Consider the following 56,295-nt stretch of genomic DNA (forward strand, 5'->3'; position numbering starts at 1 on the left):
CAAGGCGCAAATGACCATGCCTTTTCCGTTCAACGCATTTTACGGGCAGGACGATATTCCGGACCTCGACGTGTCGGACTACGCGCTGGCCGTGTCCGGCCTGGTACGTGACAAGGCGCCCTGGACCCTCGACGGTTTGCGCAAGCTGCCGCAGCGCACCGACATCACGCGGCTGATCTGCGTGGAGGGCTGGAGCGCCATCGGGCAGTGGGGCGGGGTGCCCTTGAAGACGTTTCTGGAGCATATCGGCGCCGATACCACCGCCAAATTCGTCGGTTTCAAATGCGCCGATCGTTACTACTCCAGCCTGGACATGCCCACCGCGTTGCATCCCCAGACCTTATTGGCGCTGGATTTCGGTGAAGTCGCCCTGCCGCCGGAGTATGGCTACCCGTTGCGGGTGCGGGTGCCGACCAAGCTGGGGTTCAAGAACCCCAAGCATGTCGTCGAGATTTATATCGGCAACGATAATCCGGGAGGCTACTGGGAGGATCAGGGCTACAACTGGTTCAGCGGGATCTGAAGCCCGTTGCGATCAGCCGGCAGGGCGATGGCACTTCGCTTGACGCCATACCTGCCGGCAGATAGATTTTTGCGATGAAAAAATCCTCCAGTACCTTCAACGACATTCTTGATTGCACGCGTTCACTCATCATCTCGGGTGGATACAACGGTTTCAGTTATGCGGATATCTCCGAGTGCGTGGGGATTCGCAAAGCCAGCATCCATCATCATTTCCCCACCAAGGCCGACCTGGTTCGCATTCTGGTGGAGCGTTACCGCAAGGAGGCCGAGGCCGGGATCGCGGCAATGGAGCGGCATTTTCCCGATCCCGCCGACCAATTGCGCAATTACATCGGTTACTGGCTGGCCTGTGTCGGGGACGTGACGAAAGGCTACTGTGTGTGCGCCTTGCTCGCGACCCAGATCCCGGTGCTGCCTCAGGAGATCGCGCTGGAGGTGAGGGCGCATTTCCGCACGTTGTCGGCCTGGATCACGTCTGTGCTGGAGCGCGGGGCCCGGCAAGGGCAATTCACGCTCGCGAGCGATGCGCGTGCCGAAGCCGAGATATTCATGGCCACTGTCCACGGCGCCATGCTGTCTGCCCGGGCCTATGGCGACGCATCCATGTTCGGGGCGATCACCCAGCCACTGTTGCACAGGCTGCTTACCCCTCCTCAGGCGTGAAGCCTTCCACACGTTGACGCTGGCGCACACGCCGGCGTGCGGTCTCGTTTCGGGATGTCTGCAGGGGCGCGCGCTCGATGTCGATGGCGACCCAGGTGAGCGTGATGGCCGCCGGGGACAAGACCGTGACCGAGGCAGTCGATGCGCATTCGAACGGAACCCCATAGATATAGCCGCTCGCGCAGCGGCCAGAGCCCTCGATAGGCGCCGCCCGGGTAATCATCTGTTCAACGATGGCTGCCTGGGGCATCGACGGTTGCGCGGGAAGCTGGGTCCTCAACAGTGCCGCGAAGTCCGAAGAGGGAGTGAGCTTGCGCGGGATGCAATCGGCGCCCGTTGCATGAAGCCACGGCGTGCAGGCAGAAATACTGTTCATGACCACGGTCCTGTCGAAGTCTGCGGTAGCGGCACTCACTGTCTACCAACTGGTAGGTTTTTTCAAGGCGATGGGCGATGATAGGTTTTTTGCTTGAGCGAACCGAGGAGAACCCCATGCAGCCAACCGCATCATCGGACCTGGAAGCGCGCCTGCGCATCGTTGAAGACAAGCTCGCCATTTATGAACTCATCGCGTCCCATCCGCCCAGTGCCGATACGGGGCACGCGGACTACACCCGGTCGGTCTACCAGCCAGACGGCGTGTTTGACCGCGGTCCGACGCTGGACGGCGCACAGGGGGCGAAGGACATCGCCGCCTTTATCCTGAGGCCCGAGCATGAAGCCGCCATTCGCGGCGGGTTGGCGCACTTTGCCGGGCTGCCGCTGATCGACCTGCGCGGGGACAGTGCCATCGTGACCTCCTACCTGATGATCGTGCACCTCGATGACCAAGGCCCTGCGCGCGAATTGCCCAATCACGGCGTTTCCACCGGCTACCGCATTCACCGTGCCGTGGTGAACCGCTGGGAACTGGAGCGACAAGACCAACGCTGGACCATCGCCCGACGCACGCTACTGCCCGTCAATGGCGCGGATATCCAGCGCGAATTGCTGCGTAGCGGGTTGGATGGCCTGCATTTCCATGACTTGCTCAGTGCTACGGCGGCGTCGAGCGCTGATGGCAAGCAACGCTGACGAACTCTTCGGCCAGGGCGGAACGTGCCGCGCCGCGCATCCATACCATGCCGACCTGCCTTGAGGGGCAAGGTGGTGGCAGCGGCCAGCGGCGCAGGCGCGGGTCCTGCCCGCCGATCACGGGCCAATCCGGCAGCACCGATACCCCAAAGCCTTCAGCTACCAGTTGGGCAATGTGCTCGATGCCGTCGAGTTCGAACTGGACTTTCGGGCTGACGCCCTTGGCGTTCAGGTAGTCATGGGCCATTCGGCCTGCCACCACATGGCGGTCGTAGCGAATGAACGGCTGACTGGCCGCGACTGCCAACACATCGTCGACCGGCATGGTGGCCGGTGTGAGCAGGATCAAGGGCTCCTCGCGCATGGGCTGCCAGGCGCAGCTCTTGGGCAAGTCGAACGAGGGGGGTACCAGAATGGCGGCATCCAGTTCGCCACGGGTGATTCTCTCCAGCAGCAAGGCCGAGGTGCCGGGTTCGATATAGATGGCGACATCCGGATGCGCCTGGTTCCAGTCGCGCAGGCAGTGCGGCAGCAACCCCATCAGGGCTGTCGGCGTGGCGCCCAGGCGCAGGGGACCGGCGGGCAGTCGGGTGTCGGACGCGGCGGAATACAAGTCGCGCACGTCCCTGAGCAGATCCCGCGAACGTTCAAGGATGCGCGTACCCACCGTGGTCGGTTTTACGGTGCGACCCGAACGCTGTAACAGCCTCACGCCGAACTCTTGCTCCAGTGCGCGTATTTGTTGCGTCACGGTGGTAGGTGCCAGATCCAGCCGGCGAGCGGCTTCGGCAATCGACCCGGCTTCGACCACCGTGACAAAGCTTTGCAGGAAGTGAGTGTCCATAAACCACGCTTTTTACGTTTTATGACGATGTTAAACCCCGCTTTTTCAGATATCAGAAGCGGCGCACAGTGTCCACACCAACAACAAAAGCTGCTCGAAGGAGACATGCTGTGCCCATTATCAAATCCATCGAAGTCTGTGCTGCCAGCGGACCCCTGGATAAAGTCACCTCGTTCTCCAGTCGTACCGTGACCAACCGCCATTACGGCCTGGTCAAGGTGCGCAGTGCGGACGGCATTGAAGGCATTGGTTTCTGCTATGTCGGCAGTGCGGCCGGTGAGCTGTTCCGCGTGGCCGTGGAGCAATTGCTCGGCCCGATTCTGATCGGCAAGGACTCACTCGCCGTCGAGGGCTTGTGGAAAGACATGTACCAGGAAGCCTTGCTGCAAGGGCGCATGGGTACCGTCATGCGTGCCTTGAGTGCGCTGGATATCGCCTTGTGGGATATGAACGCCAAGCACGCCGGCCTGCCGCTGCACAAATTCCTCGGCGCGGTAGAAACCGACACGGTGGCTGCGTACGCCAGCGGCGGCTATTACGTCGAAGGCAAGACCGCCGGGATGCTCGGCGAGGAAATGGCCGGTTTCGTGGAGCTGGGTTTCAACGCCGTCAAAATGAAAACCGGACGTTTGTCGCCCGCCGGTGAAGAAGCCCGCGTGAAAGCCGCACGCGAGGCCATCGGCGATGACGTGGAACTGATGCTGGACTGCAACAACGGCTGGGTCGATACGGTGCAGGCCATGCAGTACCTCAGCCGATTTGAACAGTACAACCCGTACTTCATCGAAGAACCGTTCAGCCCGGACGACATCGAAAGCCACGCCCGTCTGGCCAGGCTGACGCGCATTCCCGTGGCCACCGCTGAGATCGGCTATGGCCGCTGGTACCACAAGCAACTGCTGGACATGGGCGGCGCCGCCATCCTGCAAACCGATGCGGCAGTGTGTGGCGGTATCACCGAGTTCAAGCGTATCGCTGCGCTGGCGGCAGGCTACGGCATCCAGGTGTGCCCGCACTGGTTCCATGACATCCACGCACCGCTGGTGGCGGCCACGCCTAACGCGCGTTACGTGGAGTTTTTCTGGGATGACCAGGTGCTGAACTTCCGCCGGCTGGTGGACCGTCAGCTGGAACACGAAAAGGGCCGCGTGGTGCTGCACCAGACCCCCGGGCTGGGCTTCGGTTTCGAGGAGAAGGAAGTCACGCGGTTCGGACGCTGGTCAACGGTGTCCTGACCCATCGAAGCGAACCTGCGTCGGCTGCCTGCCCGACGCAGGGCGCTGCCTTTGCAGTACCGCTACAAGAGCCGAACACAATAAACATAATCGAGTCTCGGAGTCTGTATGCAACAGCCCAATGAAGAGAGGGTGATGCGCAAGATTTTCTGGCGCCTGATCCCGCTGCTGATGGTGCTTTACATCATTTCTTATATCGACCGTATCAACGTAGGGTTTGCCGCCCTGACGATGAACGCGGACATTGGTCTTTCGGCCTATGCGTACGGGCTGGGGGCCGGTATTTTTTTCGTCGGTTATTGCCTGTTCGAAGTGCCCAGCAACCTGTTTCTGATGCGCTTCGGCGCGCGGCGCTGGATCGCGCGCATCCTGTTTACCTGGGGCGTGCTTTCCTGTGCGATGGCCCTGGTCCAGGGGCAAACCAGCTTCCTGATCATTCGCTTTCTGCTGGGGGTGGCCGGGGCCGGCTTTTTCCCGGGCGTGGTGCTCTATCTGACCCTCTGGTTCCCGGCGCGGTACCGCGCACGCATCATCGCGACGTTCAGTCTCGCCATACCGCTGGCCATTGCCGTCGGTGCGCCGCTGTCGACCACGCTTTTACAGCTGGATGGCGCGTTGGGTTTCAAAGGTTGGCAATGGCTGTTCGTACTGGAGGGATTACCCGCGGTCATCGGCGCTGTTTTCGTGCTGCGTTTGCTGACCGATCGACCGGAGCAGGCGCGTTGGTTGGCACCGCAGGAGCAAGCCTGGCTCACCCGCGAACTGGCGAAGGACGGCGAGGGCGCACGGCATGAAAGTGTGCACAGCTTGCGCCAGGCGTTTTTGAACCCGGCGCTGCTGGTGCTGGCGGGCATTTACTTTTGCGCCATCAGTGCCAACCTCGGCCTGTCTTTTTTCCTTCCGCAAATCATCAAGAACCAAGGCTTCGAAACCTGGCAGGTGGGCTTGATCACCTCGATCCCTTACATCGCCGGCTGTATCGGCATGATCGTCATCGGCCAATTGTCTGACCGCTTCGCCGAGCGCAGAGGTTTTCTCGCCCTGTCGATGTTGCTGGCCTGCGCCGGCCTGGCACTCGCCGGTTATCTGGTGGCGTCGTCCTGGTCGATCGTCGCGCTGTGTGTGGCGGCCATCGGCATTCTGGGCTGCAAAGGCCCGTTCTGGGCGATCCCTCCCATGTACCTGAGCGGCACTGCGATGGCAGGGGGCATTGCCTTCATCAATGCCATCGGCAACCTCGGCGGTTTTGCGGGCCCCTACATCGTGGGCAGTTTCAAACACGGTTCGGACAGTTTTGCCAGTGGCTTGTATGCCCTGGCCGTGCTGGCCGGGCTGGCGATGTTGATGACCTTGATCCGGGTGCGCGGCCGTCCGGCGCGCGTGGAGCCCGAACCGCGGCTCGCCGCGCCCGAGCAGGCGTGACATGCCTTCTATTCAGTGGAGTCTGACAATGCTTAAACGAATCGATCCTCTCCTCAGTCCGGAATTGCTCTTTGTGTTGCGGTCGATGGGACATGGCGACGACATCGCCATCGTCGACCGAAATTTTCCGGCGGCCTCGGTGGCTGCCCATACCGTGCATGGCAGCGCGATTCGTATCCATGCGTCCGCCCCGGAAGTGGCGGCCGCCATTGCCTCGGTGATGCCGATTGACGAAGTGCCCGAATTTCCGATCCGCCGAATGGGCGTGCGCAACGAACCGGACAACCTCCCGGCGGTGCAGCAGTTGATGCTGGAGGCGTTCAACCAGGCGAACGATCGCGCAGTCGCGTTCACGGCGGTGCCGTGGGGGCCTTTCGACGATGAGGCCAAGCGCGCCTATGCGGTGGTGTCGACCAGCGAGGGGCGTGGCTACGGCTGCCTGCTGATTCGCAAGGGTGTGATTTTTTCTTGAAGCATCGACGGTCATGAAAGCGGAGGAAGTAGAGCGTGGAAACAGTTAAAACGTTGCGCGGGGCGATCATCGGGGCGGGGTATTTTGCACAGAATCACCTGGAGGCGTGGGCGGTCGTTGACGGCGCGAAAATCATCGCCATCTGTGACCGGGACACAAAACGGGCGACACAGACCTGCCGCAAGTTCGGTATCGATGTGACCTACCAGGATGCGGCGACGATGTTCGCTGAACTGGACCTGGATTTTGTCGATATCTGCACCACCATGGAAACCCATCGCGAGCTGGTCGAGCTTGCGGCCCGCTTTGGTATCGCGGTGAAAGTGCAAAAGCCGATCGCACCCTCCTGGGACGACGCGGTGGCCCTGGTGCAGGCCTGCAAGCGGGCCGATGTGCCGCTGATGGTGCATGAAAACTTCCGGTTCCAGGCGCCCAACCGTCAAATCGCCGAATGGTTGAAAGAAGGCCGGATCGGCACGCTGACCTGGGGGCGTATCGCGTTCCGCACCGGGTACGACATCTACGCGAATCAACCCTACCTGGCCCAGGTCGATCGTCTGGCGCTGTTGGACCTTGGGGTGCATGTGTTTGACCTGGCGCGCTTCTACTTCGGCGAAGTGGAAAGCCTGTATTGCCAGACCCAGACGGTGAAGTCGTTCGTCAAGGGCGAGGATCAGGCGACGGCCCTGGTGCGTCACTCCAGCGGCGCGGTGTGCGTGGTCGAGTGCACCTACGGCAGCTGCCAGCTTCCCGACCCGATTCCGCAGACACTGCTTCACCTGGAAGGAACCGAAGGCAGCATCAAACTGTTGCAGGACTACAAGGTCGAGGCGACCTGGGGTGGCGAGTTGCACAGGTTCGACCTGGAACCGGCGATGCGGCCGTGGGCGGTCAGGCCGTGGCACTGTGAGCAGGATGCCGTGGTCAACACCGTCCAGCATTTTGTCGACGGCTTGCGGGCTGGCGGGGCGTTCGAGACCACCGGTGAAGACAACCTGAAGACCTTTGCGCTGGTGATGTCGGCCTACGATTCCGCGGCATCGGGCGCGGTGGTGAAACCCTCGCGCTATGGGGTTGAGGGGGCAAAGGAATGAGCGTCCCACTGGACTTGCGTGCGCGGCTCAAGAACCCCGCCCTGTTGGTGGAACGCTGCAAAGTGGGGAGTCGCTGGGTCGGTCCGGCGGATGAAAACGCACTGCCGGTGCACAACCCCGCGACCGGAGAATGTATCGCAACGGTGCCCTCGCTGGATGCAACGATGGCAGACGTCGCCATCGGCGCGGCATTGACGGCGTTCCAGGCGTGGCAGGCGACCACGGCCAAACACCGCGCCGACATCCTGATGAATTGGCACCGGCTGATGCTGGAAAATCTCGATGACCTGGCGTTGATCCTGACGTTCGAGCAAGGCAAACCCTTGCACGAAGCCAAGGGCGAAATCGCCTTTACGGCCTCGTTTTTCGAGTGGTTCGCCGCTGAGGGGCGTCGCGCCTACGGCACGCTCATTCCGCCGCATCAGACCGACAAGCGGCTGGTGGTGATGCGCCAACCGGTGGGTGTGGTGGGCGTTATCACGCCGTGGAATTTCCCCGCCGGCATGATTGGCCGCAAGGTGGCACCGGCACTCGCTGCCGGCTGTACGGTGGTGATCAAGCCCGCCTCGCAAACACCTCTGACCGCGCTTGCGCTGGTGTGGCTGGCGGAGCAAGCCGGCGTGCCGGACGGTGTGGTGAATATCGTGACGGGGCCGGCGGCCGAGATCGGCAACGCCCTCGTCGACAGCCCCGAGGTGGCGAAAATCACCTTTACCGGGTCCACGGCCGTTGGAAAGCGGTTGTATGAGCGCTGCGCCAAAACCATGAAACACCTGTCGCTGGAATTGGGCGGCAACGCGCCATTTATCGTGTTTGCCGATGCCGATGTGGACGCGGCGGTGGCGGGCGCGGTGCAGGCCAAGTTCCGCAACGCCGGCCAGACCTGTGTGTGTGCCAACCGCATTCTGGTCGAAGCGCCCCTCTACGATCAGTTCGTCGCGCGGTTCGCCCAGGCGGTGGCCGCCCTCAAGGTCGGCAATGGCCTGGATGACGGCGTCAGCATCGGCCCGCTGATCGACGAGCGAGCGGTGAACACGGTACGCGCCCTGGTGGACGATGCCTGTCAGCGCGGCGCAGCGGTGCTCGGTACAGACAATCCGGTTGAGTTGGACGGCCATTTTGTCGAGCCGGTGATTCTGGTCGACGTTCCCCACGACGCGCGGGTCTGCCGCGAAGAAATCTTCGGGCCGGTCGCGCCCGTGTTGCGTTTCGATGGCGAGCGGCAGGCGATTGCGTTGGCCAACGCGGGCAAGGAAGGGCTGGCGGCCTACTTCTATTCCAGGGATGTTTCCCGCGTGTGGCGTGTGGCCGAAGCGCTGGAGTGCGGGCTGGTCGGGGTCAATACGGGGCTGATGACGACTGCCGAAGCGCCGTTCGGCGGGGTCAAGGAGTCTGGCTTGGGCAGGGAAGGCGGCAAAGAGGGGCTGGACGCCTTTCTCTACAGCAAAACCGTCTGTGTGGGCGACGTGTAGGGAACGTCGCGGCAGCAGGCAAGAAACATGACGCGCGTGCGTCACCCGACTCTGTGCGATGACCTGAGTCATCGCCTCTACAACAAAAAATCCGAGGGGTGAGAGCCATGAAAAATCTATTCGCAGGCATCGTGCTGGCGGGCATGACGTGGGTGGCGGCATCAGCCGCTTGCGCCGACACCAAGGTGATGACGACCTTGCCATCGTTCAAGGAGCCGTTTTTCGTCTACATGCAAAAGGCCCTGAAAAAAGCCGGTCAGGAGCAAGGCATGGAGATTGTCGAGGCTGACGGCGAGGGCGACTCCAATACGCAGTCGTCGCATATCGACCGCGCGATCTCGATTGGCGTCAAGGGCATCATCATCAGCCCGATCGACGTGAAAGCCCTGGGGCCGGCGATCCAGCGGGCCATCGATGCCGGCATTCCGGTGGTCACCATCGACCGCAGTGTATCCGGTGTCCATGGCCTGATCGGGCATGTGGGGGCGGACAACGTCGAAGGGGGGCGTGAGCAGGGCCGCTGGATTGCCCGGCATTTCCCCGACGGCGCGCGCATCCTCAACCTGCGTGGGCGCCCGGGGGCCAGTGCTGCGATCGACCGCAACAAGGGCTTGCATGAGGTGCTCGATGCCGACAAAAAGTACCGTTTCGTGGCCGAGCAGACCGGTAACTGGTTGCGTGACGAAGCCTACAACGTCACCGACGCAATCTACGCCGGCCTGGATAAAAAGGACTATCCGGATGTGATCGTGTCCGCGTCCGACGCGATGGGCTTCGGCGTGCAGGAGGCCCTGGAAAAATACGGTGTGCGCATGATCACGCCGCACATCACCTTCGACGCTGCGCCCGCCACCCTGGATGCGGTCAAGCTGGGCACCCGGGGCGGTGGTTTTGCCGCCACCATCGACCAATGGCCGGACCAGCAGTCGGTGTTGGCGGTGAAGATGATGGCGGACTTCCTGAAGGACGGTACCCGCCCTGAAAAAGCCGTGAACCTGATCGCACCGGGTGTGATCGATGGTTCCGCGCCGGCTGTCGTCAAACAACCCTGACCTGTCTCAACGCTACGGAGGCCGATATGTTACGTCTTGAGAATATCGAGAAGCAGTTTCCAGGCGTCAAGGCGCTCGGCGGTGTCAGGCTCACGGTGGGCAACGCAGAAGTGCATGCGTTGTTGGGAGAAAACGGCGCTGGAAAATCGACCCTGCTCAAGATCCTCGCGGGCGCGCAGCGGGCCGATGCGGGCACGATCCTGCTCGATGGCGCGGAGCATGTGTTCGCTTCACCGATCGAGGCGCAGCGCGCCGGCATCGCCACCATTTACCAGGAGTTCACGCTCTTCCCGATGCTGACGGTGGCCGAGAATATTTACAGTGGCCGAGAGCCCAAGCGCAGAGGGCTGGTTGACTATGGCGCCATGCGCAAAGGTGCGTGTGAGGTGATCGAACGGTTGGGGCTGGCCATCGACCCCGACCGGTTGGTGTCGCAGTTGACCGTGGGCGAGCAGCAACTGGTGGAGATCGGTCGCGCGTTGTCCATGAGTGCTCGCCTGATCATCATGGATGAGCCTACGGCGGCGCTGAGCATCCGTGAAATCCAGCGCCTGCACACGATCATCCGCGACCTGAAGGCGGCGGGCATTTCGGTGATCATCGTGACGCACCGCTTGAATGAGGTGTTCGAGGTGTGTGATCGCTACACCATCCTGCGTGATGGCGGGTTTATCGAAGACGGCAATGTGTGCGAGACCGATGAAGACACCCTTATCAAGCGCATGGTGGGGCGTGAAAAGTCTTCGCTGTTTTCCAGAGAAAAGTCGGCCGTGACCGGTCCCGTCGTCTTCGAGGTGCGCGGCTTGTGCAGTCAAGGCGTGGCGCGTACGGCGTCAATCCGGTTGCAGAATATCAATCTGCACGTTAGAGCCGGGGAGATCGTCGGGTTTGCCGGGCTGGTCGGCGCCGGCCGCACCGACGTCGCCCGGGCGGTGTTTGGCGCCAACCCGAATGTGACCGGACAGATCTTCGTGGCAGGAGAAGAGGTGTCGATCCGCTCCCCGGGCGACGCAATGAAGCACGGCATCGCGCTGGTGCCCGAAGACCGTAAACAGCAAGGCATCTTTCCGGAGCTGTCTTGCGCGAAAAACCTGTCGGTGTGTGTGCTCAAGGACCTGTCCCGGTTGGGCATCGTCAACGAGAAACAAGAAGCGCTGTTGGCCGAGCGCTACATCAAGGCGTTGCGCGTCAAACTCGCCAGCCAGCACCAGCCCATCAAGCTGTTGTCCGGGGGCAACCAGCAAAAACTGCTGCTGTCGCGCTGGATGGCGGTGCAGCCCAGAGTGCTGATCGTGGATGAACCTACCCGTGGCATCGATATCAGCGCGAAAGCGGACGTGCACCGCCTGTTGGCCGAGATGGCGCTCAAGGGCATTGCCGTCATTGTCATTTCATCCGAGTTGCCCGAAGTGATCGGTATCAGTGACCGCATTTACACCTTTTGCGAAGGACAGGTGACCGGTGAACTCAAGGGCGCAGCGCTGAATGAGGAGGCGGTGATGCAACTCATGACACCGACGGTTCTGACCAAACAGCGGATCGCCGTCGGCGGGCATTGACCGTCGGCCTGCATGACGTGAAGAACAAAAAAATCGAGGAATGATCATGTTTAAAGTTTCCACCGCGTTTTCTGCCGACACCGGAGCGGTTCCGGACCATAGAAAACAGTTGTATGGCACGCTGATCAAGGCGGCGCCGCTGATTTTTCTGGTGCTGTTGGTCATCGGGTTCGGTTCGGCCAACCCACGCTTCTTTCTCACCCAGAACCTGCTCAATATCCTGACCGAGGTTTCCATTTACGGCTTGCTGGCCGTGGGCATGACTTTCGTCATACTGACGTCGGGCATCGACCTGTCGGTGGGGTCGCTGCTGGCGTTCTGCGGCATGTGCGCGGCGTGGGTGGCGTCCGGCGGTTCGGGTGATGGCTTCAGCACCATCGCTGCAACCGGTCACCATTGGTCATTGGCGCTCGGGGCGGCGCTCGGCATTGGTCTTCTGGCGGGAGCGGTCCAGGGGCTGGCAATCACCCAATGGCGGATCCCGGCGTTCATTGTCACCCTGGGCGGCATGTCGGCCTTCCGCGGCCTGACGCTGCTGGTGGGCGAGGGCGGCCCGATCAGCGGTTTCGACGAGGGCTACCGGGCTTTTGGCAGCGCAAGCCTGCTGGGTATTCCTGTGCCTGCGTTGTTTTTTGTCGCAGTGGCCCTGCTGGGAATGGCGACCCTGCGCTTTTCCCGTTTTGGCCGGAACATCTACGCGGTGGGGGGCAACGTTGAAGCGGCACGCCTGACCGGCATCAATGTGCAGCGTACCTTGCTCTACGTGTACATGATCATCGGCGTGCTGGCGGGCCTGGCCGGTTTCATCCTGTCCGCACGACTGAATTCGGCGGAAGCCACGGCGGGCAATTCCTATGAGCTGCGGGTCATTGCTTCGGTGGTGATCGGCGGGACCAGCCTGTTCGGCGGTGTCGGCAGGATCTGGGGCACCATCATCGGGGCCCTGACGATTGGCGTGCTGATCAATGGCCTGGTCATGCTCAACGTTCAGTCTTACTGGCAGATGATTATCGTGGGGCTGATCATCGTGCTGGCGGTGGCCTTCGATACGTTCGCCAAGAGCAAGGTTCCGGTTTGACAGGGGGATTCAGGCGCAGTCCAGCGGAGAGGATTTCAAGTTGACACAAACCTACCAGTTGGTAGGATGGCCGGCGACTTCTTTCCAGAAGCAAGCAGGCGCCTGCGCTTTGAGTCGTTGCACCCGAGCGCAGGGCCTTTGACTTTTTCGGACACCCTCCGAAACCCTGAACAGGAAGACCGAATGAACATTCGCTACCTTGTTGCGGCGCTCTTCGCCGGCTTCATCGGATTCTCACCCGCTTATGCTGCCGAGCACGCCCATGCCGCAGCGCCGACCGTGGCAACCCAGGCCGGCAGCGAGGCGATTCCCCGGCTCACCCTTCTCCCGGTGCGTGCCGATGTGCTGAAGGACGGTTACGTGTATCTGCCGTTCCATGTCGACAACATGACCCTTCTGCCGCTGTACACCGAAATACATGGCGAAGCGGCGACGTCGCTGAAGCCGAAGATCGGCCACCTGCATGTCATGGTGGACAATAACGGCTGGAACTGGATTCACGCCCTCAACGACCCGATCTATTTCGGCCCGCTGAAACCCGGCGCGCACCAGGTCAGGATTGAGCTGGTCGACGCCGCGCACACCGTCATCGAAGTGCAGACCGCCACCGTGGTCGTGCCTTTTACGCGCACGCCCTGACCGAAACCTTCCCGAGTTGCCTGGATAGCTGGCACGGCTTAGGCTTTGCCGCTATTCAGGTGAGCGGGATGCCATGGTCATCAACAAAAAGATAAACACCGCGTCGGTGCACATGCAGTCGCTGCATCCGCTGGATACGGCGCTGGAGTTGCTGCATTTCGGCTTTCGCGGCCTGACGGTCAAGGCTGACCGGTTCCTGGCAACCCACGAACTGTCCCGCGTTCACCACCGTGTGCTGTACATCATCGCGCGGGCCGACGAGATCAATGTCGGTGACCTGGCGATGACCCTGGGGGTCAGCAAGCAAGCGCTGCATCGGCCACTGAAGCATCTGTTCGACCGGCAACTGGTGCATTACACCCGTGCGCCGGAACGCCATCGCTTCAAATTGCTTGCGCTCACGGAGCAGGGCGAAGCCGTCGAACAGACCGCCACCGAGCTGGAGCGCCAGGTGCTGCGCCAGGCGTTCGACAGCGTAACGCCCGAGGGGCAAGATGCCTGGACTGCCGTCATGACCGCTCTCGCAGACAACCTCAACGAACCCCTTATGTGACCCGTTCGCGCACCATGATGCATTTGGCGAGGGGGGCCAGCAGGGCTTCGGTCGCTTCCTCCGGCGACACCACGGTGGGGCTCACCAGCAGCGGGTCGCAGTGGCCGCTGCCGATCAGGTCGAGCACTTTGGGCATGTGAGGGCGTACGTTGCAGACTCCCACCGACAGTGTCACATCGCGCAGGTACATGCCGAAGAGCGGGATTGCCGGGTCTTCGAAGATAATGCCGATGCACGAGCAATGTCCGCCCGGCGCCAGTGCCAGCAGACCCCGATGCAACGCCCGGGGATCGCGCGTGGCCGACACCACCACGTCATAGCGCTCGTCGAGCACCGGTTCCAGCTCGACCTTTGCGCCGCTGCGTGAGGCAAGGTCGCGCCGGTATTCGTTGTCATCCAGGTAGTCCACGCTCGTGGCGCCTGCGGCGACCGCCATTTGCACGGCAAGCACGCCCAGGCTTTCGGTGCCGCCTACCACCAGCACCCGGGCTTCGTCGCGGGTGCTGATGGGGCGGCTGGTGGCCACCCAGGCATCGGTGAGGTTGTCGCTGGCGCTGGCCGCCGCCAGCGGGTTGATGCCGGGCGGCAGGGGCACCAACATGGCGTCGGCGAACGGCACGTCGACCACTTCGGAAAACAACCCGCCCCAGTCACCCCCTGCGGGCACGCCATAGGCCGCATGGCGTGGCACCGAGGTGCAGGCGGTGGCGCGCCCGGCCAGGCACTGCTTGCAGTTACCGCAGGCGATTTTCCAGGGCACGCATACCAGGTCGCCACGCTGCACGCTGGTGACGGCGCTGCCCACCTGCAGCACCTCGGCCACGCATTCATGGCCCAGTGCGAAGGGCGGCTTGAACGGCGTGACACCGGCGATCAGGCGGCGGTCCAGGTCACAGGAGGCCGACGCAATGGGGCGCACCAGGGCGCTGTGTGGGCTGGACAGTGGCGGGGATGGCGCTTCCCGCCACGCCAACTGACCGGGCCCTTCGACGGACAGGACTTTCATCGCTCAACCGCCCACGCTGAAGGTGGTAGTGGCTTTGGCGAAGAGCTTGCCGCTGTCATCCACGATTTCGGCGTCACAGATCGCCAGAGACCGTGTGCGCTCCACCACCCAGCCGTTGACCCGATAAGCCTGGCCGGCGCGCAGCGGTCGCACGTATTTGACGTTGAGGTCCACGGTCGAATGCGGGGTGCTGGTTTCCAGCGTCGAAAACAGCGCCAGCGCGGCGGCGCCATCCAGGCAGGTGGCAGCGAACCCGCCGTGCACTGCACCCGCCGGATTCAAGTGGCGGTCGTCGGGGCGGGCCTGGAGTGTGATCCTTCCGGTACTCGCCTCGACGGCGGTCAGGCCCATGGTCTGGCCAATGGAGGGGGATGGAACTTCTCCGCGAATGAGTGCGCGCAACGCTTGCAGGCCGGAGGTTTCAGGTGAGGTCATGGGCGTCTTCCTGCTGTGACCGGTTCGCCGGGCGTGGGACGCCGACCACCGTTCGCCAGTATTGTGAGAATGTTTTCAGGGGAACCATCGAGTGACGCTACACAACCTAAACGTTGTGAATACTTCAAGTCAACATTGTTGATTTGATGGTTTTGTTTCGCCGACAGGAAGCAATTGCCCTGCTTAATAAGAAACATTATTATTCACGCCCCGCCTCCCCAGTGCATCCGCGATGATTCCTCAGCCGCCCCGCAGAACAGGCTTTTTCGAGCACTACGAAGAGTTGATCGGGACCTGGACGCGTCGCCTGAGGAATCGTCAGCAGGCCGAGGACCTGGCCCATGACACATTCGTGAGGGTGCTTGAGTCGAAATCCGCACAAGTGGAGCAACCGCGCGCCTATCTGCATCAAACCGCGCGCAACATTGCGGTCGACGCCTATCGTCGGGAGGATCGTCGGGAAGCCCTGACCCTGGAAGCCTTTGACCAGAGTTCGCCGAACAATGGCGACCCGGAGCACTTCATGCACGCGATCCAGCTGGCGGACTCCATCGAGCAGGCCTTGACCGAGTTGCCGATCAACTGCCGCAGGATTTTCATCTGGCAGAAAATCGAAGGCCTCACCCAGCAGGAAATCGCCGAACGCCTGGGACTGTCAAAAAACATGGTGGAAAAGTATATGATCCGCACCTTGCGGCATCTGCGCGACCGTCTGGACGCGATGGCCCCATGACCCATGCCCGCTTTGAAACAGGACCTTCCATGATGGATAGCCGTGCCCGCGACGAAGCCGCGCAATGGTTCGTACAGTTGCAAGACGCCCCATTGAGCGTCGAGGATCGCCAACGCTTCGAGGCCTGGTGCGCCGAGCGCCCTGAGCATCAATACGAACTCGACGTGCTGCAAGGTTTGTGGAGTGCCACGGATTTGCTGCCCCAAGCGCGTTTGCAGGCGCTGTGTGATGCGCCGCCCGAGCGTTCCCGGCGCCGTCCGATCATGCGTTACGCCGTGGCGGCCAGTGTGTTGGCCGTAGCCCTGGGGTTGGGATTGTTCAGTGGGCTGGATCATCCCCAACCCTACAGCGCCGAATTCAGCACGCGGTTGGGCGAACACCGCCAGGTGGCATTGCCGGATGGCTCGGTGATGGACCTCAACGGCCGCAGCGTCGTTGCCGTGCACTATGAGAAAGGCCGGCGCGGTGTGGAGCTCAAGCAGGGTGAAGCGATGTTCAGTGTCGAGCACGACAGCAGCCGGCCCTTTGTGGTGGCGGCCGGGGCCGGGCAGGTCACGGTGACCGGAACGCGCTTCGATGTGCGTCGCGATGACGACCGGACGCGCGTGATGGTCGAGGCCGGGACCGTGAAGGTCCAGGGTCATGCACCGGACAAGGTGGTGACGCTGACGGCAGGCCTGGGCACCCACGTCGACAACAAAGGATCGGTGGCAGCGGCCTATGCGGTGAATACTGAAGAGTTGACTGCCTGGCGTACGGGCAAGCTGGTCTTCAACAATGCCTCGCTGGGTGAAGTCGCACGTGAGGTTTCGCGTTACCGTGAGCAACCGCTGCGAGTCAGTACGCCCGCGGTGGGCAACCTGCGACTGACCAGTGTGTTCAAGGCCGACGACACGGACGCCTTGCTCAAAGCGCTTCCGCACATCCTGCCGGTGGCCTTGCGCAGCTTGCCGGATGGCAGCCAGGAAATTATTTCACGCTGAGATTCAGGTTTTTTTCGAGTTCTTCGTCTTCTCCTGCAACTGCAACTGGTTTGCATTAACAGCTGCATACACTTGCGATCACAGGACTAGGTTCGACGTGAAAAAATCCACCGTCAACAACAATAAAACTTCCCGCTGGGCACCCCTGGCCCTGGCGATTGCCGTCAGCGCCGCGCTGCCCTGCGCCTACGCTGCCGACGCGATTCATATCCAGGCCCAGCCCCTGGGCGCGGCGCTGAGCCAGTTGGGCCAGCAAACCTCCCTGCAAGTGTTCTTCAGCCCCGATATGGTTGCGGGCAAGCAGGCCCCGGCGGTCGACGGCAACCTGTCGCCCGAGCAGGCGCTGCGCCAGTTGCTGCAAGGCAGTGGGCTGGACTATCAGATCGATGCCGGCTCCGTCACCCTGCGCCCTTTGGGCAGCGGCACCGGTGAAGCCGGTTCGCCCATCGAGCTGGGCACTACCGACATCAAGGTTGTTGGCGACTGGCTTGGCGATGCCAACGCCGAAGTGGTGCAGAACCATCCCGGCGCGCGTACGGTGATCCGCCGTGAAGCCATGGTGGAGCAGGGCGCCATGAACGTCGGTGATGTATTGCGTCGCGTGCCTGGCGTACAGGTGCAGGAGTCCAACGGCACCGGCGGCAGCGATATTTCCCTCAACGTCGGCGTGCGCGGCCTGACCTCGCGGCTGTCGCCACGCTCCACCGTGTTGATCGACGGCGTGCCGGCTGCGTTTGCGCCCTATGGCCAACCACAACTGTCGATGGCACCGATTTCCGCCGGCAACCTGGACAGCATCGACGTGGTGCGTGGCGCCGGTTCCGTGCGTTATGGACCGCAGAACGTCGGTGGTGTGATCAACTTCGTGACCCGCGCGATTCCCGAGAAATTCTCCGGTGAAGTCGGCACCACCTTGCAGACCTCCGCCCACGGCGGCTGGAAGCACATTGAAAATGCCTTTATCGGTGGCACAGCCGACAACGGCATCGGCGCCGCGTTGCTGTACTCCGGGGTCAATGGCAACGGTTATCGCAGCAGCAACAACTCCAACGACATTGACGACGTGATCTTCAAGACCCACTGGGCGCCGACCGATCAAGACGACTTCTCGCTGAACTTCCACTACTACGACGCCAGCGCCGACATGCCGGGCGGCCTGACCCAGGCGCAGTTCGACGCCAATCCGTACCAGTCGGTGCGCGACTGGGACAACTTCAGCGGCCGCCGCAAGGACGTGTCCTTCAAGTACATCCGTCAGATCGACGACCGCACCCAGGCCGAAGTGCTGACCTACTACTCCGACAGCTTCCGTGGCAGCAACATCGCCAACCGCGACCTGCGCACCATCGGTTCCTATCCGCGCACCTACTACACGTTCGGTATCGAACCACGGGTGTCCCATGTGTTCGACCTGGGGCCGAGCACCCAGGAAGTCAGCCTGGGTTATCGCTACCTCAAGGAAGGCATGCACGAGCAGGCCACCAGCCTGGGCCTGGTCAACAACGTACCGACGCCGGTGGGCCGCAGCGATGGCCATGTGTACCAGGACCGCACCGGCGGTACCGAAGCCAACGCGTTTTATGTCGATAACAAGATCGATATCGGCAAGTGGACCATTACGCCAGGTATCCGCTTCGAGGACATTCGTACCGAGTGGCATGATCGTCCCGTTATTCCGCTGACCGGCCCGCGCACCCAGGAAAAACGCCGCGAGGTCCACAACAACGAACCGCTGCCGGCTTTGAGCGTGATGTACCACGTGTCCGATGCCTGGAAATTGTTCGCCAACTACGAGACTTCCTTTGGCAGCCTGCAATACTTCCAGCTTGGCCAGGGCGGCGTCGGCGACCAGACCGCCAACGGCCTGAACCCGGAAAAGGCCAAGACCTACGAGGTCGGTACCCGTTATAACGACAAGGTGTGGGGCGGGGAGCTGACGTTCTTCTACATCGACTTCTCGGATGAGCTGCAATACGTCAGCAACGACGTGGGCTGGACCAACCTCGGCGCCACCAAGCACACCGGTATCGAAGCGTCGGCCCACTACGACTTGTCGAATCTGGATTCGCGCCTGGAAGGCCTGACCGCCAATGCCGGCTTCACCTATACCAAGGCCACCTCCGAGGGTGACGTGCCGTTCAAGGGCCGCGACCTTCCGCTGTACTCCCGTGAAGTGGCGACCCTGGGCCTGCGCTACGACGTCAACCGCTGGACACATAACCTGGACGTCTACGCCCAGTCCGGCCAGCGTGCACCGGGCACCACCAGCACCTACATCACCCAGGGCACGGCTGATGGGCAGTTTGGTGATATCCCGGGCTATGTCTCGGTCAACGTGCGCAGCGGTTATGACTTCGGTGCGCAATTGTCGAACCTGAAACTGGGCGTGGGTGTGAAAAACGTCTTTGACCAGCAGCACTACACCCGTTCCAGTGACAACAACGCCGGACTGTACCTGGGCGAGCCGCGCACCTTCTTCGTGCAGGCCAGCGTCGGGTTCTGATTCAAGGTGGATGTGAACAATCGCAGCCCAAGGGCTGCGATTTTTTTTGCCTGTTTCCTACAGTTTATTAAGATGGCTAACTGCTTCGGCAGGAACCGATTCCGACAGTCTCACCACACATGGGGATACCTAATGGCGCCGATGACACTGGGCGTCACAGGTTTATCGTCTGACCCCATTGCATTGGAGACACCTATGTCGGTATCGACGCTAGACACATCCCGGTCCAAGTTGCCTACGCCTGAAGCCCCACAGGCCGGCCCCACGTCCAAGGCGCAGGCCAGGCCATCGGCACCGGTGACAGCAGGCATTCATTTCCCCACCGGGCAGGACAAGGCCGGGCCGGTGTTTGGTGAGGTGTCGCCTTCACCTGACCGGTACGGTCCTTTTCCTCACGCCTCACAGCGGCCTGGCACGAAACCTGGGGCGTCGCAGCCGCAGAGCTTTCTGGACATGCTCAAGCAGCTGTTGGCTCAATGGTTGGGTGGCAATCGCCCTTCCAGACCCCATGCCTGCAACAGCGCGCCACCCAGGCCGAATCCCTCTCTTGGCAGGCCTGATCCGGTTTACTCGACGAAGAACAATGATGAGCTGACCAAGCAGTTGCTGGATAACTTCAAGGCGTTTCGCGACCCGAAAAACCCGGGGTTTATCTCGCGCGACAGTCTCGAGGCCATGGCGGGTCAATCATTGGTGGGGGCCAGCCCCGACAAGCAGGAAAACATCAAGCTAGCCAGGGAAATACTGCGGCGACCGGACCTGGTAGCCGCCATGGACCGGCACTCCAGCACCGGAGCCCAAGATGGGCTGATCGACCGGCAAAATCTGGGCATGCTCATGGGCAGCGAGAACTTCTTCAAATACAAAAATGACCAGGAGTTGACCGGAGAAATGCTTGAGCACTTCGATGGCTTGAACGGTTACGGGGGCAGGGGGATCAGTAGCAACGATCTCAAAAAGCTCGCAGCCCAGCCGCTGACGGGGGACTCGGCCAAGGATCACCTGATCCAGCTGGCTCAGGAATTCCTCAAGCGCAGCGATCTGCGGGACAAGCTGGACAGGAACAATGACGGTCAGATCAGTCGTTGGGAGCTTCAGCGGCTGCCGCGCTGATGAGTCAACCGGTGCCGCAGCCTGCGCGCGGCACCGGTTGTATCAGGAACGCAGAGGTCATATCCGTCGGGATGATGAAAACCGACGGTTTTTCAGGCGTCGAGATCAGGATCCATAAATGCCCTCCACCTCGTTTCAATCGCGTCAGGTCGGTTGTTCTGATTCCTTTCATGCGAACTCAAACACTGACAGTCATGCAGTACCAGCAGACCCGCAGCTCCCGGGCTCAGCGCTCACCTACATCACTGAAGTCCGTCGCATGAAAGCCTTCGAAGGCCAACGAAAATTCCGTGCGCCTGTTGCCGATGACTTCTGTCGCGGCCTGCTGCCAGCCGTCAATACTGACTTGACGCCCAAGCGAGCGGGCGGAGCGCTTTCATCATTGCTCGGCGGGCTGAAAGCGCTCTGGCGCGGCCACCAGGCTGACTGATCTTTTTACATGCTGTCATGGGTATTCAAAGAACTGGCGGAACTGCGGCGCCTGATCAACCACACAGGTTTTGCTTGCCTTACTGGAATCCATTCGACGATTTCGGCCATCACGGTGGCAATCATCAGGCTGGCGCGTACTTGAAAAGAGTTGGAGAAAACCCATGACAATCGAGGGTGCATTACCCCACGGAAGACTGGCGGGCATTGACGGGGCGGGAGTGCGACCCTTTGAGTCCACACCGGTCGGTCTGCACGACGCCTGGAACCAGGCCCCTCACGGCAGGGCCTACCAAGATGGAGTGTCACACCGGCCCCTGTTACTGCGCGGTGCGATGTCTGCGTTGCACCACCGCGCGTTGCGTAATGCTCCCGTGGAGCGCGTGCGTTTGTTGCAGCCCGATGCCAGCTCGACGGACAGTCAACTGGCGACCGCCATGGAAAAAAACTTTGGCGTGCTGCATGGTTTTCTCAAGGACGGTCGCTTGACGCCGTCTGCCCTGCGAAAAGTCGCGGCCAGTCCTCTGGGTGACAGCGAGGAACTGGACCAGATGATTCGGGTGGCGAGGGAGCTATGCGACCGCCCTCAACTGATGGACGCAGTGTTCAGCTGCGATGGCGATATCACTCGCGACAGCCTGCGTGCGGCGGCCCTGGCCTCACCGCGCAACAGCTCGCCGAGTGTCTTCAGCCAGGACCCGTTCCATGCCCAGGGCAACGCCCAGGTGGTCAAGGCTTTTCAAGGCCTTTTCGAGCAACTGAGGGATACGTCCAGGGACCGCATGTATTTTTTCGAACCGTATCAATATGTGAAGATCGCCAGTCTGGAGTCGGTCATGCAAGACCCCTATGAGACAGACGCCCAGGGGCATCCGGTGCTGGACCCCTCCACCGGCATGCCGAGGCCCGAGCACAGCGAGCTCTGTGTATACACCGCCAAGAACATCCTCGAACGCCCCGGTTTGTTGCGCTCATTGGAGCGCGCCAATGAAGCTCGCCTGTTTGGCCCGCCTCAACCGGCGGGCTATCTGAGCAACAAGAGCCTGGAACGTTGGTTCGAGCAGGATGCGACGCGCAAGGCGGGATGATGCTCTGGCTCATGCTTTCAGGATTTTGCCGCTGACAGCCACCCCGATCAGCAGCACCGCGAGCAACACAAAGGCAGTGGCCAGGCTGCTGCCGTGAGCGATAAAGCCGATCACGGCGGGGCCGGCGAGAATGCCGGCATAGCCCAGCGTAGTGATGGCCGGCACCGCGATATGTTCCGGCATGACCTTTTGCTTGCCGACTGCGGTATACAACACCGGCACGATGTTCGAACAACCTGCACCCACCAGGGCATATCCCAGCAACGCGGCCTCCCAGGCGGGAAACAGGGTCGCCAATAACAGACCCGAAGCAGCCAGCACGCCACCTGTCACAATCACCCGGGTGGCGCCCAGGCGACGCACGATGGCATCACCCGTCAGGCGTCCGACGGTCATGGTCAGTGCAAAGGCCGCGTAACCCAGGCCTGCATAGGCTTCGTCCATGCCTCGTTCGGCGCTGAGAAATACCGCGCTCCAATCCAGCACGGCGCCTTCGGTCAGGAACACGATGCAGCACAGGCAGCCGATAAACAGCACCACGCCGTGGGGAACAGCGAAAGCGGGGCCTGAACTCTCGCTGCCGTAAGGCAATAGATGGGGGCCTGCCTTGAGCAGCGCCAGTACCATCACCACGACAGCCACCAAGGTCGCGTGCAAAGGTGCGAGCCCCAGCCCCAGAAGCCCGGTCACCCCTGCCGCGCCGACGATCCCGCCCAGGCTGAACAACCCGTGAAAGCCCGACATCATGGTTTTTCCGCTGGCCCGTTCGACGATCACCGCCTGCAGATTGACGGTGGAGTCCACCGTGCCCAGCCCGGCTCCAAACACAAACAGCGCCGCTATCAGCAACGGGATGGAACTGACGGTCGCCAGCATCGGCAAGGCCAGGCAGATCATGAGCGTGCCTGCCGTCAGCACACGCCGGCAACCGTAGCGTGATGCCAATATGCCGGCCAGCGGCATGGCAATGATCGAGCCTACGCCCAGGCACAATAGCAACAGCCCCAGTGTGCCTTCACCCAGTTGCGCACGCGCCTTGGCATACGGCACCAGCGGCGCCCAGGCGGCGATGCCGAAACCGGCGATAAAAAAAGCGATACGGGTCGACATTTGTTCCAGCCGGCCGGGAACCACGGGCGCTGGAGTGGAGATGGCAGTCATGAAAAGTCCTTGGTAATGCGTTCTGCGAACGATGTCCGGTGCGACATCCTTGCACATCAGGCCGAAACGAGCGAGCCGGGCTCCCCTGTAAATATCAGCGCTGAGTTTTATTTTTACAAAGTGGGAACGCAATCAGACGGAGTCGCCACATAGAGGTGATCGGTTTCGCGGGAGGCCGTCTGGAAGGTGCGTAATTCCTGTGGGAACTGGTGAACCCCGGGCTTCTTGCAGTGGATTACCACCTTCCAGACCGCTTCCCCCGTTTGGCCTGTTCTGTATACGCTTGACGCGGACAATCGAATGGATGAACCGATGAACACGCTCAGGCAGCCAGCAGCATGACCCAGTTCTACGATGCGCGGGGCAATATCTATGGCGTCGTCAGCCCGGTCTCTTTGCGCGCGCGGGGCATCGACGTACCCGAGACCGCCATTGAAGCCTCGCGTACACGCCAGGTGTGGACGCATGCGGCGATCGCCTCGGAGTGCGGCTGGGGGCCGACGCCTCGACCGCCCGGTGCCAAAACCCACCGTTGTGACGGACTACTGGTCGGCCCATTTCAGGCCGCCGCGCCCTTCGATCTGTTGATCGTCAATACCGACGGCTCCCTGGCCGAGCGCAGTGGTAACGGCCTGACAATTTTTGCCCAGGCCCTGACGGACCAGGGGTTGATGACCCGAGCCTGTGAGCTGCGGGTCCATCACGATAAGCCAGATGCCGTGTCACCCGTGACCACGCGGGTTGAGCCCGCGGACTACGAGCAGGTCACCGGTTTCTGGCTGAGCCTGGGGCAACCCGGGTTCGGGCCATTGTCGGTGGGAGCCGAAGGCGTGGAGCCGGCGGTGCTTGGGAGCACCGAGTTCAGTCACCTGACCGCGCTGGCTGCTCTCAATGAGCAATGGTCGCGCAGTCAGTTCGTACGGGTGGGCAATCCCCATTGCGTGACCTTGCTCGAGCGGGCTTCGGCATTGCCGGACAACCCGCAGATGCTTCAGCCGGCACTCTTCGAAGCCCTTCAAACCGTCGCGTTTGCACCTCCCGTCGGCTCCGGACAACCCTGCGCAGCTGGGGTCAATCTGCAATGGGCGGTGCATGCATCGGGCAATCGAGTCATCGCACGGGTGTTCGAGCGGGGAGAGGGGCCCACCGCGTCATCGGGGACCAGCGCCAGCGCGGTGGCTTGCGCTGCGTGGCGAGCGGGTTGGGTCGAGGCGGGAGAGGTAGCGGTGATAATGCCGGGTGGCACGGCGCCAGTGCGGCTACAGGCTCAAGGCGAAAACCTGGTGAGCGTCAGCCTTTTCGGGACTGCACGGCGGCAAGAGTAACAGTCGTTGAAACAGCTGATGCTTATATGGGGGTCAGTTGTTTCTTAATGGCTTATAACTATTGGGATAAGTCCATGTAGGGCGATTCTTATTTTTGCGATGTGGCATATTGAATTGTTTATTGTTTTGTAAAAGATTCTTCCAAAGTTGTTGTGTGAAACTTCCTTTTAACGTTTTTGAAAGCCGATTTTTCCCGGGAATCGCTAAGCTTTGGCGCGTCAAGACGCTTTTCCTCGGCAACTTTTCGTTATCTAGCAGGGGGGCGTTTTTTTCTCAGAGACTTATTGATGGCGGGTAACAACGGATGGTTAACGCGTTTGTTTCGTCACGTTTCAAATTAACCCTTCCAGGCATGAATATCGATTTCGAAGTGCTGGCATTCAAAGGCGCGGAGGTGATAGATCAACCTTATTTCATCGAGGTACAAGCGGTCAGTGAAGATGCCTTCCTCGACCTGGAGGCGTTGCTCCATCAGCCTGCCTATCTGGATTTCGGCGAGGAGGGCGCAGGCCTGCACGGGCAGGTTTACGAGGTCGGTCGCAAGGAGGCGGGGCGCCGCCTCTGTCGCTACCACCTGACATTGGCGCCCCGTTTGGCCAACCTGGCCCATCGACGGGACCAGCGAATTTTCCAGCAGCGCAGTGTGCCGCAGATCATCGCCGCGGTTCTGGAGCACCACGGCATTCTGGCGGATGCCTTCATGTTCGAGTTGGGCCCGGTGATCTACCCGCCGCGAACATTCTGTGTGCAGTACGCGGAGACCGATCTGCATTTCATCCAGCGGTTATGTGAAGAAGAGGGCATTCACTACCATTTCCGCCACAGCCCGCAGGCGCACCTGCTGGTATTTGGTGATGATCAGACGGTGTTCCAGCGTTTGCCCGCGCAGCCTTATTGCGCAGAGGGCGGGCTGCCAGCCGAAACGCGAGTGATCCAGCGTTTCGACGTGCGACTGGCGACGCGCAGCGGACAAACGGTTCACCGTGATCATGACTTCGAGCACCCTTCGCTGCGCGTGCAAGATACTGCGGGGACTGTCCCGGGTTCCCTTCTTGAGGACTATCACTACCCGGCAGGGTTCAAGCGCCACGCACGTGGCCGGCAATTGGCCCGGCGCGGATTGGAGCGTCATCAGCGTGATCGCCATCGCGCCGTGGGCCGCAGCGATCAACCGTTGTTGCGCAGTGGGCACTTCCTTGAATTGCGTGATCACCCCGACCCCTCCTGCAACGACCTGTGGTTGATCACTTCGGTCCGTCACGAGGGGTATCAGCCTCAGGTGCTGGAGGAGGCTGCGCCGGGTATGGATGTGTTCCAGGGGTATCGCAATCGTTTCACCGCAACACCCTGGCGTGCCGTGCATCGACCGCCGCTCAAGCATCCCAGGCCGACCATTCCTGGCAGCCAGACCGCAACAGTGACCGGGCCCACTGGCGAGGACGTGCACTGTGATGCTTATGGTCGAGTGAAAGTGCGCTTTCACTGGGACCGCCTGGACAAGACCTGCGATAAAAGCAGTTGCTGGGTGCGGGTGGCGTCCGGCTGGGCGGGCAACGGTTTCGGTGTCACGCTGATTCCGCGAGTCGGGATGGAAGTGCTGGTGACCTTCCTCGAGGGGGACCCGGACCGTCCGTTGATCAGTGGTTGCCTGACGAACGCACTGCACCTTCCGCCTTATCCTCTGCCACAACACAAAACGCGCAGTGTCTTGCGCAGCAACAGTTCCCCGAATGGTGCCGGCGCCAACGAGCTGCATCTGGAGGATCGCCAGGGTGAAGAACTCATCTACCTCCGTGCTCAACGAGACCTGGAGCAACAGGTCGGGCATGACAGCCGGTTGGAAGTGGCGGGGGAACGGCATGAAATCATCCGCGGGCTAAGCTCGGTTCACCTGGACAGTGAAGATCACCAGCACATCACGGGTGAGCGAAAGGTTGTGCTCAAGGCTAGCGACCATCTGCAGGTGCACGGCAGCAGCCAGACCCATGTTCGCCAGACCCTGATGGTCGAAGCGGGTCAGGAGATTCATCTCAAGGCCGGTGCGAGCCTGGTCATCGACGCCGGTGCTCAACTGAGCCTCAAGGCGGGGGGAGAGCACCTGTTGATCCAGGCCGGCGGTATTTTCAGCAGCCGGCCGATCACGCCGGGAGGTGTGCCGCCTGACATTCGATCCGCCGTACCGTCAGGGCCGGGCAGCACGGTTTCAGCGCCTATCGCTATCACCCGTGAAGCCAGGTTTTCAACTGTTCAGGCGTCGATCATGGCGCTGTCCAGGCAACTGGGCGCGGACTATTGCCCGGTGTGTGAGCGCTGTCGCGAAGGCCTGTGCGACAACACGGGGAGGGCTGCATGATGCCGTGCTTGCCCCGCCAGTGGATGGCTCAACAGCAACAAAAGGGGCACCGGCTGTGCCTGATGCTCGAGGGCGGCGACGAGGCACGGCAACCGTTGCTCGCCGCGCGTAGCCTGTCGCAGTATCAAAACCTGTATGCCGAGACCGTCCTGGCAACGCTGGCGGCGTCGGGACCGGTGATTCTGCTGTTGGAACAGTTGAACGAGCCCGCGCTGGTCAACCTGTTGCAACGTCCCGAGACGAACTGGGGCTGGCTCGGCAGCTTGCCCGGCGAGGCGCTGGGCGACCTTGCTCGACACTGGCGCGACCGCCTGATAATCGGGCCTGAGGATGATCGTGCCTTTTATCGCTGCCATGACAACCGCACCCTGGGACGTGCCTTGGCGCACCTGCCCGCAGTGCATTGGCCGGCGTACCTCGGCCCGCTGATCAGCGTGTGTTACTGGCACGACCACCAATGGCACTGTCACGAAAACCCGTCTCCCGGCGATCACCCGCCACCCATTCCCGAGCCCTGGCTGGACACTCCCAACCCCCAGGCGGTCACCATCCTGCACTCCAACATCCTGCGTTACCTGCTGGCTGAGCACAGTGAAGACCTGGCGGCTCTGGTCGCCCTCCATGACCCGAATACCTGGCTGACCCAGGTGCTGGAGCAGGCACGGGTCTGGCAATGGCGGAGGCCGGAGCAGTTGGCGTTTCTGGTGGTAGGACGCCTGGAAGAAGTTGTTCGCGACAGCGTGATGGTGTGGCAAGCGAGGGTGGGCGAAACACCGGAGCAGCACTTTGAACGGCTGATGGAACAGTGGCATTTGATGAGGAAACAGGATGAGTAGGCGTGGGATTTTTTTGTGTATGGCCTTGGTAACGATTGGGCTTTCGGGGTGTGCGGGCAAGTCGACTGACCGCTTCACCGTCGAGGTGGATTTGCCGCCGAATTTTGAACTCAAGACTGCGGCCAACTACGAGCCCGCTACGGGGACCGATTGCAGGTTGCCGCTCCGTCGTGGCAAGAGGCCCGAGCGCAAGCTGTTTTTTACCGACTATAAACCGGCTGCCAGCAGGGTGAGTTATGAGCTGCCGTTGAGTGAAACGATTGAGGGCTGCCCAACGGTGTTGCGCAGTGTGCGGTTCGATTTTTATGCGAAGTGGGGAGTTCGAGATACGGACATCGGGGGAGACTTTGCAGGTATTTCCATTCGTGACCGTGAGGAGGGGGAGAAGCTGGAAATACCGGGCCCGAGTGTCCAGGCGTTTTCTGGGCAGTGCCGATGGTTGTTTCGCACGGTCGGCCCTCTGCATGCGATCAGGAAAATCCTGGAGTGCCGCGCTATGGATAAGCAGGGTCGGCGGCAGCAAGACAGGATGGCGGGTGGTGCTGTACCACGAGACCAGTTGGCGGGAACAACGCTCAGGATGGTGCTGACATTGACTGACGAGGAACAACCGGCGTTTGCTGATAGCTGGGTTGCTGTTCCGGGGGGATGGAGGCGTTGCAGAGGCAAGAGTTTTGAAGACCTTTATGCGTTCTGCTATGGCAACACCACCCATTTCAAACCTATAAAAATGCCGGATGGTCGCATTTGCGATGTCTATCCGACTTGCAAGTAAACCAGGAGAGAACCATGAAACTGGACGCACGGAAGCAATCTTTTTTCAGTGATGCGCGACCTGGTCCGCCATGTCGCCCACTTGCCACCGATGGTCGCGCGACCGCATCCACCGCAACGCCACGCCTTGAAGAAGATGGCGGAGCTGGGCTTCGGCCCGCCCGAGCCGACCTTGTCGGGTATGGTGCTGTTTCCCAACAAGCATTCCGTGTTGGAAATGCGGCCCTTGCGGGTCCTGCGTCCGATGCTGTCCACCGAAGACCGTTTCTGTGCCTTGAACCTGTATCAGTTGGCATTGTTCGCGACACTGAGCTACTGCGACTTCGGCCAGCAGCCGCCCACCCAACCTCAGGATGAAGTCCGTTTTCCGTTGGAGCCCACCGTTGGAAACCTGTTCGCTGCACAGCTTGCGGGATACCACGATGCGAATACCTGGCTGACCCAGGTGCTGGAGCAGGCACGGGCCTGACAATGGCGGAGGCCGGAGCAGTTGGCGTTTCTGGTGGTAGGACGTCTGGAAGAAGTTGTTCGCGACAGCGTGATGGTGTGGCAAGCGGGGGTGGGCGAAACGCCAGAGCAGCACTTTGAACGGCTTATGGAGCAGTGGCATTTGATGAGGAAACAGGATGAGTAGGTGTTGGTTTTTTGTGTGTATTGCCCTGGTGATGGCCGGGCTTTCGGGGTGTGCGGGCAAGTCGGTGGATCGCTTTACCCTGGAGATAGATTTACCGCCGAACTTTAAGCTCAAGACTGCGGCCAACTACTTGCCCGCAACGGGTACCGACTGTACGTTGCCGCGCCGTCGTGGCAAGAGGCCCGAGCGCAAGTTGTTTTTTACCGACTACAAACCGATTGCTAGCCGGTTGAGTTATCAGTTGCCGTTGAGTGAAACGATCGAGGGTTGCCCAACGGTGTTGCGTAGTGTGCAGTTTGATATTTATGCGAAGTGGGGGACGCAATTCTCGGATGTTGGCGGGGATTTATCAGGGATTTCTTTCCTGGATGGATTTGATGCAGACCTTCCAGGAATGCCAGACACGGGTGTTCAGAAGCTTTTTGGGCAATGTCGCTGGTTATTCCGAACGGTGGGACCACAGCACGGAATCATCAAAATCTTGGAGTGCGACCCTATGGAGGCAATGGATCAAACTCAAAAAAAACGGGTGGGTGGTTCCGTACAACGAAGTCAGCTTGCGGCGAAAACGCTTAGGGTGGAGTTGGCGTTGAGTGAAGAGGAGCAACCGGCGTTTGCTGATAGCTGGGTTGCTGTTCCGGGTGGATGGAGGCGTTGCAGAGGCAAGAGTTTTGAAGATCTTTATGCGTTCTGCTATGGCGACACCACCCATTTCAAACCCGTAACAATGCCGGATGGCCGCACCTGCGATGTCTATCCGACTTGCAAGTAAACCAGGAGAGAACCATGAAACTGGACGCACGGAAGCAATCTTTTTTCAGTGATACCAAGCCGGCCTGTGCATTGCGAGGACAGTGGGTAAGCTTTTGCCTGGTCGATGAGCAGGGTATGGGCGCGGCATATGGTGGCCTGCCGTACACCGCCCGTGACAGCGCCGGCCGGCAATACAAGGGCCGGTTGAATGGGGAGGGATTCGCCAGGCTGCCGGATATTTACTGCGGCCCGGTGGTTCTCCTGTTTGATGAGTCGTACACCGGTGAGGAACAGCCCTACAGTCTTCTGATCAAACGCTCCAACTACCCCCTGCCGATCACCGAACTCCAGGTCCGCGCTGAACGTACCCGATTTGCCGCGAACGATGGTTCATACCGGGAAGACAATCCTGCGCAACAGAAAGCCGACCACTTCTATCAAGTCGAAGTGCGCGACCTTGTCCGCCATGTCGCGCATTTGCCACCGATGGCCGCGCGACTGCATCCGCCGCAACGCCACGCCTTGAAGATGATGGCGGAACTGGGCTTCGGCCCGCCAGAGCCGACCCTGTCGGGGGTGGTGCTGTTTCCCAACAAGCATTCCGTGTTGGAGGTGCGGCCTCTGCGGGCCCTGCGTCCGATGTTGTCCACCGAAGACCGTTTCTGTGCCTTGAACCTGTATCAGTTGGCATTGTTCGCGACACTGAGCTACTGCGATTTTGGCCAGCAACCACCCATCCAACCCCAGGATGAAGTCCGTTTTCCGCTGGAGCCCACCGTCGGAAACCTGTTCGCTGCACAGCTCGCGGGATACCACGATGCGTGGCGTGTCGATCCGCAGCAGACGCAACGTTTCTATCCCGTTTACGAAGAGGTTCCTTACTCGCGGCGATTCGAGATCCTGCCCTTTGACCCCGAGCTGTATTCACGCAACCGTCCGGGACTGGGCAAGGATCAGGAGCATCCGGCAGGCTTGCACTTTTTTGATGACGAACAGTTTGGCACCGACACGCAGGCGTTCATTACTCATCACGACGAGGTGATCCTGATTGCCGTGCGCGGCACACTCAGTGGTGCCGATGCCGTGCGGGACGCCAACGCCCATCAGGTGGTTTTCGCCGAGGGAGTGGGTAAGGCGCACGAGGGTTTTTATCAGGCCTACCGTGCTATGCACAGTTTTGTCCTGAGGTACCTCGGTCAGTTTCACACCGGTCAGCGCGTTGTGATATGCGGCCACAGCCTCGGCGGCGCGATCGCTTTACTGCTGGCCGAAGGCTTGCGCCGAACCAAGGTCGCTCGCTACAACATTCTCCTCTACACCTACGGCGCCCCCCGCGCCGCCGACTCTGAGTTCGTAACTGGCGCTTCCGCTCTGGTGCACCACCGCATCGTCAACCACAACGACCCGGTGCCCAGCGTTCCCGCGACCTGGATGAACACCACCGCCAAACTCTGGGTGCCCGGCGCGGTAGCGCTGTTCAGCGCTCCGGCACCCGGTGGGTTGTTGTTCGCTGCCGGTCTGGTGCGTGTGGGAGGCAACCCCTATCAGCACCATGGTGAGCAGCAGCATTTCATGCCGATCACGTTGGCGGACGGTACGCAATCATCGGTGCTGTGGAAACCCGGGTGCGAGTCCATTCAGGAGGCGGCCTGCAACCGCGCCCAGCAGCTCCACGGCGATATGCCCGACCGTGACAATCTGCTGAAACAGCTGTTCCAGGCCAACCATCACTTCATGACCGCCAGTTATATCCCGGCGGCCTGGGCGACGCTTCGCCGTTGGCAGCAAACCGTGGACAGTAACGGTCCGTTGATCACCCAGAGGGAGTTTGCGCTGATTGACCATGCTTTGGAGACCATGCGTCGACAGCTGCGCGACAAACGCCTGGAGCTGGCCCGCCGTCGACCGGCGAATGATCGCAGCTATGAACCCAATGAAGCCCTGAACGCGGAAATCGACCGTTTGCACACCAGTCGCCAACGGCTGGAAAGCCTGCGTTGGCGCCACCTCGAAGCACGGGATGTGTATGGCGACCAGGCCGAATCCCAAAACCTGCAAGCGAGCCTCAAACGCTGGTTCGATCACCCTGAAAACCATGAACGACCTCAGGTCGCCAGCATTCCTCCCGCCACAAACGTCGAACGCAGGAGGGCGCAACCGCTGGACATCGACGCCATCGTCTGAACCCGGGCGCTTACACGAACTCCACTTGGGCCGGTTGTCGTTTCATCAGCACTTTGCCATTGCGAATCGAGTACAGCGGCAAACCCTGGCTGCGAATGACCTCGTAATCGCTGTCTGCCGACAGGATCAGCAGGTTGGCTGGTCGTCCGGGCTCCAGGCCATAACGGTCCCCCAGGGCCATGGCCTTGGCGCTGTTGTCGGTCACCAGGTCGAGTGCGCGTTGCAGGTTGCGATAGCCCAGCATATGGCAGATGTGCAGACCGGCTTCCAGCACCCGCAGAATATTGCCGTTACCCAGGGGGTACCAGGGATCGACGATGGAGTCCTGGCCGAAACACACGTTCATGCCGGCTTCCAGCAGTTCATTGACGCGAGTCACGCCACGGCGTTTCGGGAAGGAATCGAAGCGGCCTTGCAGGTGAATGCTTTCGGTAGGGCAGGAGACGAAACTGATCCCCGAATGCCCCAACAGACGAAACAGTTTGGCGCAGTAGGCGTTGTCGTAGGAGCCCATGGCGGTGGTGTGACTGGCGGTGACGCGGGCACCCATGCCACGGCTGCGGGCTTCTTCGGCCAGTACTTCGAGGAAGCGCGAGTGCGGGTCATCGGTTTCGTCGCAATGCACGTCCACCAGGCAGCCGGTGCGCTCGGCCAGGTCCATCAGGAACTTCACCGAGCTGACCCCCTGATCACGGGTGTACTCGAAGTGGGGAATACCGCCGACCACATCAGCGCCGAGGCGGATGGCTTCTTCCATCAGTTCGCGGCCATTGCGGTAAGACTCGATGCCCTCTTGGGGGAAGGCGACGATTTGCAGGTCGATCAGGTGCGCGGTGGTCTCGCGTACCTCCAACATAGCCTTGAGCGCGGTAAGGTCCGGATCGGTGACGTCGACGTGGGTGCGCACATGCTGAATACCGTGGGCAGCGAGGGCCTGGATGGTTTTTGTGGCACGGGCCTGGGTGTCCTCACGGGTAATCGTGGCTTTGCGTTCTCCCCAGCATTCGATGCCTTCGAACAAGGTGCCGCTCATGTTCCAGCGTGGCTCACCAGCAGTCAGGGTGGCATCGAGGTGAATGTGGGGCTCGACGAAGGGCGGTATCACCAGGTTGCCACCGGCATCCAGGTCATCCGCTGATAATACGGGCTTCGTGTTCTGTGGCGTGATGCTGGCGATCCGGCCATGTTCCAGGTGCAGATCATGCAGCCCTTCACGGTTGCGCAGGCGGGCGTTGATGATGTGCATGGGCAAGCTCCTCTTGGCTCAAGACAATCCGGCAGACAGTCGCCAGGCCATCAGCAGTCGCGATGTCCTGGACACTGAATCAGTCGAACACGGTGTGGGTGGTTTCGCCGCGATGGAACGCGAAGGCCGCTTCCAGATCGCTTTCGATGGTGCGCCCGCGGGATAGCGGCGGCAGGTTGTCCAGGCTGAAAAAACCGACCTCGGTGGTTTCGAACCCGGCCACCGGTGCCAGTTGGTCCACCCGTTCGCACAGGAAATATAGCTTATAGAAGTCCCGCACATCCGGTCGGTACAAGCCCTTGGCCTTGTGGGTGACGCTGTACAGCGCTCGTGCGGTGACGGTCAACCCGGCTTCCTCGCGTATCTCCTTGACGATGTTTTCCGCTGCCGACAAGCCGATATCCGCATAACCACCAGGCAGCGCCCAGCAGCCATCGGTCAGCTCTCGTACCAGCAGGATCCGGTCGCCCTCGATCACTGCGCCACGCACATCGATCATGGGTGTCGAGTAACGTTGGGCAAAGTCCGGCACCAGGCCGGTGATGCGCTCCAGCGGCACATTGCCCAGTTGCGCGAGCATGCGGTGGGCGATCTCGGCAATTTCTTCCAGGCGTTCACGCTCGAAGTCATCGGTGCAGAAGTGCAGGCCGGTGGAAGCCAGGGCCTGCAAGCGCTTGGCCTGGGCCAGCCAGGTACTTTCCATGGGCTACTCCTTGAGTCGTTTGGTCATGTACACGCGACGCAAGCCATGTTCTTCGGCCCGGTGGGTTTCGACATAACCGCGGCGGCTGTACAGGGTGATGTTTTCGGTCATGGTTTCATGGGTGTACAGGCGAAGGGCGGTCAGGCCAGCGTCAGTCGCCTGTCGTTCGGCGAAGTCCATCAGCAGGCGTCCATAGCCCAGGCCCTGGGCGTGGGGGGCAACGGCCAGGTTATCCAGCAACAACGCGCCGTCGGCATCCAGCAGAACGATAAAGCCCTGAACCTGCCCGGCCTGTTCCAGTACATGTACGCCACCGGCTTGTACCAACTGGCGGTAATCTTCCAGCATTGGCCCGGGTTGACGGCCCATCCGCTCGATGTAGGGCGAGTAGGCCGCCTGGACGATGGCTTCGATGGCGGCAACATCCTGAGGGGTAGCGGGGCGCATCATGGCGTCGTGCTCCTTGTGGGCAAGAAGCCAAGACTGTAAGGGAGCCAGGCACAAAAAAACCACCGCTCGGGTGGTTTTTTCCTGGCGCGGGCTTACTCCCCGCGATAGATGCAACCGCTGGTGCAGGTCTCGTGGATGCGAATCGCGCTGAGCTCCGGCAGCAGGGGTTTGAGTTCAGTCCAGATCCACTTGGCCAGCACTTCGCTGGTGGGATTTTCCAGGCCCGGAATGTCATTGAGATAGTTGTGGTCGAGGCGTTCGTAGAGTGGCTTGAAAATCGCCTTGATCTCCGAGAAATCGCGAATCCAGCCGGTATGGGGATCCAGCTCGCCGCTCAGGTGGATCGCCACCTTGAACGAATGCCCGTGCAGGCGCCCGCATTTGTGGCCTTCCGGTACGTGGGGCAGGCGGTGGGCGGATTCGAATGTAAATTCCTTGAAGATTTCCACAGTGTTTTCAGCTCGGTTGGTATCTGGCAGGCGGCGAGTTTAACAGCATGATCCCTCACCGCGCATACCGTCTCTCTGTCGCCTTGCATCAAAGCGCCTGCAAACGTTCGCCCAATGTGCCGTTATCCGCCAGTTCCAGGAACTCATCCCCCAACCGTCGACTCTCGCTCATTGCGGTTTGCCAGTATTTGTTGCGGCTTGGGTCGTCACCCATGAACCGCTTGAAATCACTGCGGTCCGGCAATTTGCCATGGGGCAGGCGGGCCAGGTAGTCCCGGGATGGCGCCAGTAGCAGCACATCCTGCAAACCCTGTTGATTGCTGCGCCGCCACGGTAGCCCCTTGTCGAACCAGCCGGGGATGACCCGATCGGTGAAGTGCGGGTACAGCACAATGTCATCGCCGTGGTAGGGCAGGTCGAGGTGGTAGTCCAGCAAGCCGCCATCACGGTAGGTGCCCTCACCAGCACCCGGCAGGTCGCGCACGCCCTGCATCACCATGGGAATCGAGCCCGAAGCCAGCAACGCCTGGCGCAGATTGCCCAGTTCCAGCGCGAGGAAGCGCGACGGAAAATCCGTCAACGGATGCACCGGTGGCGCCTGGCGCGGGTCATGGATGATCAGACGCTCGAAGTGCCGCGACAGGCGCGCGCGGCCACGCAGGTTGTCGGCAATTACTGACGACAGGCCCAGGCCCAGTCGCCCGCGATGATCATCGGCGAGTCGGCCATGGCTCTTGACCACCATGATGTTCAGGCGATAGCTGGCATTGTCGAGGATGCGCGCGTCGCGGCCCGCCAGCAGGTCATCGAGCATGCGCTGGCAGCTCTGGCTGACTTCGGCCATGGTCACGCCCTTGGCAAAGCTTTGCTCGTTGTACAGGCGGCCAAGGTCCAGCAGGCCCTGCACCGGGTCGGGCAGGCAGGCACTGGCGAAGCGCCAGGAGCCGATGGACGCGCCGATCAGCGCACGTTCGCGCGGGGCACGCGGCAACCAGTCGCCGAACAGCGCCAGGTCCAGGCCCTGGATGCCCAGCGCTTTTGGGCCGCCCGCCGCACCGGGAAGGATGCCGACATCCGCTGGCGCCAGGCCTTGGTCACGAATCCGTGTGAATGCGCGTTTGCCGGCCTTGAGGGTCAGGGCGGGAAACTTGATGTGAATGGCTGTCATACCGGTCTCTGTTCTAGCAAGCGGGGCAGTATAGAAAATCCAGCGAAGTGTGGGGAAACGCCCTGGCTGGAATTGCCATGGTGGCAATTCAGTTTCAGTTAAGTTGCGACAAGTACCGTGGCGGGCGTAGGAAAAACATTCGGAAATGGAGACTCATCATGAAGCGCCTTACAGCGCTGGTCACCGCCGCTATCATGGCTTTCACGGCGAGCCCGGCCATGGCCATGGATCCAGATAAACCACTGGATGCGCCCGCCACTGTTACAATTGTCGCCTTCGATCAGCTGGAAGCCACGGCCCTGGCCCTGCACCCCGGTTCGACCCTGTTGGACACCGACCTGGACGAAGCCTATGGCAAGTACGTCTACGAAGTCGAATTGGAGGATACCAACGGCATCGAGTGGGACGTCGAATTGGACGCGCTCACCGGGCAGGTTCTCAAGAATCATCAGGAATCGTAATGAAAGTAAATTTACGCGCCGGTAGTCGGGTGGCGTGGGTACTGCTGGCGTTCTGTACCAGCCTGGCGGCCCGCGACCTCAACCAGGATGAAGCGCTGACACTGCGCCAGCAGGGTGTGATCCTGCCGCTGGAGCAGCTGTTGCAGCAGGCGATGGCCCGTTATCCCGGGTCGCGCTTGCTGGAAGCCGAGCTTGAGAAAAAACATGGCCAGTACGCCTATGAAGTGGAGCTGGTGACCGTTGAAGGCGTGGTGCGCGAGATCAAGCTGGATGCGGCCACCGGTGCGCTGATCAAAGACGAGGAAGACTGATGCGCCTGCTGCTGGTGGAAGACAACGTACCGCTTGCCGATGAACTGCTGGCCGGTCTGCAACGCCAGGGCTATGCCGTCGACTGGCTGGCCGATGGGCGCGATGCGGTGTATCAGGGGCGCAGCGAGCCCTATGACCTGATCATCCTCGACCTCGGTTTGCCCGGGTTGCCCGGCCTTGAGGTGCTCGCGCAATGGCGCGCTGCCGCCCTGGCCATCCCGGTGCTGATTCTGACCGCGCGCGACTCTTGGGCCGAGCGCATCGAAGGGCTCAAGGCCGGCGCCGATGATTACCTGAGCAAACCCTTTCATCCCGAAGAGCTGCACCTGCGGGTCCAGGCGTTGTTGCGCCGCTCCCACGGCCAGGCCAATCAACCCACCCTGCAGGCCGCTGGGTTGCACCTGGATGAGGGACGCCAGTGCGTGTTGCGCGAAGGCGACGAGATCCAGCTGACCGCCGCCGAGTTTCGGCTGTTGCGCTATTTCATGCTGCACCCTGAGCAAATCCTGTCGAAAAGCCACTTGGCCGAACACTTGTATGACGGCGAGACCGAACGCGATTCCAATGTGCTGGAGGTTCACGTCAACCACCTGCGCCGCAAATTGGGCCGCAGCGTGATCGAGACCCGGCGTGGCCAGGGTTATCGGTTTGGTGCCGCCGCCCCATGAAGTCGATTCAGCGGCGCCTGAGCCTGGGGCTGGTCAGTGTGATGGTGATCGTCGGCGTGGTGCTGGCGCAAACCAGCCTCTGGTTGTTCGAGGCCGGGTTGCAGCGCTACCTGGAAGCCGGGCTGCGCAATGACGCCGAGAACCTGCTGGTGGCCATGGTCCGCGGGCCCAATGGCATGCAGCTGGACGAGCAACGTTTATCCCCGGCCTACCAGCGACCGTTCTCGGGGCACTATTTCCGAATCGACTTTACCGATACCCACTGGCGCTCCCGTTCCCTGTGGGACCAAGAGCTGCCGCAGCTTCCCGAGGCCGGGATCAAGGGCAACCTGCAGTTGGGGCCGGAGGGCCAGCAACTGCTGGTGTTGCGCGCGGACTACAAACGATTCGGTCGCTCGATTTCCATTAGCGTGGCCCAGGACTACACCCCGGTGCGGGAAAGTTTTCACCTGATGCGCCAGATCGGCCTGGTGCTCGGCCTGGCGGCGCTGTTGCTGGTGCTGATTCTGCAACGGGTCACGGTGCGCCGCGCGTTGCGCCCGCTGGAGACCGCGCGCAATCAGATTGCCCAGTTGCAACAGGGTCAGCGCTCGCAGCTCGACACCCAGGTACCGCAGGAACTGGAACCGTTGGTGGCCCAGATCAACCACCTGCTGGCCCATACCGAAGACAGCCTCAAGCGTTCGCGCAATGCCCTCGGCAACCTCGGGCATGCCCTCAAGACGCCGCTGGCGGTGCTGTTGAGTGCGGCCTCCAGCGACGCACTCAAGGATCATCCCGAGTTGAGCAAACTGTTGCGTGCTCAGCTCGAGCAGGTGCAACAACGTCTCAACCGAGAGCTCAACCGTGCTCGCCTGGCCGGTGAAACCCTGCCAGGTGCGCTGTTCGACTGTGAAAAGGAACTGCCCGGCCTGTTGGCCACCCTCAACATGATCCACGGCGAGCATCTGGACCTGAGTCACCAGGTCGCCCCCGGCCTGCAATTGCCATGGGACCGCGAGGATCTTCTGGAGCTGCTGGGCAACCTGCTGGACAACGCCTGCAAGTGGGCCGACGCCGAGGTGCGTGTGACGGTCAGCGAGACGTCAAACAGTTACCTGCTGGCGGTGGATGACGACGGCCCCGGCATTCCAGAGGCCCAGCGCGACCAGGTATTCAGCCGGGGGACGCGCCTGGACGAACAGATCGACGGGCACGGCCTGGGGTTGGGCATCGTGCGCGATATCGTCGAGGTGTGGGGCGGCGTGTTGCAGTTGCAGGAAAGTGAACTGGGCGGCCTCAAGGTGTTGATCGAATTGCCCAAGCGTTAGAAGCCCTTCGTATGTCGGGAACATTCCTTTTGTGGTGAGCAAGCTCGTCCTGCTCACCACAACGAGTCCATCTTCCTCAACCGGCCGCCCCACCCGGAGCAGGCCCGTTTCCACAGGGGTTGCATTTCAACCTTCAAACCCTGAACTGGTCCATCAACCCTTGCTGTTGATTGGCCAGGCTGTTCAATGCCTGGCTCACCCGCGCCGATTCGTTTGCCTGCCCGGACAGTGATTCGGTTACATCGCGAATCGTCGCCACATTGTTGTTGATCTCTTCGGCCACCGCGCTCTGTTCTTCGGCGGCACTGGCGATTTGCAGGTTCATGTCGCTGATCACCGTGACGGCATCGCCGATCTGGCGCAGCGCGGTCACGGCCTGGCCGACCTGTTCGACGCTGCCCTGGGCCTGGCGATAGCTGTTGCCCATGGCGTCGACCACCTCTTCGGTGCCGCTTTGCAGTTGCTCGATCACCAGACGGGTTTCTTCCACCGATTCCTGGGTGCGCCGCGCCAGGTTGCGCACTTCGTCGGCCACCACCGCGAAGCCGCGTCCGGCCTCACCGGCGCGAGCGGCTTCGATGGCGGCGTTGAGGGCCAGCAGGTTGGTCTGTTCGGCAATGCCGCGAATCACTTCCAGCACCGAACCGATCTTCTCGCTGTTGCCGGCCAGGCCTTCGACCTGAGCCATGGCAGTGCTCATGTCGGCTGCCAGATGCCCGATGTTGGTGGTGGTGCGGTCGATCACGGTCAAGCCATCCCGGGTGGCCCGGTCGGCATCCCGCGCCGCCTGGGCGGCCTGGGCCGCGCTGCGGGCCACGTCCTGGGCGGTGGCGCTCATTTCATGGGAGGCCGTGGCCACTTGGTCGACCTGGCGGTATTGCTGCTCCATGCCGGCGCTGGTTTCAGTGGCGATCGCGGCAGACTGGTCGGCCGTGCCACGGGCGTCCTGCACCGAGCGTTTTACCTGGGCGATGATCGGTTGCAGTTTGTCGAGGAAACGGTTGAACCAGCCGGCCAACTGGCCCAGTTCATCCCGCTTGTCGTAGGCCAGGCGGCGGGTGAGGTCGCCTTCGCCGCTGGCGATGTCTTCGAGCATGCGCGCCACGCCGAGGATCGGCCGGGTCACGCTGCGCGCCATCAACCACACCAGGATCAGGCCGACCACGGCTGCCAGCAGCCCCAGGCTCAGTTCGAGCAACGTACCACGGGTATTGTCGGCGTCCAGCTGCGCCTTGAGCGCTTCGGCCGGGCCCACCAGCACCTGCTCGGGTACATCGAGCAACACACCCCAGGCCTTGCCTTCGGGAATCGGTGTGAAAGGCGCCAGCACCTTGAGCTGATGGTCCGTGCGCAGGCTGCGGATTTGTGTGCTGCCGGCCAGGGCACTGATCAGTTGTGCGCCGCTGACGCTGTCGACCTGGTCCAGGCGCTGGCTGAGCTTGCCGGCATCCGCGCTGTAGCCGGCGAGCAGACCGGTGGGGCTGAGGATGCTGACCTGGGTCTGGCCGTCGTAGAGTTTCTGGCTGGCCTGTTGGCTTACGGCCTGCAGGCTATTGAGGTTGATGTCCACCGACAGCGATGCGATGACTTTGCCGTTGGCCTTGAGCGGAAACACGATGCTGGTCATCAGTACGTTCTGCCCGTCGATCACATAAAAATACGGTTCGATCACGCACGGTTTGAGGGTGCTGCGTGGGCAGGTGAACCAGGCATTGGCCGGTTCGCCGCTGGGGCCGATGCGGGTGTCGGCCATGTCGCTTTCCGGCAGCGCCATCGATGTGAGTGTGCCCGGCGTCGGTTGCGACCAGTACAGGGCAAAGCGGCCCTTGTCGTTGCTGCCCAGCTCTGGCTGATGGGCGAACAGTTCATCCTTGCCGTCCAGCGCATTGGCTTCGAACACCAGCGACAAGCCCAGCAGGTCGGGGTTGGCCTGCAATGCGGCTTTTACCTGACGGGTCAGGTCTTCGCGCGTGTCGAAGGCGTCGAGGAAGCGTTTTTCTGCCTGTTCGCGCAGGAACAGCACCTGCCGGGCAAAACCGTGACCGTACTGGTAGGCATCCATGAACTGGCGACGAATACCCAACGCCTGCACTTCACCCTGGGCCTCGATGCGCGCCTGGGCGGCTTCGTCGAGCATCAACATGCTGGACGCCTTGACCTGCTCCGAACTGTGATCCATGCGATACAGCGACAACCCCACCAAAAGGGTCACGATTCCCAGCAGGCACAGGCCGGCGAGCAGGGTGATTTTCCATTGAATGGACAGCTGTCTGAGGGACATCGAGGAACATCCTTAACCTGAAAACACAGAGAGCCCCTGTATCGGCCGTACTGGATCTTTCTTTATTCAAACGTTCAATTTAAACCTGAAAACGGCGCCGTTTTTTGACATGCGCCCGTGCCTGTTGCAAAGTGCGCGCCCTCTAACAAGACCTCCTTCATGCCTGCACGCTGGCTGCCACGCCCTGGCCGTCGGGCGCGGGTGTGCCTGTCTTTTATGTTTTTTGCTTGAGGTAACCATGATTAACGCAGTCATTGCCGCGGTTGGCACCATGCTGGTACTCAGCCTGTCCCGCGTGCATGTGGTCATCGCCATCATTGTCGGCGCGCTGGTGGGCGGCCTGACCGGTGGCCTGGGCATCGAGGCCACGCTCAAGGCTTTCAATGGTGGGTTGGGCGGCGGCGCCACTGTGGCGTTGTCCTACGCATTACTCGGCGCTTTCGCGGTGGCCATTGCCAAGTCCGGTCTGGCCCACGCGTTGGCCGACAAGGCACTGCTGCTGGTGGATCGCCAGGAAGCCACCGGGGGAGGCCACGTCAAATGGCTGTTGATCGGCCTGTTGTGGGCCGTGGCGATTGCCTCACAGAACATTCTGCCGATCCATATCGCGTTCATCCCGTTGCTGGTGCCGCCGCTGTTGTATGTGCTGACCAAGCTGCAACTGGATCGGCGCCTGATCGCCTGTGTGATGACGTTCGGCCTGATCACGCCCTACATGTTCCTGCCGGTGGGTTTCGGCAATATCTTCCTCAACCAGATCCTGCTGGCCAACGTGGCCAAGAGCGGCGTGGACGTCAGCCAGGTGAACGTCACCCATGCCATGGGCCTGCCGGCACTGGGCATGGTGGTGGGGCTGCTGGTGGCGGTGTTTGTCAGTTATCGCAAGAAGCGCGTGTATGACCTGGGGAAAATCGAGCGGGTCGAACAAGTGGCGGTGCAGTACAACCCGCTGACCCTGCTGGTGGCCGGTCTGGCGATTGCCTCGGCGTTCATCATTCAGCTGTGGCTGGACTCGATGATCATCGGTGCCCTGGCCGGCTTCCTGATCTTCTCGGTGTCAGGCATCGTGCGCTGGCGCGAGACCGACGACCTGTTCACTGAAGGCATGAAGATGATGGCGATGATCGGCTTCATCATGATCGCCTCGTCGGGCTTTGCCGAAGTGCTCAAGGCCACCGGCGACGTGCGTTCGCTGGTGGAGGCCTCGGCGGCTTTCATCGGCCATAGCCGTGGGATCGGCGCATTGTTGATGCTGCTGGTGGGCTTACTGGTGACCATGGGCATCGGTTCGTCGTTTTCCACGGTGCCGATCCTGGCGGCGATCTTCGTGCCGTTGTGTGTGCAACTGGGCTTCAGTCCGCTGGCCATCGTGTGCATCGTCGGCACTGCCGGTGCCCTGGGCGATGCCGGTTCGCCCGCATCGGATTCCACCCTCGGCCCCACCTCGGGCCTGAATATCGACGGCCAGCACCACCACATCTGGGACACCGTGGTGCCGACGTTTCTGCACTACAACCTCCCGCTGCTGGCCTTCGGCTGGTTGGCGGCGATGATTTTTTAACCGACTTGCCCGGCACGTCCGTCGTGATCGTTCGGCGATGACGGTTTGTGCCGCCGCCTTGTCGGAAGAAATTGGAGCTTTTGCAGGGAATTTCTGAAACTGGCCTGCATTCAATAGGGGGAGAAAGTTGGGTGGTTGATGTCCTTTATATTTCGGCGCTTCTCACCCGACGTTGAGCTACTCCGATGAAAAAATCCGCTCTTTTCTTAGCCATTTTGTTGATGACAGGCTGCGTCACGGCGTCGAAAAACCTGATTGAAAAAAACGGCTACGCCATCGATACCACACACACTTCCCCGAACCAGAACGAGCGGGTTCGCTATTTAGTGCTGCATTACACGGTCTTCAACGACAAAAACTCCCTTGCGGCGCTAACCAACGGTACCGCCAGCGCTCATTATCTCGCCTACAGCCATCCACCCACACACCACAAACTACCGGTAGCCGTACAGTTGGTGCCGGAGGAGAAACGGGCCTGGCATGCCGGCGTCAGTCAATGGGGAAATCGTGTCAATCTCAATGACACCTCCATCGGCATCGAAATTGTCAACGCTGGCTTTATTGAAGGTCCGACCGGACCAGTGTGGTTCCCCTATACGGACGCGCAGTTGGAGTTGGTCAAGCGCCTCGCGGCGGATGTGATCAAGCGTTACGCCATCGAGCCACAAAACGTTGTGGGTCACAGTGACATTGCCCCTCTGCGTAAATCCGACCCTGGGCCGCTGTTTCCCTGGCAGGCTCTCTCCGAACAAGGTATCGGCGCATGGCCAGACGCAGCGACGGTACACAAACATCTGGCCGGACGTCCTGAATCCCGATCGGTGGAAGTGAACGTTGTGCAACGAGCGCTTGCCGCGTATGGCTACACGATTCCCCAAACCGGCCTGCTGGACGAGGAAACCCGGCAAGTCATACGGGCGTTCCAGATGCATTTTCGGCCTGCGGATATCTCGGGTATCCCCGACGCCGAGACCGAGGCGATTGCATTGGCCCTGGTGGAAAAGTATTACCCCTGAAGACCGAGGCTTCCCGAGAATGAACAGCCGGCTCGTTTGCCATAGGTCGTTTGAACCCTACAGAAACCCTGCAATTGGCCGTTAACCTCTTATGCCGCAACTAATAAGAGAGAAAAGCCATGCGTCTGAGCCTGAAGGCCAAAGTCCTGTCCCTCGCCGTTGTGCCGGTGTTGCTGTTTGCCCTGGTGATCAGCCTGACCACGGTGTGGATCCTGCGCGAGCAAGCCCATAACGAGGTGGAGGAAACCCGCCAGCGTCTGCTCAACGACGCCAAGGCTACCCTGCAAAGTTATGTGGAAGTGGCCATGAGTACCATCAAGCCGCTGTATGACGCCGCCGCCCCTGGCGACACGGCGGCGCGGGCCCAGGTGGTCAAGCTGTTGTCGAACACCAGCTACGGCAAGGACGGCTACTTCTTCGGCTACGACTCCGAGACCATCCGTCTGTTCAAGGGCAACAGCCCGGACGGCGTCGGCAAGAGCTTCAAGGACAATCGCGACCCCAACGGCGTGTACGTCAACCGCGACCTGGTCAAGGTCGGCAAGGACGGCACCCACTACCTGCAATACAGCTCGACCCAGCCGGGCCAGACCGAACTGGTGCCCAAGCTCGGGTACACCGAATACCTGCCCAAGTGGGACATGGTGATTGGTACCTCGGTGAACCTCGATGGCATCGAAGCCCAGGTGGCGGTGGTGGAGGCCAAGGTCGAGAAGCGCATGGAAGGCGTGTTGCTGAGCATCCTCGGTGTGGCCGTGGTAGTGCTGCTGGTGATTGCCGCCGTGGGCATGGTGGTGGCCAATACCATTTTGCGTCCGCTGAATCTGATGAAAGCCAACCTCGATGACATCGCCGCCGGCGAAGGCGACCTGACCCGCCGCCTGGCCATCACCAGTCAGGACGAACTGGGCGATCTGGCGGGTGCGTTCAACCGTTTTGTCGACAAGATCCACGGCCTGGTGCGCCAGATCACCGAAATGACCGCCCAGCTTACCGGGCTGGTCAGCCAGGTGTCCGAGCAGGCCCAGCGTTCCGAACAGGCCATGGAGCGTCAGCGCCACGAGACCGACCAGGTGGCCACCGCGATCAACCAGATGTCTTCCGCCGCCCATGAAGTCGCGCGCAGCGCCCAGGGCGCCGCCGTGGCCGCGCAACAGACCGACACCGAAGGCCAGGCCGCCAAGCGCGTGGTGGACGGCAGCATCGCGCAGATCCATGCGCTGGTGAACGATATCCGCAGCAGCGGCGTGTCCCTCGATAGCCTGCAACAGGACGTCTCGTCGATTGTCAGCGTACTGGGGGTGATCCGCTCGATCGCCGAACAGACCAACCTGTTGGCGCTCAACGCGGCCATCGAGGCGGCTCGGGCAGGGGAGGCGGGCCGTGGGTTCGCGGTGGTGGCCGACGAAGTTCGCGCCCTGGCCAGCCGGACCCAAAGCAGCACCCAGGAAATCCAGGGCATGATCGACCGCCTGCAAAAAGGCACCGAGGCCGCTGTGGACGCCATGCGCCGCTCCAGCGATGCCGGCGACGGTACCTCGGTCCGGGCCAACGAAGCCGGGGTCTCGCTGGACACCATGGCGCAACTGATCGGCACCATCAATTCGATGAACGCGCAGATCGCCAGCGCCGCCGAGGAGCAGACCGCCGTGGCCGAAGAGATCAACCGCAGTGTGCACCAGATCGCCGTCGCGGTGGACAGCGTGGCGGATGAAACCCAGTTGGGCGCCCAGACCTCCCGCAGCCTGTCGGACCTGGGCCAACGGCTGGGGCAACTGGTGGGTCAATTCCGCATCTGATGCGTCATAGGTCAAACATATGGTTGCCTAACGTTAATACGAATATACCTATCGCACCCCCTCGGTAAGACTTGAGCCCCAACCACAACAGGGGCTCAAGTCATGTCGCTTCCCAACCTCCCACTATCCAATCTGCTTCAGCGCCTGGCTGAACTCGATACCAACACGGTGTCCGATGCGCTGGACTTCCTGCAACTGCCCGGTGCCGCCGTGGGCATTCGCCCGCTGTGGGATTGCCCCAAAGTGGTGGGCCGGGCCAGCACGGTCAAGCTTGCCCGCAAAAGCGATGCCGCCCCGGGCGTGCACCTGATTTCCCCGGTGATCGACGCCATCACCACGGATGACCGTGTGCTGGTGATCGCCGGTGGTATCGACGGGGTGTCCTGCTGGGGCGATATCATCGCCAATGCCGCCGTCGCCAAGGGCATCCGCGGTTCGGTGATCGACGGGTTCAGCCGTGATATCGACGGCAGCGCCGCCATCGGCTACCCGGTGTATGGCCGTGGCGTGACCATGGTCAGCGCGCGCAACCGCGTGGTGCAGGTGGACTCAGGCGTCACGATCAGCGTGGCGGGCGTCGAGGTGTCGCAAGACGACTACGTGATCGCCGACCGCTGCGGCACGGTGTTCATTCCTGCTGCCGTGATCGAACAGGTGCTCGACCTGGGCGAGCGCATCGCCGCGCGAGAAGCCGCCATGGTCGACGCCGTACGCAGCGGCCGTTCGGTGGCCGAGGTGATGCACGACCGCCAATTCGATGCCATCCGCGTGGAGCCTGCCCGATGAACCTTGAAGACCGGCAACTCGTCGCCCTGTTCGAAGGGCTCGACACCCCCGGCGTTTCCGACGCCATGGACAAGCTCGGCATCCCCGGCCAGTGCCTGGGCATCGCGCCGCTGGATAACTACCGGGGCACCGTGGTGGGGCCTGCGTTTACCGTGCAATACGTGCCCGCCAACACGCCACCGGGGTCGGTCGGTGACTTTATCGAGGACGTGCTGCCGGGGGATGTGGTGGTGATCGCCAACGCGGGCCGCACCGACTGCACCGTGTGGGGCGACATCATGACCCAGTACGCCGGGGCGCGGGGCATTGCCGCCACGGTGATCGACGGCGTCTGTCGCGATGTCAGCAAGGCGCTGGGGGATGGCTACCCGTTGTTCACCAAGGGCCGCTACATGCGCACCGGCAAGGACCGTGTGGAAGTGCTGGCGGTGAACCAGCCAGTGGCGATCAGCGAGGTTCGCGTGTGCTCGCGGGACATCGTCGTGGCCGACGCCAATGGCGTGCTGGTGGTGCCGCGCGGCCGCGCCGCCGAAGTGGCTCGGGTCGCCCGGCAGATCGAAGCCGTCGAAGCGCAGATCCGCGCACTGATCGAGGCAGGCAAGACCCTCAAGCAAGCCCGCGAAACCCTCGGTTATCACACACTGCAAAGGAAAGGCGCGTGAACATTCAACGGCTGAACACACGTCTGGCCCAGGCCCGGCCTTCGGCGACTTACCGCATCATCGACCGCGTGGCCGAGCGTCGTGCCGAGGGCTCAACGATCATCTCGCTGTGTGCCGGCGAGCCGGATTTCGACACCCCGGAGCACATCCGTCAGGCCGGTATTGATGCGATCCGCAACGGCCACACACGCTACACCCAGGTGGCCGGCGTGCGTGCCCTGCGTGAAGCGGTGGCGCAGAAGTTCCGCCGTGAGAACGGCCTGGAGGTGACCTGGCAAGACACGATGGTCAGCAATGGCGGCAAGCATGTGATCTACAACGCCCTGGCCGCCACCCTCAACGAAGGGGACGAAGTCATCGTGCCCGCGCCGTATTGGGTCAGCTACCCGGAAATGGTCGAGCTGTGCGGCGGTACGTCGAAGGTCGTGGCATGCGGCGCCGAGGACAGTTTCAAGCTGACGCCGGCCGCCCTTGACCGGGCGATCACCCCCAACACCCGTTGGCTGATCCTCAACTCACCCTCCAACCCCACCGGCGCGGTGTACAGCCGGCACGAACTGCGCGGGTTGGCGGACGTACTGCTCGCCCATCCCCACGTGCTGGTGCTGGCCGACGACATCTACGAACACCTGCTGTTCGACGGCCAGGCCTTTCACACCCTGGCGCAGGTCGAGCCCCGGCTGATGTCGCGGGTGCTGACCATGAACGGCGTGTCCAAGGCCTATGCCATGACCGGCTGGCGCATCGGTTTTACCACCGGGCCGCGCTGGTTGCTGGCGGCCATGGAAAAACTCCAGGGTCAGCAGACCTCGGGGGCCAGCGCGATTTCCCAGCAAGCGGCGCTGGCGGCGCTCAATGGCCCACAGGACTTTATCCAGCAGTCGCGGGCCGTTTTCGAACAGCGCCGCGACCGGCTGGTAGCCACGCTCAATGCCACCCCGGGACTTGCGTGCTTGACGCCCTCCGGCGCTTTCTATGCCTTCGCGTCCTGCGCCGGCCTGCTCGGGCGTACCACGCCTGCCGGCACGTTGTTGCACACTGACGAAGACGTGGCCCAGGCCTTGCTCGAAGAGGCCAACGTGGCGGTGGTGCCGGGCACTGCCTTCGGCCTGGCGCCGTACCTGCGCATTGCCTATGCGCTGGATGACGACTCGCTGGGCGAGGCTTGTGCAGCGATTCGCCGGTTTTGCGAGGCGACCTGCTAGAGCGTCGTCGAGGGACAACCACGGTTGGCGGATCCGGGTTGTCCCTCGGGCTTTTTGTATCGCTGTGTATCGACGGGGGCTGTGGATACGTACCGATTTACCCACGGGCTTTTTCGACACAGGCGCGATACCTCCGGGGCTTTTAATGGCTTCCAACGAGGCACACCGCCTCCAACCCTGAAGCCCGGAGATCATCGCCATGAACACCAAAGCCATCTACGCCGCCTGCCTGTTCGCTGCCCTGAACGTCTGCACCTTGTCGGCCCGCGCCGAAGCCGTCACCCCACAGACCTACAACTACGGCACTCACCTGGACATCAAGCGCGTGGTGTCGATGAGCCAGGAATCCAAGACGGTCTGCGGTGTGGTGAATGCCCGGATGACCTACCTGGACTCCCATGACAACACCCAAGTGCTCGATTACCTCAAGTTCGGCGACGGCTGCGTCGGCGACAACTGAGTGCCTCACCCATCCTCCCTTTTTTGATACAGGAAAAACCGCCATGAACCACCTGACTCGTTTTCTGACCGCTACCGCCTTCGCCCTTGCCGGCACCGCCGTGCACGCCAACGCCGCCGTGGAAAAAAGCAGCTGCTCCGCCAGCACCTGCTTCCAGCTGACGCCGGTCAACCAGGCCGCTGGCCAAGACTTGCTGGTCGAGGACGGCAGCCGTCGCACGCCGCTCGGTCAAGCACTGGACAACCAGACGGCCTGAGGCCGTCTTTCTGATCGATAAGGTGAACATCATGCTACTCATCGCATTCCTGGGCGGCATCCTGACCGTCCTCAGCCCTTGCATCCTGCCGGTGGTGCCGTTTTTGTTCGCTGGCGTCGACCGTACCCGCAGTTCGATCCTGCTGACCCTCGGTGGCATGGTCCTCACCTTTGCGCTGATCTCCAGCCTGGCGGTGGTCAGCAGTGAATGGGTGATACAGGCCAATAACACCGGCCGCCATGTGGCGCTGATCGTGATGGTGCTGTTTGCGCTGTCGTTGATCTCGGCACGGGTCGGCAGCTGGCTGGCACGCCCGTTCGTGCTGTTGGGCAACCGCATCGACCCCGACAGCCGCACGCTGTCCGGCCCACTGAAATCGTTGCTGATCGGCGTCGCCACCGGCTTGCTCTGGGCGCCGTGCGCCGGGCCGATCCTGGGGGTGATCCTCACGGGCGCGATGCTGCAAGGCGCCAATGCGCAGACCAGCCTGCTGCTGGTGGCGTACGGCCTGGGCAGCGCGTTGTCCCTGGGCACCTTGATCTTCGCCGGGCGTGGCCTGGTCAACCGGCTCAAGGCGTCGATTCCGGTCACCGGCTGGTTGCGCCGTGGGGCAGGGGTGGCGGTACTCGCGGCGGCGGTGGTGATTTCCACCGGCGCAGACAAGACCCTGCTGGCCGGTACCTCGTCCGAAGGCGTCAGCAGCCTGGAAAAAGGCGTGCTGGAAAACGTCCCCAAAGTAGTGGATTACGTGGTGAGCAAGGTCAAGGCCGATCCGGCGCAGGACAACGCCAAGGGCGCCATGCCGTCGCTGGCCGGCGCGGTCGAATGGCTCAACTCACCGGAACTCACCCGTGAATCCCTGAAGGGCAAAGTGGTGCTGGTGGACTTCTGGACCTACGACTGCATCAATTGCCAGCACACCTTGCCCTACGTGAAGCAGTGGGCGAAGAAGTACGAGAAGGACGGCCTGGTGGTGATCGGCGTGCATACCCCGGAATACGGCTATGAGCGCATCATCGGCAACGTCAAGGACCAGGTACGCAAGCTGGGCATCACTTACCCGGTGGCCATCGACAACAACTATGCGATCTGGCGCAACTTCGATAACCAGTACTGGCCAGCCCATTACCTGGTCGATGCCAAGGGGCAAGTGCGTTACACCCACTTTGGCGAAGGCCGCTACGAGGCTCAGGAGCAGATGATCCAGACGCTGTTGAATGAGGCCAAGGCTTCGCAGTGACTCAATGCAGCGGCGTTGCCAGCAACGCCGCCATCTTGACCAGGCCCGCCAATGAGCGGGCCTTCATTTTGCGCATCGCTTTTCCGCGATGGGCCTTGACGGTGATCTCGCTGATGGCCAGATCGCAGGCAATCACCTTGTTCATTTGCCCTGCGACAACCCTGGCCATCACTTCCTGCTCCCGTGGCGTCAGGGTTGCGTAGGCGGCCCGCAGGGTACGCAGTTGATCTTCCTGATCCAGCAAGGCACGGCTTTTTTCCAGCGCGTTGGCAATGGCGGCGAGCAGCACGTCGTCATTGAAGGGTTTGGTCAGGAACTCCACGGCCCCGGCTTTCATCGCGCGCACCGTCAGCGGGATGTCACCGTAGCCGGTGATGAAGATGATCGGTGTGTCGGGACGTTCCCGGGCGATGGCGGCCTGCAAATCCAGGCCGTTGAGGTCGGGCAGGTTGATGTCCAGCACCAGGCAGCTGGGCACGGCGCTGCGCGGCTGGCCGAGAAAGGCCTGGGCCGATTCGAACAGTTGAGGCTGCCACTGCGAAAACCGTATCAGCAGCTCCAGGGATTCGCGTACGGAAACATCATCGTCGACAACGAATACGATCGGCAGGGGTTCGGTCATGGGCGCGGCTCTGCGTGCAGGGACGATCAAGTGGGTCGAATGCATCAGGATAGCTCCTTCAAATGGGCCCGCTCAGTCCAGCGGAAGCGCCGCGCTCAGCGCTTTGAGCAACTGGGCTTCGCTGAACGGTTTCATCAGGCAGTCCACCGCGCCATGGCGCATCAGTTTCTGCCGCTCGCCGGCATCGCCCTGGGCCGTGATGAAAATCACCGGGATGGCATGGCCGTGCAGCTTGAGGGTCTTGTGCAGTTCCGGGCCGGACATGCCCGGCATCGCCACATCGAGGATCAGGCAGCGGGTGTCGGCCACGTCGGGCGATGCCAGAAAGGCTCGCGCCGAAGAAAACGCCTGGACCGCAAACCCGAACTCATTGAGCAGGTCCGGCAGGGACTCGCGTACCGACTCGTCATCATCGACGACCGCGACAAGCAATGGCTTTTCCATCAGATACCCTCCCTGGTATCGGTCACCGGGGGCAGGGTGAATTGAAACGTGGCGCCAGCCCCGTTATTGAGGCTGGCCCACAGCGCCCCGTCATGCTGCTCGATGATCGAGCGGCTGATGGACAATCCAATGCCCATGCCGGTGGTCTTGGTGGTGTAGAACGCCGTGAACAGACGCTCGGCGTCCAGCGGGTCGAAACCGCAGCCGTTGTCCTTCACGGCAAGGCAGACGTGCTGGTGTTCGTCCAGGCCGGTGGTGACGTACAGGTGCCGCGCGCGGCCAGTCATGGTGTTCATCGCCTCGGTGGCATTCAGAATCAGGTTGAGGATCACTTGCTGCACGTGCACGCGGTCGGCCTTGACCCGCGGCAGGTGGTCGGCAAGTTCCGGGTGCAGGGTCACGCCATTGCGCTGCAGTTCGCTGAGCAGCATGGCGATGACTTCCCGCACGGCTTCGTTCAGGTCGACGTTTTCGAGGGTGATGTCTTTTTTCGAAAACAACGCGCGCAGCCGGTTGATCACATCGGCGGCACGGTTGCCATCGCGGATGGTGCGCCGCGCGGTTTCCAGGGCTCCGCTGACATTCGGCGGGTCGGCGCCCAGCATGCGCAGGCAGGTGCTGGCATTGGTGATGATGCCGGCCAGGGGCTGATTGACTTCGTGGGCAATCGAGGCGGTCACCGCGCTCAGGCTGGCCACCCGCGCCAAGTGCGCCAGTTCCGAGCGCACCTTGCTCAGGGTTTCTTCCGATAACCGATGCTCGATGGCGCTGCTGGCCGCGAGCATTTCGGCACGCTTGCGGTCTTCGATATCGGTGTTCTCGCCATACCAGCATGTCACCGCGCCCCAGGCATCGCGCTGCGGTACCGCACGCACGAGAAACCAGCGATAGTCGCCGTCGAAGCGGCGCAGCCGGGTTTCGTATTCTCCGGCTTCGCCGGTTTGCAGCAACGCACCCCAGCGCTGGGCCAGGGGCTCGGCGTCGTCGGGGTGCACCGCGCGCGCCCAGCCGTCTCCGCGCGCCTCGTCCAGGCTCATGCCGGTGAAATCGCACCAGCGCTGGTTGACGAAACTGACGCTGCCATCGGGCGCGGCGCTCCACACAAACCCGGGGATGGCGTTGATGATGGTGTTCAGGCGGTCCTGGGAGGCGCTGACTTCGGCCAGCGTACGGGCGATCAGGGCCTTGTCGCGCTTCTGTTCGTCGATGTCCACGCTGATCACCCACCAGCGCAGGATCGCGCCTTGGTCATCACGCATCGGTTTGCCGTCGCTGACGAACCAGCGGTAAGTGCCGTCCGCTTGTTGCAGGCGCAGCTCCTTGCGATAGGGCTGGCCACTGCGCACCGCGTCTTTCCAGGCGTTGACCGTGCCGGGCAGGTCTTCCGGATGCACGGCCGACAGCCAGCCCGCATCGGCGGCCTGCTGTGCGCTGTGCCCTGTGTAGGCGCACCAGTCCTGGTTGACGCAGTCGACGCCGCCGTCCTCCCGGGTGGTAAACGCCAGGCCAGGCAGCGCATCGACGACGCGATCGAATTCACTCGACATTCCGCTTCTCTATCTACAGGCGCCGTGGGGGCAGGATGCCCTGTGGGCCGGCGTTCGCCCATCATACTTAGGTGTCACATGCCGCACGCGGTGGTCATTGGGCGATACCTTGGTGTTATCGCTGGCCGGCAGGGGTTCTGTTCTGATGGGGCCGCGCATCCCGACCGCGCCTCTCTCAACTCTCAGGAACTCTGCGATGACTGCCAACAAGAAAGTACTTTATACCGCCAAAGTCCACACCACCGGTGCACGCGATGGCGGCACCTCGCGCAGCGACGACGGGCGCCTGGACATCGTCCATTCCCTGCCGGGCTCCAAGGGCAGCGGCACCAACCCCGAACAGTTGTTCGCTGCCGGCTGGTCGGCCTGCTTCGATGGTGCCCTCGGGCTGGCGGCACGCAAGCTGAAGGTCGAACTGCCGAGCGACGTGGCCATCGATGCCGAAGTCGACCTGTGCCTGGAAGGCGATGCTTACTTCCTGCGCGCGCGCTTGAACGTCAGCCTGCCGGGGCTGGAGCGTGACGTGGCACTGGCAATGATCGAGGCCGCCCACCAGACGTGCCCGTATTCCAAGGCCGTGCGCGGCAACATCGAGGTGGTGCTCAACCTGGTGTGAATGTAAGCCACTGTATCCAGCAGGGTTGAGGTTACACAGCCTTTCAAACCACCCGCTTTGCCGACATGCCGTGGATACACGGGCTGCACAGCATTGAGACAGGTTTCAGCGCCCTCCGGCGCTGACGGATCTCGAAGGCTGTGAACACGATGAAAGCGGTAATGATCGACACATTTGGAGAGCCCGACGTCCTGGTCGTGCAAGAGACGACTCTTGCACGACCGGGGCCTGGGCAAGCACTGGTTCAGGTGATGGCCGCCGGTGTGAATTTCATGGACACCGGCGCCCGTCGGGGCCTCGGCGGCGCCGGCGCGTTGCCGATGACACTGGGCGCGGAAGGCGCGGGCGTGGTGCTGGCGACCGGGCCGGACGTGACCGAGGTGGCGCCGGGTGACCGGGTGGCCTGGTATTTCGTACCTGGCAGTTATGCCCAGCAGGTGATCGCCCCCGTCAGCCAGTTGGTGCCGCTGCCCGAAGCGATCGACTTCGAGACGGCTGCCGGCCTGATGATGCAGGGGCTGACCGCGAGCAACCTGGTGTTCGATGTGCATGCCATCCAGAAGGGCGACGTGGCGTTTATCCATGCCGCCGCCGGTGGCGTGGGGCTGATGTTGACGCAAATGGTCAAGCTGCTGGGGGGCAAGGTCATTGGCCGGGTGTCCCATGCCGACAAGGTCGATGCCGTATTGGCTGCCGGTGCCGATTACGCGGTGATCGGCCACGCCGGGCACATCGCCAGCCAGGTCGAGCGGCTGGTGGGCACCCATGGGGTGAACGTGGTGTACGACGGCACGGGCAACGAAGGCTTCAGCGAATCGATCAACCTGCTGGACTACTTCGGCACCCTGGCGCTGTATGGCCCGTTCATGGACCCGATCGCGCCGATCGATATCTTTTCCATCCCGCGCAGCATCAAGCTGACCTACCCGGTGGTGATGCACCACGTGCGCACTCGCGAAGCCTTGCTTGCGCGCGCGCAGCAATTGTTCACCTGGGTGAGCACCGGCAGGCTCAACGTCACTATCGGCCAGCGTTACCCCTTGGCGCAGGCGCATCAGGCCCATCGGGATATCGAGTCGCGTCGGACCACGGGCAAGCTGATCATCCTGCCTCAGGCGTAGGCCGGCGGTTTCGCCCGATCAACAGGGCCGCCAGCAGCTGGCTGCCCGCATAGAAGGTGAACAGGTCTTGAGGGCGCCACTGGGCGTCGAGCAACACCCCGGCGACCGTCGGCGACAGGATCGCACCCAGTCGCCCGGTGGCCAGCACCAGGCCCACGCCCCGGGTGCGCACCGCGCTATCGAACGCCTGGGGCGCCATCACGAACAGCGCGGCGACGGCGGCATACAGCGACAACCCCACCGTAAACCCCATCACCACCGCCAGCGCCGGAACATGGGCGACCGAGACCATCGACAGCATCAGCAGGGCATTCAGCAACAGGCATACCCCCAGCAGCCGATGGCAACCCAGGCGATTGGCGCCCAGGCCCAGCAGCAATGCGCCGCACATACCGCCGAGGGTGAGCAGCATGCCGCCGGTGATGCCGTGCCGTTCGGAAAAACCGCCCAACGTCAACAGCATGGGCGTCCAGCTCATCACGAAGTAAAAACCGAACATCAACAAGAAACACACGGCTGCCAGGGTGCAGGTCGACTGCCAATGCCCGCGGCTGATCAGGTCGCGATAGCGCGGGGCAGGGTGTTCGATCGCCAGCGGTGAGGCGGACTCACGCAGCCATCGCGCGCCGATCGCAGCCACCAGCAACGTCAGGCCGCCCCCGGCCAGAAACACATAACGCCAGCCGAGGCTGTCGTTGAGCCGATGCGCCAGCAGACCGCCCAGGGTCACGCCCAGGGCAAAGGCCACCGATTGCAGGGCAATCCCGAGGCTGCGATGGCGCGGTGGCGCATGGTCGTGGGTGAGTACGTTGGCGCACACCAGCACGGCGCCCACGCCGAGACCGGTGAGCATGCGCAGGCACAGCAAGCTGTAAAACCCCTGGCTCCAGAACCCCAGCAGCATCGTCACGCCGCTGAGCGCCAGGCTGGCCAGCACCACGGGACGCCGCCCGAAGCGCTGCGTCATCGCACCGACACACAATGAGCCGCCCGCCATGCCCACCAGGCTGGCGCTGAGCAGCAGGCCCGCCTGGGCCGCGCTCAATGACCACAGCGCCGCCACGCGGTGCACCGTGAACACCATGGCCATCGCATCCAGGCCGTCGATCACATTGAACAGCATGCACAGTCCCACCAAGGTCCACGCGGCGCGGCCTGTCGAGGTCCTGTGTATCGCCGTGCCGATTGCCTGTTCACTCATCTGTAGCGGGTCCTGTTCTTATCGAAGGTGGATGGCAGCATCGGGCGGCGGCGCTGGCAAGTCATACCAAGGTATCGACCGACACCTACGTGCAATCGTCCCCCGCTGGCGCCGATGGTCTGATCGGCCTCGCACAGGCCATCAGGGCGCCGTGCGCCGACAGGAGATCCATCATGCTTGCAGCTTCGTCCCTTTCCCTCCGGCTTCGCTGCCGGGCCTCGTTGCTTGGCCTGGCGCTGCTCGCCGGCAGCCACGCCGCGTGGGCGGCTTCCGATGCCATCCGTCCCTACCGCATTCACGTCGATGACGCGCAACTGGCTGACCTGCACAAACGCATCGCCGCCACCCGCTGGCCCGACAAGGAAACCGTCAACGACGTTTCCCAGGGCGTGCAACTGGCGCAGGTCCAGGCGTTGGTCAAGTACTGGGGCAATGGCTACGACTGGCGCAAGGCCGAGGCCAAGCTCAATGCACTGCCTGAATTCATCACCACCATCGACGGTGTCGACATCCAGTTCATTCACGTTCGCTCGCGCAACCCCAACGCGATGCCGCTGATTCTGACCCATGGCTGGCCGGGTTCACAGTTCGAATTTCTCAAGACCATTGGCCCGCTGACCGACCCGGTGGCCTACGGGGGCCGCATCGAAGACTCATTCGATGTGGTGATCCCGTCGATCCCCGGCCATGGTTTTTCCGGCAAGCCCACCGAGCTGGGCT

56 protein-coding genes and 1 pseudogene (2 of these 57 running past the window's edge) are annotated in these 56,295 nt (G+C 61.9%); 42 read left to right on the forward strand and 15 right to left on the reverse strand.

The features are described 5' to 3' along the window. Together ACW9IB_RS05840 and ACW9IB_RS05845 are read left to right on the forward strand one after the other, a co-directional pair. Positions 1-523: the 3' portion of a molybdopterin-dependent oxidoreductase gene (locus ACW9IB_RS05840; protein ID WP_457412717.1), read on the forward strand. Its footprint begins 239 nt before the window's first position; 523 of the gene's 762 nt are visible here — the last part of the coding sequence; its start codon lies off the left edge, out of view; it ends in the stop codon at positions 521-523. Positions 524-597: 74 nt separating this feature from the next. Then, entirely contained in the window at positions 598-1,188 is a 591-nt protein-coding gene (locus ACW9IB_RS05845) for a TetR/AcrR family transcriptional regulator (protein WP_457412718.1), read from the forward strand. Here ACW9IB_RS05845 and ACW9IB_RS05850 read toward each other — a convergent pair. After that, complete coding sequence (locus tag ACW9IB_RS05850) at positions 1,169-1,564, reverse strand: hypothetical protein (RefSeq protein WP_457412720.1); 396 nt, start codon at positions 1,562-1,564, stop codon at positions 1,169-1,171. The two genes, ACW9IB_RS05845 and ACW9IB_RS05850, sit on opposite strands and share 20 nt — an antisense overlap. Before the next feature lie 116 nt (positions 1,565-1,680). On the opposite strand from ACW9IB_RS05850, the gene ACW9IB_RS05855 reads away from it, so the two are divergent. Continuing rightward, the gene (locus ACW9IB_RS05855; RefSeq protein ID WP_457412721.1) at positions 1,681-2,262 is read left to right on the forward strand and encodes a nuclear transport factor 2 family protein; all 582 of its coding nucleotides are present in this window, start codon (positions 1,681-1,683) and stop codon (positions 2,260-2,262) included. Here ACW9IB_RS05855 and ACW9IB_RS05860 read toward each other — a convergent pair. Beyond that, on the reverse strand, positions 2,225-3,106 hold the full coding sequence (locus ACW9IB_RS05860) for a LysR family transcriptional regulator (RefSeq protein ID WP_457412722.1): 882 nt from the start codon (positions 3,104-3,106) through the stop codon (positions 2,225-2,227). The genes ACW9IB_RS05855 and ACW9IB_RS05860 overlap by 38 nt on opposite strands. 110 nt (positions 3,107-3,216) lie before the next feature. On the opposite strand from ACW9IB_RS05860, the gene ACW9IB_RS05865 reads away from it, so the two are divergent. The 10 genes from ACW9IB_RS05865 to ACW9IB_RS05910 all read left to right on the forward strand — a co-directional run bounded on the left by ACW9IB_RS05865 (position 3,217) and on the right by ACW9IB_RS05910 (position 13,682). Then, positions 3,217-4,341, forward strand: coding sequence for a mandelate racemase/muconate lactonizing enzyme family protein (locus tag ACW9IB_RS05865; RefSeq protein WP_457412724.1), 1,125 nt, complete (start codon positions 3,217-3,219; stop codon positions 4,339-4,341). Positions 4,342-4,449: 108 nt separating this feature from the next. Continuing rightward, a complete protein-coding gene (locus tag ACW9IB_RS05870) occupies positions 4,450-5,763 on the forward strand; it encodes an MFS transporter (RefSeq protein ID WP_457412725.1) in 1,314 nt (437 codons plus the stop codon). Between the two features lie 28 nt (positions 5,764-5,791). Continuing rightward, complete coding sequence (locus ACW9IB_RS05875) at positions 5,792-6,235, forward strand: RbsD/FucU family protein (protein ID WP_457412726.1); 444 nt, start codon at positions 5,792-5,794, stop codon at positions 6,233-6,235. A gap of 35 nt (positions 6,236-6,270) precedes the next feature. Further along, positions 6,271-7,329, forward strand: a complete 1,059-nt coding sequence (locus tag ACW9IB_RS05880) for a Gfo/Idh/MocA family protein (protein ID WP_457412728.1) — start codon at positions 6,271-6,273, stop codon at positions 7,327-7,329. Then, entirely contained in the window at positions 7,326-8,801 is a 1,476-nt protein-coding gene (locus ACW9IB_RS05885) for an NAD-dependent succinate-semialdehyde dehydrogenase (RefSeq protein ID WP_457412729.1), read from the forward strand. The genes ACW9IB_RS05880 and ACW9IB_RS05885 overlap by 4 nt, the downstream gene beginning before the upstream one ends. Before the next feature lie 107 nt (positions 8,802-8,908). Then, entirely contained in the window at positions 8,909-9,853 is a 945-nt protein-coding gene (locus tag ACW9IB_RS05890; RefSeq protein WP_457412731.1) for a substrate-binding domain-containing protein, read from the forward strand. Between the two features lie 26 nt (positions 9,854-9,879). Next, a complete protein-coding gene (locus ACW9IB_RS05895) occupies positions 9,880-11,412 on the forward strand; it encodes a sugar ABC transporter ATP-binding protein (protein ID WP_457412733.1) in 1,533 nt (510 codons plus the stop codon). A gap of 46 nt (positions 11,413-11,458) precedes the next feature. After that, the gene (locus tag ACW9IB_RS05900) at positions 11,459-12,490 is read left to right on the forward strand and encodes an ABC transporter permease (protein ID WP_457365641.1); all 1,032 of its coding nucleotides are present in this window, start codon (positions 11,459-11,461) and stop codon (positions 12,488-12,490) included. A gap of 183 nt (positions 12,491-12,673) precedes the next feature. After that, positions 12,674-13,129: a DUF6130 family protein gene (locus ACW9IB_RS05905; RefSeq protein ID WP_457365642.1), complete on the forward strand. Its 456-nt coding sequence runs from the start codon at positions 12,674-12,676 to the stop codon at positions 13,127-13,129. 73 nt (positions 13,130-13,202) lie between these two features. Then, a complete protein-coding gene (locus ACW9IB_RS05910) occupies positions 13,203-13,682 on the forward strand; it encodes a MarR family winged helix-turn-helix transcriptional regulator (RefSeq protein ID WP_457365643.1) in 480 nt (159 codons plus the stop codon). Here the strand turns inward: ACW9IB_RS05910 and ACW9IB_RS05915 are convergent. Together ACW9IB_RS05915 and ACW9IB_RS05920 are read right to left on the reverse strand one after the other, a co-directional pair. After that, a complete protein-coding gene (locus ACW9IB_RS05915) occupies positions 13,675-14,688 on the reverse strand; it encodes a zinc-dependent alcohol dehydrogenase (RefSeq protein WP_457365644.1) in 1,014 nt (337 codons plus the stop codon). The genes ACW9IB_RS05910 and ACW9IB_RS05915 overlap by 8 nt on opposite strands. 3 nt (positions 14,689-14,691) lie before the next feature. Beyond that, positions 14,692-15,123, reverse strand: coding sequence for a PaaI family thioesterase (locus ACW9IB_RS05920; protein ID WP_457365645.1), 432 nt, complete (start codon positions 15,121-15,123; stop codon positions 14,692-14,694). Between the two features lie 232 nt (positions 15,124-15,355). Between ACW9IB_RS05920 and ACW9IB_RS05925 the strand changes: the two genes are divergently transcribed. The 6 genes from ACW9IB_RS05925 to ACW9IB_RS05950 all read left to right on the forward strand — a co-directional run bounded on the left by ACW9IB_RS05925 (position 15,356) and on the right by ACW9IB_RS05950 (position 21,972). Next, positions 15,356-15,856, forward strand: a complete 501-nt coding sequence (locus tag ACW9IB_RS05925; RefSeq protein WP_457365646.1) for a sigma-70 family RNA polymerase sigma factor — start codon at positions 15,356-15,358, stop codon at positions 15,854-15,856. 29 nt (positions 15,857-15,885) lie between these two features. Continuing rightward, entirely contained in the window at positions 15,886-16,839 is a 954-nt protein-coding gene (locus ACW9IB_RS05930) for a FecR family protein (RefSeq protein WP_457412734.1), read from the forward strand. A gap of 97 nt (positions 16,840-16,936) precedes the next feature. Beyond that, positions 16,937-19,342, forward strand: coding sequence for a TonB-dependent siderophore receptor (locus tag ACW9IB_RS05935; RefSeq protein WP_457365648.1), 2,406 nt, complete (start codon positions 16,937-16,939; stop codon positions 19,340-19,342). Between the two features lie 195 nt (positions 19,343-19,537). After that, on the forward strand, positions 19,538-20,455 hold the full coding sequence (locus tag ACW9IB_RS05940) for a type III secretion effector protein (protein ID WP_457412735.1): 918 nt from the start codon (positions 19,538-19,540) through the stop codon (positions 20,453-20,455). Positions 20,456-20,714: 259 nt separating this feature from the next. Next, the gene (locus tag ACW9IB_RS05945; RefSeq protein WP_457412736.1) at positions 20,715-20,885 is read left to right on the forward strand and encodes a type III secretion effector protein; all 171 of its coding nucleotides are present in this window, start codon (positions 20,715-20,717) and stop codon (positions 20,883-20,885) included. 334 nt (positions 20,886-21,219) lie between these two features. Beyond that, positions 21,220-21,972, forward strand: a complete 753-nt coding sequence (locus ACW9IB_RS05950) for a type III secretion effector protein (protein ID WP_457412738.1) — start codon at positions 21,220-21,222, stop codon at positions 21,970-21,972. A gap of 9 nt (positions 21,973-21,981) precedes the next feature. Here ACW9IB_RS05950 and ACW9IB_RS05955 read toward each other — a convergent pair whose 3' ends face one another. Continuing rightward, the gene (locus ACW9IB_RS05955; protein WP_457365652.1) at positions 21,982-23,133 is read right to left on the reverse strand and encodes an MFS transporter; all 1,152 of its coding nucleotides are present in this window, start codon (positions 23,131-23,133) and stop codon (positions 21,982-21,984) included. Positions 23,134-23,471: 338 nt separating this feature from the next. On the opposite strand from ACW9IB_RS05955, the gene ACW9IB_RS05960 reads away from it, so the two are divergent. From ACW9IB_RS05960 to ACW9IB_RS05990, 7 genes and pseudogenes are all read left to right on the forward strand, one after another. Beyond that, on the forward strand, positions 23,472-24,458 hold the full coding sequence (locus ACW9IB_RS05960; protein WP_457412739.1) for a diaminopimelate epimerase: 987 nt from the start codon (positions 23,472-23,474) through the stop codon (positions 24,456-24,458). 304 nt (positions 24,459-24,762) lie between these two features. Further along, on the forward strand, positions 24,763-26,811 hold the full coding sequence (locus ACW9IB_RS05965) for a type VI secretion system Vgr family protein (protein ID WP_457412740.1): 2,049 nt from the start codon (positions 24,763-24,765) through the stop codon (positions 26,809-26,811). Further along, positions 26,811-27,647, forward strand: coding sequence for a DUF4123 domain-containing protein (locus ACW9IB_RS05970; RefSeq protein ID WP_457412776.1), 837 nt, complete (start codon positions 26,811-26,813; stop codon positions 27,645-27,647). Before ACW9IB_RS05965 ends, ACW9IB_RS05970 begins: the two co-directional genes overlap by 1 nt. Before the next feature lie 19 nt (positions 27,648-27,666). Continuing rightward, entirely contained in the window at positions 27,667-28,422 is a 756-nt protein-coding gene (locus tag ACW9IB_RS05975; RefSeq protein WP_457412741.1) for a hypothetical protein, read from the forward strand. 51 nt (positions 28,423-28,473) lie between these two features. Next, a pseudogene (locus ACW9IB_RS05980) lies at positions 28,474-28,848 on the forward strand (lipase family protein); the annotation flags it as partial. Positions 28,849-29,047: 199 nt separating this feature from the next. Beyond that, complete coding sequence (locus ACW9IB_RS05985; RefSeq protein WP_457412742.1) at positions 29,048-29,827, forward strand: hypothetical protein; 780 nt, start codon at positions 29,048-29,050, stop codon at positions 29,825-29,827. Between the two features lie 14 nt (positions 29,828-29,841). After that, entirely contained in the window at positions 29,842-31,992 is a 2,151-nt protein-coding gene (locus tag ACW9IB_RS05990; protein ID WP_457412743.1) for a lipase family protein, read from the forward strand. A 10-nt stretch (positions 31,993-32,002) separates the two neighbouring features. On the opposite strand, the gene codA is transcribed toward ACW9IB_RS05990, so the two are convergent. The 5 genes from codA to ACW9IB_RS06015 all read right to left on the reverse strand — a co-directional run bounded on the left by codA (position 32,003) and on the right by ACW9IB_RS06015 (position 36,008). Further along, entirely contained in the window at positions 32,003-33,238 is a 1,236-nt protein-coding gene (gene codA / locus ACW9IB_RS05995) for a cytosine deaminase (RefSeq protein ID WP_457412744.1), read from the reverse strand. 79 nt (positions 33,239-33,317) lie between these two features. Continuing rightward, complete coding sequence (locus ACW9IB_RS06000; protein WP_457365658.1) at positions 33,318-33,941, reverse strand: NUDIX hydrolase; 624 nt, start codon at positions 33,939-33,941, stop codon at positions 33,318-33,320. A gap of 3 nt (positions 33,942-33,944) precedes the next feature. Next, on the reverse strand, positions 33,945-34,391 hold the full coding sequence (locus ACW9IB_RS06005; protein WP_457365659.1) for a GNAT family N-acetyltransferase: 447 nt from the start codon (positions 34,389-34,391) through the stop codon (positions 33,945-33,947). A gap of 92 nt (positions 34,392-34,483) precedes the next feature. After that, the gene (gene queD / locus ACW9IB_RS06010) at positions 34,484-34,840 is read right to left on the reverse strand and encodes a 6-carboxytetrahydropterin synthase QueD (RefSeq protein ID WP_457365660.1); all 357 of its coding nucleotides are present in this window, start codon (positions 34,838-34,840) and stop codon (positions 34,484-34,486) included. Positions 34,841-34,928: 88 nt separating this feature from the next. Further along, positions 34,929-36,008, reverse strand: coding sequence for a patatin-like phospholipase family protein (locus ACW9IB_RS06015; RefSeq protein ID WP_457365661.1), 1,080 nt, complete (start codon positions 36,006-36,008; stop codon positions 34,929-34,931). Between the two features lie 158 nt (positions 36,009-36,166). Here ACW9IB_RS06015 and ACW9IB_RS06020 point away from each other — a divergent pair, with 158 nt between their 5' ends. Genes ACW9IB_RS06020 through ACW9IB_RS06035 form a run of 4 tightly spaced genes read left to right on the forward strand, consistent with a single transcriptional unit; the run spans position 36,167 to position 38,758 of the window. Then, entirely contained in the window at positions 36,167-36,469 is a 303-nt protein-coding gene (locus ACW9IB_RS06020; protein ID WP_457365662.1) for a PepSY domain-containing protein, read from the forward strand. Next, on the forward strand, positions 36,469-36,780 hold the full coding sequence (locus tag ACW9IB_RS06025) for a PepSY domain-containing protein (RefSeq protein WP_457365663.1): 312 nt from the start codon (positions 36,469-36,471) through the stop codon (positions 36,778-36,780). Before ACW9IB_RS06020 ends, ACW9IB_RS06025 begins: the two co-directional genes overlap by 1 nt. Continuing rightward, entirely contained in the window at positions 36,780-37,448 is a 669-nt protein-coding gene (locus ACW9IB_RS06030; protein ID WP_457365664.1) for a response regulator transcription factor, read from the forward strand. The genes ACW9IB_RS06025 and ACW9IB_RS06030 overlap by 1 nt, the downstream gene beginning before the upstream one ends. Next, a complete protein-coding gene (locus ACW9IB_RS06035) occupies positions 37,445-38,758 on the forward strand; it encodes a sensor histidine kinase (RefSeq protein ID WP_457365665.1) in 1,314 nt (437 codons plus the stop codon). Before ACW9IB_RS06030 ends, ACW9IB_RS06035 begins: the two co-directional genes overlap by 4 nt. 133 nt (positions 38,759-38,891) lie before the next feature. Here the strand turns inward: ACW9IB_RS06035 and ACW9IB_RS06040 are convergent, their stop codons facing one another. Beyond that, the gene (locus ACW9IB_RS06040) at positions 38,892-41,039 is read right to left on the reverse strand and encodes a methyl-accepting chemotaxis protein (protein ID WP_457412745.1); all 2,148 of its coding nucleotides are present in this window, start codon (positions 41,037-41,039) and stop codon (positions 38,892-38,894) included. A gap of 241 nt (positions 41,040-41,280) precedes the next feature. Between ACW9IB_RS06040 and ACW9IB_RS06045 the strand changes: the two genes are divergently transcribed. The 9 genes from ACW9IB_RS06045 to ACW9IB_RS06085 all read left to right on the forward strand — a co-directional run bounded on the left by ACW9IB_RS06045 (position 41,281) and on the right by ACW9IB_RS06085 (position 50,024). Further along, the gene (locus ACW9IB_RS06045; RefSeq protein WP_457365724.1) at positions 41,281-42,600 is read left to right on the forward strand and encodes a Na+/H+ antiporter family protein; all 1,320 of its coding nucleotides are present in this window, start codon (positions 41,281-41,283) and stop codon (positions 42,598-42,600) included. Positions 42,601-42,785: 185 nt separating this feature from the next. Then, the gene (locus ACW9IB_RS06050; RefSeq protein ID WP_457412746.1) at positions 42,786-43,616 is read left to right on the forward strand and encodes an N-acetylmuramoyl-L-alanine amidase; all 831 of its coding nucleotides are present in this window, start codon (positions 42,786-42,788) and stop codon (positions 43,614-43,616) included. A gap of 119 nt (positions 43,617-43,735) precedes the next feature. Beyond that, the gene (locus ACW9IB_RS06055; RefSeq protein WP_457365667.1) at positions 43,736-45,415 is read left to right on the forward strand and encodes a methyl-accepting chemotaxis protein; all 1,680 of its coding nucleotides are present in this window, start codon (positions 43,736-43,738) and stop codon (positions 45,413-45,415) included. A gap of 102 nt (positions 45,416-45,517) precedes the next feature. Further along, positions 45,518-46,201 (forward strand): RraA family protein, encoded by a 684-nt coding sequence (locus tag ACW9IB_RS06060; RefSeq protein WP_457412747.1) that lies wholly within the window; start codon positions 45,518-45,520, stop codon positions 46,199-46,201. Next, positions 46,198-46,863 (forward strand): RraA family protein, encoded by a 666-nt coding sequence (locus ACW9IB_RS06065; protein WP_457412748.1) that lies wholly within the window; start codon positions 46,198-46,200, stop codon positions 46,861-46,863. Before ACW9IB_RS06060 ends, ACW9IB_RS06065 begins: the two co-directional genes overlap by 4 nt. Beyond that, positions 46,860-48,068 carry a pyridoxal phosphate-dependent aminotransferase gene (locus ACW9IB_RS06070; protein WP_457412749.1) on the forward strand — a complete coding sequence of 403 codons (1,209 nt, stop codon included), beginning with the start codon at positions 46,860-46,862 and terminating at the stop codon, positions 48,066-48,068. Before ACW9IB_RS06065 ends, ACW9IB_RS06070 begins: the two co-directional genes overlap by 4 nt. 199 nt (positions 48,069-48,267) lie before the next feature. After that, complete coding sequence (locus tag ACW9IB_RS06075; RefSeq protein WP_457365671.1) at positions 48,268-48,528, forward strand: DUF2790 domain-containing protein; 261 nt, start codon at positions 48,268-48,270, stop codon at positions 48,526-48,528. A gap of 43 nt (positions 48,529-48,571) precedes the next feature. Further along, positions 48,572-48,784, forward strand: a complete 213-nt coding sequence (locus ACW9IB_RS06080) for a hypothetical protein (RefSeq protein WP_457365672.1) — start codon at positions 48,572-48,574, stop codon at positions 48,782-48,784. A 31-nt stretch (positions 48,785-48,815) separates the two neighbouring features. Further along, positions 48,816-50,024, forward strand: a complete 1,209-nt coding sequence (locus ACW9IB_RS06085) for a cytochrome c biogenesis protein DipZ (protein WP_457365673.1) — start codon at positions 48,816-48,818, stop codon at positions 50,022-50,024. 1 nt (position 50,025) lies between these two features. Here ACW9IB_RS06085 and ACW9IB_RS06090 read toward each other — a convergent pair whose 3' ends face one another. From ACW9IB_RS06090 to ACW9IB_RS06100, 3 genes are read right to left on the reverse strand one after another with little or no spacing between them, the layout of a single operon-like run. After that, complete coding sequence (locus ACW9IB_RS06090) at positions 50,026-50,691, reverse strand: response regulator transcription factor (protein WP_457365674.1); 666 nt, start codon at positions 50,689-50,691, stop codon at positions 50,026-50,028. 27 nt (positions 50,692-50,718) lie between these two features. Next, on the reverse strand, positions 50,719-51,090 hold the full coding sequence (locus ACW9IB_RS06095) for a response regulator transcription factor (RefSeq protein WP_457365675.1): 372 nt from the start codon (positions 51,088-51,090) through the stop codon (positions 50,719-50,721). Continuing rightward, complete coding sequence (locus ACW9IB_RS06100) at positions 51,090-52,637, reverse strand: PAS domain-containing sensor histidine kinase (RefSeq protein WP_457412751.1); 1,548 nt, start codon at positions 52,635-52,637, stop codon at positions 51,090-51,092. Before ACW9IB_RS06100 ends, ACW9IB_RS06095 begins: the two co-directional genes overlap by 1 nt. A 196-nt stretch (positions 52,638-52,833) precedes the next feature. Between ACW9IB_RS06100 and ACW9IB_RS06105 the strand changes: the two genes are divergently transcribed. Next, positions 52,834-53,253: an organic hydroperoxide resistance protein gene (locus ACW9IB_RS06105; RefSeq protein ID WP_457365677.1), complete on the forward strand. Its 420-nt coding sequence runs from the start codon at positions 52,834-52,836 to the stop codon at positions 53,251-53,253. A 161-nt stretch (positions 53,254-53,414) separates the two neighbouring features. Then, complete coding sequence (locus ACW9IB_RS06110; RefSeq protein WP_457412752.1) at positions 53,415-54,374, forward strand: quinone oxidoreductase family protein; 960 nt, start codon at positions 53,415-53,417, stop codon at positions 54,372-54,374. Here the strand turns inward: ACW9IB_RS06110 and ACW9IB_RS06115 are convergent. Then, positions 54,355-55,575, reverse strand: a complete 1,221-nt coding sequence (locus ACW9IB_RS06115) for an MFS transporter (RefSeq protein ID WP_457412753.1) — start codon at positions 55,573-55,575, stop codon at positions 54,355-54,357. The two genes, ACW9IB_RS06110 and ACW9IB_RS06115, sit on opposite strands and share 20 nt — an antisense overlap. Before the next feature lie 173 nt (positions 55,576-55,748). Here ACW9IB_RS06115 and ACW9IB_RS06120 point away from each other — a divergent pair, with 173 nt between their 5' ends. Further along, positions 55,749-56,295: the 5' portion of an epoxide hydrolase family protein gene (locus ACW9IB_RS06120; RefSeq protein WP_457412755.1), read on the forward strand. 746 nt of this gene lie beyond the right edge of the window; only the first 547 of its 1,293 coding nucleotides appear in the window; the start codon lies at positions 55,749-55,751; its stop codon lies off the right edge, out of view.

The sequence above is a fragment of the Pseudomonas sp. SDO524_S393 genome (assembly GCF_054071875.1).

Coding starts and splice junctions, on each gene's coding strand:
- ACW9IB_RS06005 (WP_457365659.1), bottom strand. CDS start 34,391: ATGATGCGCCCCGCTACCCCTCAGGATGTTGCCGCCATCGAAGCCATC.
- ACW9IB_RS05895 (WP_457412733.1), top strand. CDS start 9,880: ATGTTACGTCTTGAGAATATCGAGAAGCAGTTTCCAGGCGTCAAGGCG.
- ACW9IB_RS06080 (WP_457365672.1), top strand. CDS start 48,572: ATGAACCACCTGACTCGTTTTCTGACCGCTACCGCCTTCGCCCTTGCC.
- ACW9IB_RS05905 (WP_457365642.1), top strand. CDS start 12,674: ATGAACATTCGCTACCTTGTTGCGGCGCTCTTCGCCGGCTTCATCGGA.
- ACW9IB_RS06100 (WP_457412751.1), bottom strand. CDS start 52,637: ATGTCGAGTGAATTCGATCGCGTCGTCGATGCGCTGCCTGGCCTGGCG.
- ACW9IB_RS05890 (WP_457412731.1), top strand. CDS start 8,909: ATGAAAAATCTATTCGCAGGCATCGTGCTGGCGGGCATGACGTGGGTG.
- ACW9IB_RS06040 (WP_457412745.1), bottom strand. CDS start 41,039: ATGTCCCTCAGACAGCTGTCCATTCAATGGAAAATCACCCTGCTCGCC.
- ACW9IB_RS05960 (WP_457412739.1), top strand. CDS start 23,472: ATGACCCAGTTCTACGATGCGCGGGGCAATATCTATGGCGTCGTCAGC.
- ACW9IB_RS05900 (WP_457365641.1), top strand. CDS start 11,459: ATGTTTAAAGTTTCCACCGCGTTTTCTGCCGACACCGGAGCGGTTCCG.
- ACW9IB_RS05975 (WP_457412741.1), top strand. CDS start 27,667: ATGGCCTTGGTAACGATTGGGCTTTCGGGGTGTGCGGGCAAGTCGACT.
- ACW9IB_RS06055 (WP_457365667.1), top strand. CDS start 43,736: ATGCGTCTGAGCCTGAAGGCCAAAGTCCTGTCCCTCGCCGTTGTGCCG.
- ACW9IB_RS05945 (WP_457412736.1), top strand. CDS start 20,715: ATGAAAGCCTTCGAAGGCCAACGAAAATTCCGTGCGCCTGTTGCCGAT.
- ACW9IB_RS05940 (WP_457412735.1), top strand. CDS start 19,538: ATGTCGGTATCGACGCTAGACACATCCCGGTCCAAGTTGCCTACGCCT.
- ACW9IB_RS06035 (WP_457365665.1), top strand. CDS start 37,445: ATGAAGTCGATTCAGCGGCGCCTGAGCCTGGGGCTGGTCAGTGTGATG.
- ACW9IB_RS06030 (WP_457365664.1), top strand. CDS start 36,780: ATGCGCCTGCTGCTGGTGGAAGACAACGTACCGCTTGCCGATGAACTG.
- ACW9IB_RS06105 (WP_457365677.1), top strand. CDS start 52,834: ATGACTGCCAACAAGAAAGTACTTTATACCGCCAAAGTCCACACCACC.
- ACW9IB_RS06065 (WP_457412748.1), top strand. CDS start 46,198: ATGAACCTTGAAGACCGGCAACTCGTCGCCCTGTTCGAAGGGCTCGAC.
- ACW9IB_RS05885 (WP_457412729.1), top strand. CDS start 7,326: ATGAGCGTCCCACTGGACTTGCGTGCGCGGCTCAAGAACCCCGCCCTG.
- ACW9IB_RS05910 (WP_457365643.1), top strand. CDS start 13,203: ATGGTCATCAACAAAAAGATAAACACCGCGTCGGTGCACATGCAGTCG.
- ACW9IB_RS05990 (WP_457412743.1), top strand. CDS start 29,842: ATGAAACTGGACGCACGGAAGCAATCTTTTTTCAGTGATACCAAGCCG.
- ACW9IB_RS05920 (WP_457365645.1), bottom strand. CDS start 15,123: ATGACCTCACCTGAAACCTCCGGCCTGCAAGCGTTGCGCGCACTCATT.
- ACW9IB_RS05965 (WP_457412740.1), top strand. CDS start 24,763: ATGGTTAACGCGTTTGTTTCGTCACGTTTCAAATTAACCCTTCCAGGC.
- ACW9IB_RS06085 (WP_457365673.1), top strand. CDS start 48,816: ATGCTACTCATCGCATTCCTGGGCGGCATCCTGACCGTCCTCAGCCCT.
- ACW9IB_RS05950 (WP_457412738.1), top strand. CDS start 21,220: ATGTCTGCGTTGCACCACCGCGCGTTGCGTAATGCTCCCGTGGAGCGC.
- ACW9IB_RS05930 (WP_457412734.1), top strand. CDS start 15,886: ATGATGGATAGCCGTGCCCGCGACGAAGCCGCGCAATGGTTCGTACAG.
- ACW9IB_RS06090 (WP_457365674.1), bottom strand. CDS start 50,691: ATGCATTCGACCCACTTGATCGTCCCTGCACGCAGAGCCGCGCCCATG.
- ACW9IB_RS05985 (WP_457412742.1), top strand. CDS start 29,048: ATGAGTAGGTGTTGGTTTTTTGTGTGTATTGCCCTGGTGATGGCCGGG.
- ACW9IB_RS06050 (WP_457412746.1), top strand. CDS start 42,786: ATGAAAAAATCCGCTCTTTTCTTAGCCATTTTGTTGATGACAGGCTGC.
- ACW9IB_RS06115 (WP_457412753.1), bottom strand. CDS start 55,575: ATGAGTGAACAGGCAATCGGCACGGCGATACACAGGACCTCGACAGGC.
- ACW9IB_RS06075 (WP_457365671.1), top strand. CDS start 48,268: ATGAACACCAAAGCCATCTACGCCGCCTGCCTGTTCGCTGCCCTGAAC.
- ACW9IB_RS06000 (WP_457365658.1), bottom strand. CDS start 33,941: ATGGAAAGTACCTGGCTGGCCCAGGCCAAGCGCTTGCAGGCCCTGGCT.
- codA (WP_457412744.1), bottom strand. CDS start 33,238: ATGCACATCATCAACGCCCGCCTGCGCAACCGTGAAGGGCTGCATGAT.
- ACW9IB_RS05955 (WP_457365652.1), bottom strand. CDS start 23,133: ATGACTGCCATCTCCACTCCAGCGCCCGTGGTTCCCGGCCGGCTGGAA.
- ACW9IB_RS05860 (WP_457412722.1), bottom strand. CDS start 3,106: ATGGACACTCACTTCCTGCAAAGCTTTGTCACGGTGGTCGAAGCCGGG.
- ACW9IB_RS05915 (WP_457365644.1), bottom strand. CDS start 14,688: ATGAAAGTCCTGTCCGTCGAAGGGCCCGGTCAGTTGGCGTGGCGGGAA.
- ACW9IB_RS05970 (WP_457412776.1), top strand. CDS start 26,811: ATGCCGTGCTTGCCCCGCCAGTGGATGGCTCAACAGCAACAAAAGGGG.
- ACW9IB_RS06060 (WP_457412747.1), top strand. CDS start 45,518: ATGTCGCTTCCCAACCTCCCACTATCCAATCTGCTTCAGCGCCTGGCT.
- ACW9IB_RS06015 (WP_457365661.1), bottom strand. CDS start 36,008: ATGACAGCCATTCACATCAAGTTTCCCGCCCTGACCCTCAAGGCCGGC.
- ACW9IB_RS06095 (WP_457365675.1), bottom strand. CDS start 51,090: ATGGAAAAGCCATTGCTTGTCGCGGTCGTCGATGATGACGAGTCGGTA.
- ACW9IB_RS06020 (WP_457365662.1), top strand. CDS start 36,167: ATGAAGCGCCTTACAGCGCTGGTCACCGCCGCTATCATGGCTTTCACG.
- ACW9IB_RS05850 (WP_457412720.1), bottom strand. CDS start 1,564: ATGAACAGTATTTCTGCCTGCACGCCGTGGCTTCATGCAACGGGCGCC.
- ACW9IB_RS05845 (WP_457412718.1), top strand. CDS start 598: ATGAAAAAATCCTCCAGTACCTTCAACGACATTCTTGATTGCACGCGT.
- ACW9IB_RS05875 (WP_457412726.1), top strand. CDS start 5,792: ATGCTTAAACGAATCGATCCTCTCCTCAGTCCGGAATTGCTCTTTGTG.
- ACW9IB_RS05925 (WP_457365646.1), top strand. CDS start 15,356: ATGATTCCTCAGCCGCCCCGCAGAACAGGCTTTTTCGAGCACTACGAA.
- ACW9IB_RS06025 (WP_457365663.1), top strand. CDS start 36,469: ATGAAAGTAAATTTACGCGCCGGTAGTCGGGTGGCGTGGGTACTGCTG.
- ACW9IB_RS05855 (WP_457412721.1), top strand. CDS start 1,681: ATGCAGCCAACCGCATCATCGGACCTGGAAGCGCGCCTGCGCATCGTT.
- ACW9IB_RS06110 (WP_457412752.1), top strand. CDS start 53,415: ATGATCGACACATTTGGAGAGCCCGACGTCCTGGTCGTGCAAGAGACG.
- ACW9IB_RS05870 (WP_457412725.1), top strand. CDS start 4,450: ATGCAACAGCCCAATGAAGAGAGGGTGATGCGCAAGATTTTCTGGCGC.